Source organism: Pseudomonas sp. GW821-FHT02C04 (assembly GCF_059421845.1).
On sequence record NZ_JBWKVT010000001.1, the window covers coordinates 1 to 57,130 of the forward strand.

General features: G+C 58.4%; 53 protein-coding genes (1 of these 53 cut by a window edge). 13 read left to right on the top strand and 40 right to left on the bottom strand.

What is annotated here, in order from left to right; genetic code table 11:
* The first annotated feature begins 757 nt into the window (after window positions 1-757).
* Window positions 758-1,138 carry a DUF6124 family protein gene (locus AC07VV_RS00005; protein WP_495034734.1) on the top strand — a complete coding sequence of 127 codons (381 nt, stop codon included), beginning with the start codon at window positions 758-760 and terminating at the stop codon, window positions 1,136-1,138.
* Between the two features lie 169 nt (window positions 1,139-1,307).
* Here the strand turns inward: AC07VV_RS00005 and AC07VV_RS00010 are convergent, their stop codons facing one another.
* From AC07VV_RS00010 to AC07VV_RS00040, 7 genes are all read right to left on the bottom strand, one after another.
* Window positions 1,308-1,559: a hypothetical protein gene (locus AC07VV_RS00010; RefSeq protein ID WP_495034735.1), complete on the bottom strand. Its 252-nt coding sequence runs from the start codon at window positions 1,557-1,559 to the stop codon at window positions 1,308-1,310.
* A 383-nt stretch (window positions 1,560-1,942) separates the two neighbouring features.
* On the bottom strand, window positions 1,943-2,212 hold the full coding sequence (locus tag AC07VV_RS00015) for a type II toxin-antitoxin system RelE/ParE family toxin (RefSeq protein WP_179695643.1): 270 nt from the start codon (window positions 2,210-2,212) through the stop codon (window positions 1,943-1,945).
* Complete coding sequence (relB, locus tag AC07VV_RS00020) at window positions 2,202-2,408, bottom strand: type II toxin-antitoxin system RelB family antitoxin (protein WP_085613439.1); 207 nt, start codon at window positions 2,406-2,408, stop codon at window positions 2,202-2,204. Before relB ends, AC07VV_RS00015 begins: the two co-directional genes overlap by 11 nt.
* A gap of 270 nt (window positions 2,409-2,678) precedes the next feature.
* The gene (locus AC07VV_RS00025; RefSeq protein WP_495034736.1) at window positions 2,679-4,130 is read right to left on the bottom strand and encodes a curlin; all 1,452 of its coding nucleotides are present in this window, start codon (window positions 4,128-4,130) and stop codon (window positions 2,679-2,681) included.
* A 26-nt stretch (window positions 4,131-4,156) separates the two neighbouring features.
* Window positions 4,157-4,618: a curlin gene (locus AC07VV_RS00030; RefSeq protein ID WP_495034737.1), complete on the bottom strand. Its 462-nt coding sequence runs from the start codon at window positions 4,616-4,618 to the stop codon at window positions 4,157-4,159.
* A 103-nt stretch (window positions 4,619-4,721) separates the two neighbouring features.
* Complete coding sequence (locus AC07VV_RS00035) at window positions 4,722-6,956, bottom strand: Ig-like domain-containing protein (RefSeq protein WP_495034738.1); 2,235 nt, start codon at window positions 6,954-6,956, stop codon at window positions 4,722-4,724.
* A 35-nt stretch (window positions 6,957-6,991) separates the two neighbouring features.
* Window positions 6,992-8,338 (bottom strand): hypothetical protein, encoded by a 1,347-nt coding sequence (locus AC07VV_RS00040; protein WP_495034739.1) that lies wholly within the window; start codon window positions 8,336-8,338, stop codon window positions 6,992-6,994.
* Window positions 8,339-8,645: 307 nt separating this feature from the next.
* Between AC07VV_RS00040 and AC07VV_RS00045 the strand changes: the two genes are divergently transcribed.
* From AC07VV_RS00045 to AC07VV_RS00065, 5 genes are all read left to right on the top strand, one after another.
* The gene (locus tag AC07VV_RS00045) at window positions 8,646-10,094 is read left to right on the top strand and encodes a sensor histidine kinase (protein ID WP_495034740.1); all 1,449 of its coding nucleotides are present in this window, start codon (window positions 8,646-8,648) and stop codon (window positions 10,092-10,094) included.
* Window positions 10,095-10,252: 158 nt separating this feature from the next.
* A complete protein-coding gene (locus AC07VV_RS00050) occupies window positions 10,253-13,060 on the top strand; it encodes a multicopper oxidase domain-containing protein (protein WP_495034741.1) in 2,808 nt (935 codons plus the stop codon).
* Between the two features lie 17 nt (window positions 13,061-13,077).
* Window positions 13,078-14,148 carry an SCO family protein gene (locus tag AC07VV_RS00055; protein WP_495034742.1) on the top strand — a complete coding sequence of 357 codons (1,071 nt, stop codon included), beginning with the start codon at window positions 13,078-13,080 and terminating at the stop codon, window positions 14,146-14,148.
* Between the two features lie 102 nt (window positions 14,149-14,250).
* Window positions 14,251-15,744 carry a sensor histidine kinase gene (locus tag AC07VV_RS00060; protein WP_495034743.1) on the top strand — a complete coding sequence of 498 codons (1,494 nt, stop codon included), beginning with the start codon at window positions 14,251-14,253 and terminating at the stop codon, window positions 15,742-15,744.
* Window positions 15,713-17,143, top strand: coding sequence for a sigma-54-dependent transcriptional regulator (locus tag AC07VV_RS00065; protein ID WP_495034744.1), 1,431 nt, complete (start codon window positions 15,713-15,715; stop codon window positions 17,141-17,143). The genes AC07VV_RS00060 and AC07VV_RS00065 overlap by 32 nt, the downstream gene beginning before the upstream one ends.
* Here AC07VV_RS00065 and AC07VV_RS00070 read toward each other — a convergent pair.
* On the bottom strand, window positions 17,134-17,502 hold the full coding sequence (locus AC07VV_RS00070; protein ID WP_096821338.1) for a hypothetical protein: 369 nt from the start codon (window positions 17,500-17,502) through the stop codon (window positions 17,134-17,136). The two genes, AC07VV_RS00065 and AC07VV_RS00070, sit on opposite strands and share 10 nt — an antisense overlap.
* 137 nt (window positions 17,503-17,639) lie before the next feature.
* Here AC07VV_RS00070 and AC07VV_RS00075 point away from each other — a divergent pair, with 137 nt between their 5' ends.
* Window positions 17,640-18,446 (top strand): class I SAM-dependent methyltransferase, encoded by an 807-nt coding sequence (locus AC07VV_RS00075; protein ID WP_495034745.1) that lies wholly within the window; start codon window positions 17,640-17,642, stop codon window positions 18,444-18,446.
* Window positions 18,447-18,495: 49 nt separating this feature from the next.
* On the opposite strand, the gene AC07VV_RS00080 is transcribed toward AC07VV_RS00075, so the two are convergent.
* The 17 genes from AC07VV_RS00080 to AC07VV_RS00160 form a co-directional block, all read right to left on the bottom strand.
* A complete protein-coding gene (locus tag AC07VV_RS00080; RefSeq protein ID WP_495034746.1) occupies window positions 18,496-19,188 on the bottom strand; it encodes a GNAT family N-acetyltransferase in 693 nt (230 codons plus the stop codon).
* Window positions 19,189-19,302: 114 nt separating this feature from the next.
* A complete protein-coding gene (locus AC07VV_RS00085; RefSeq protein ID WP_495034747.1) occupies window positions 19,303-20,094 on the bottom strand; it encodes a ChbG/HpnK family deacetylase in 792 nt (263 codons plus the stop codon).
* On the bottom strand, window positions 20,066-21,250 hold the full coding sequence (locus AC07VV_RS00090; RefSeq protein ID WP_495034748.1) for a GNAT family N-acetyltransferase: 1,185 nt from the start codon (window positions 21,248-21,250) through the stop codon (window positions 20,066-20,068). The genes AC07VV_RS00085 and AC07VV_RS00090 overlap by 29 nt, the downstream gene beginning before the upstream one ends.
* Before the next feature lie 4 nt (window positions 21,251-21,254).
* The gene (locus tag AC07VV_RS00095; protein WP_495034749.1) at window positions 21,255-21,944 is read right to left on the bottom strand and encodes an N-acetyltransferase; all 690 of its coding nucleotides are present in this window, start codon (window positions 21,942-21,944) and stop codon (window positions 21,255-21,257) included.
* Between the two features lie 70 nt (window positions 21,945-22,014).
* Window positions 22,015-23,934, bottom strand: coding sequence for a hypothetical protein (locus AC07VV_RS00100; protein ID WP_495034750.1), 1,920 nt, complete (start codon window positions 23,932-23,934; stop codon window positions 22,015-22,017).
* Window positions 23,931-25,250 (bottom strand): lipopolysaccharide biosynthesis protein, encoded by a 1,320-nt coding sequence (locus tag AC07VV_RS00105; protein WP_495034751.1) that lies wholly within the window; start codon window positions 25,248-25,250, stop codon window positions 23,931-23,933. The genes AC07VV_RS00100 and AC07VV_RS00105 overlap by 4 nt, the downstream gene beginning before the upstream one ends.
* A complete protein-coding gene (locus AC07VV_RS00110) occupies window positions 25,247-26,248 on the bottom strand; it encodes a polysaccharide deacetylase family protein (RefSeq protein WP_495034752.1) in 1,002 nt (333 codons plus the stop codon). The genes AC07VV_RS00105 and AC07VV_RS00110 overlap by 4 nt, the downstream gene beginning before the upstream one ends.
* A 13-nt stretch (window positions 26,249-26,261) precedes the next feature.
* On the bottom strand, window positions 26,262-27,398 hold the full coding sequence (locus tag AC07VV_RS00115; RefSeq protein WP_495034753.1) for a glycosyltransferase: 1,137 nt from the start codon (window positions 27,396-27,398) through the stop codon (window positions 26,262-26,264).
* Complete coding sequence (locus tag AC07VV_RS00120) at window positions 27,391-28,359, bottom strand: glycosyltransferase (RefSeq protein WP_495034754.1); 969 nt, start codon at window positions 28,357-28,359, stop codon at window positions 27,391-27,393. The genes AC07VV_RS00115 and AC07VV_RS00120 overlap by 8 nt, the downstream gene beginning before the upstream one ends.
* Window positions 28,356-29,726, bottom strand: a complete 1,371-nt coding sequence (locus tag AC07VV_RS00125) for an O-antigen ligase family protein (RefSeq protein WP_495034755.1) — start codon at window positions 29,724-29,726, stop codon at window positions 28,356-28,358. The genes AC07VV_RS00120 and AC07VV_RS00125 overlap by 4 nt, the downstream gene beginning before the upstream one ends.
* The gene (locus tag AC07VV_RS00130) at window positions 29,723-30,817 is read right to left on the bottom strand and encodes a glycosyltransferase family 4 protein (RefSeq protein ID WP_493066704.1); all 1,095 of its coding nucleotides are present in this window, start codon (window positions 30,815-30,817) and stop codon (window positions 29,723-29,725) included. Before AC07VV_RS00130 ends, AC07VV_RS00125 begins: the two co-directional genes overlap by 4 nt.
* Window positions 30,814-32,406: a GumC family protein gene (locus AC07VV_RS00135; protein ID WP_495034756.1), complete on the bottom strand. Its 1,593-nt coding sequence runs from the start codon at window positions 32,404-32,406 to the stop codon at window positions 30,814-30,816. The genes AC07VV_RS00130 and AC07VV_RS00135 overlap by 4 nt, the downstream gene beginning before the upstream one ends.
* Window positions 32,407-32,423: 17 nt before the next feature.
* Window positions 32,424-33,449, bottom strand: coding sequence for a polysaccharide biosynthesis/export family protein (locus AC07VV_RS00140; RefSeq protein WP_495034757.1), 1,026 nt, complete (start codon window positions 33,447-33,449; stop codon window positions 32,424-32,426).
* Window positions 33,450-33,470: 21 nt separating this feature from the next.
* A complete protein-coding gene (locus AC07VV_RS00145; RefSeq protein ID WP_096821352.1) occupies window positions 33,471-34,118 on the bottom strand; it encodes a CpsD/CapB family tyrosine-protein kinase in 648 nt (215 codons plus the stop codon).
* The gene (locus AC07VV_RS00150; protein ID WP_096821353.1) at window positions 34,118-34,864 is read right to left on the bottom strand and encodes a sugar transferase; all 747 of its coding nucleotides are present in this window, start codon (window positions 34,862-34,864) and stop codon (window positions 34,118-34,120) included. Before AC07VV_RS00150 ends, AC07VV_RS00145 begins: the two co-directional genes overlap by 1 nt.
* Window positions 34,865-34,882: 18 nt before the next feature.
* Entirely contained in the window at window positions 34,883-35,920 is a 1,038-nt protein-coding gene (locus tag AC07VV_RS00155; protein WP_495034758.1) for an NAD-dependent epimerase, read from the bottom strand.
* Window positions 35,917-37,269 (bottom strand): UDP-glucose dehydrogenase family protein, encoded by a 1,353-nt coding sequence (locus AC07VV_RS00160; RefSeq protein ID WP_495034759.1) that lies wholly within the window; start codon window positions 37,267-37,269, stop codon window positions 35,917-35,919. The genes AC07VV_RS00155 and AC07VV_RS00160 overlap by 4 nt, the downstream gene beginning before the upstream one ends.
* Window positions 37,270-37,660: 391 nt before the next feature.
* On the opposite strand from AC07VV_RS00160, the gene AC07VV_RS00165 reads away from it, so the two are divergent.
* From AC07VV_RS00165 to AC07VV_RS00185, 5 genes are all read left to right on the top strand, one after another.
* A complete protein-coding gene (locus AC07VV_RS00165) occupies window positions 37,661-39,358 on the top strand; it encodes a sulfatase-like hydrolase/transferase (protein ID WP_495034760.1) in 1,698 nt (565 codons plus the stop codon).
* Window positions 39,359-39,408: 50 nt separating this feature from the next.
* Window positions 39,409-40,062, top strand: a complete 654-nt coding sequence (locus AC07VV_RS00170; protein ID WP_273535249.1) for an ABC transporter ATP-binding protein — start codon at window positions 39,409-39,411, stop codon at window positions 40,060-40,062.
* Window positions 40,059-42,530, top strand: a complete 2,472-nt coding sequence (locus tag AC07VV_RS00175) for an FtsX-like permease family protein (protein WP_495034761.1) — start codon at window positions 40,059-40,061, stop codon at window positions 42,528-42,530. The genes AC07VV_RS00170 and AC07VV_RS00175 overlap by 4 nt, the downstream gene beginning before the upstream one ends.
* Window positions 42,520-43,587 carry a lipocalin-like domain-containing protein gene (locus AC07VV_RS00180; RefSeq protein ID WP_495034762.1) on the top strand — a complete coding sequence of 356 codons (1,068 nt, stop codon included), beginning with the start codon at window positions 42,520-42,522 and terminating at the stop codon, window positions 43,585-43,587. The genes AC07VV_RS00175 and AC07VV_RS00180 overlap by 11 nt, the downstream gene beginning before the upstream one ends.
* Before the next feature lie 106 nt (window positions 43,588-43,693).
* Window positions 43,694-44,278 carry a hypothetical protein gene (locus AC07VV_RS00185; protein WP_495034763.1) on the top strand — a complete coding sequence of 195 codons (585 nt, stop codon included), beginning with the start codon at window positions 43,694-43,696 and terminating at the stop codon, window positions 44,276-44,278.
* A gap of 328 nt (window positions 44,279-44,606) precedes the next feature.
* Here the strand turns inward: AC07VV_RS00185 and AC07VV_RS00190 are convergent, their stop codons facing one another.
* Complete coding sequence (locus AC07VV_RS00190; RefSeq protein WP_495034764.1) at window positions 44,607-45,428, bottom strand: glycosyltransferase family 2 protein; 822 nt, start codon at window positions 45,426-45,428, stop codon at window positions 44,607-44,609.
* Window positions 45,429-45,672: 244 nt separating this feature from the next.
* On the opposite strand from AC07VV_RS00190, the gene AC07VV_RS00195 reads away from it, so the two are divergent.
* Window positions 45,673-46,488: a VanW family protein gene (locus tag AC07VV_RS00195; protein WP_495035911.1), complete on the top strand. Its 816-nt coding sequence runs from the start codon at window positions 45,673-45,675 to the stop codon at window positions 46,486-46,488.
* A gap of 55 nt (window positions 46,489-46,543) precedes the next feature.
* Here the strand turns inward: AC07VV_RS00195 and AC07VV_RS00200 are convergent, their stop codons facing one another.
* From AC07VV_RS00200 to AC07VV_RS00265, 14 genes are all read right to left on the bottom strand, one after another.
* Window positions 46,544-46,975, bottom strand: coding sequence for a hypothetical protein (locus AC07VV_RS00200; protein ID WP_495034765.1), 432 nt, complete (start codon window positions 46,973-46,975; stop codon window positions 46,544-46,546).
* Window positions 46,972-47,394, bottom strand: a complete 423-nt coding sequence (locus tag AC07VV_RS00205) for a hypothetical protein (protein WP_495034766.1) — start codon at window positions 47,392-47,394, stop codon at window positions 46,972-46,974. Before AC07VV_RS00205 ends, AC07VV_RS00200 begins: the two co-directional genes overlap by 4 nt.
* A gap of 453 nt (window positions 47,395-47,847) precedes the next feature.
* A complete protein-coding gene (locus AC07VV_RS00210) occupies window positions 47,848-48,192 on the bottom strand; it encodes a hypothetical protein (protein ID WP_493072760.1) in 345 nt (114 codons plus the stop codon).
* 257 nt (window positions 48,193-48,449) lie between these two features.
* Window positions 48,450-48,752: a hypothetical protein gene (locus AC07VV_RS00215; protein WP_495034767.1), complete on the bottom strand. Its 303-nt coding sequence runs from the start codon at window positions 48,750-48,752 to the stop codon at window positions 48,450-48,452.
* Window positions 48,753-48,828: 76 nt separating this feature from the next.
* The gene (locus AC07VV_RS00220) at window positions 48,829-49,299 is read right to left on the bottom strand and encodes a hypothetical protein (protein ID WP_495034768.1); all 471 of its coding nucleotides are present in this window, start codon (window positions 49,297-49,299) and stop codon (window positions 48,829-48,831) included.
* 75 nt (window positions 49,300-49,374) lie between these two features.
* Window positions 49,375-50,016 (bottom strand): hypothetical protein, encoded by a 642-nt coding sequence (locus AC07VV_RS00225; RefSeq protein ID WP_495034769.1) that lies wholly within the window; start codon window positions 50,014-50,016, stop codon window positions 49,375-49,377.
* An 82-nt stretch (window positions 50,017-50,098) separates the two neighbouring features.
* Window positions 50,099-50,488, bottom strand: coding sequence for an immunity 22 family protein (locus AC07VV_RS00230; RefSeq protein WP_495034770.1), 390 nt, complete (start codon window positions 50,486-50,488; stop codon window positions 50,099-50,101).
* Between the two features lie 268 nt (window positions 50,489-50,756).
* Complete coding sequence (locus AC07VV_RS00235; RefSeq protein ID WP_495034771.1) at window positions 50,757-51,200, bottom strand: SMI1/KNR4 family protein; 444 nt, start codon at window positions 51,198-51,200, stop codon at window positions 50,757-50,759.
* A gap of 144 nt (window positions 51,201-51,344) precedes the next feature.
* Window positions 51,345-51,656 (bottom strand): hypothetical protein, encoded by a 312-nt coding sequence (locus tag AC07VV_RS00240; protein ID WP_495034772.1) that lies wholly within the window; start codon window positions 51,654-51,656, stop codon window positions 51,345-51,347.
* A gap of 382 nt (window positions 51,657-52,038) precedes the next feature.
* A complete protein-coding gene (locus AC07VV_RS00245; protein ID WP_495034773.1) occupies window positions 52,039-52,491 on the bottom strand; it encodes a hypothetical protein in 453 nt (150 codons plus the stop codon).
* Window positions 52,492-52,576: 85 nt separating this feature from the next.
* Window positions 52,577-52,927: a hypothetical protein gene (locus tag AC07VV_RS00250; RefSeq protein ID WP_495034774.1), complete on the bottom strand. Its 351-nt coding sequence runs from the start codon at window positions 52,925-52,927 to the stop codon at window positions 52,577-52,579.
* Between the two features lie 166 nt (window positions 52,928-53,093).
* Window positions 53,094-53,513: a hypothetical protein gene (locus AC07VV_RS00255; RefSeq protein WP_495034775.1), complete on the bottom strand. Its 420-nt coding sequence runs from the start codon at window positions 53,511-53,513 to the stop codon at window positions 53,094-53,096.
* A 117-nt stretch (window positions 53,514-53,630) separates the two neighbouring features.
* Window positions 53,631-53,999, bottom strand: coding sequence for a hypothetical protein (locus tag AC07VV_RS00260; RefSeq protein ID WP_495034776.1), 369 nt, complete (start codon window positions 53,997-53,999; stop codon window positions 53,631-53,633).
* 5 nt (window positions 54,000-54,004) lie between these two features.
* On the bottom strand, window positions 54,005-57,130 hold the 3' portion of the coding sequence (locus AC07VV_RS00265) for an RHS repeat-associated core domain-containing protein (RefSeq protein WP_495034777.1). Its footprint extends 1,731 nt past the window's final position; the window shows 3,126 of its 4,857 coding nt (coding positions 1,732-4,857); its start codon lies beyond the right edge, outside the window; its stop codon occupies window positions 54,005-54,007.

Here is a 57,130-nt window from a genome sequence, read left to right on the forward strand (position 1 = left end):
GGGGGGCAGCGGGGGTAGCCATTTCATTAGCGACTCACTTTTGCAGACGCCCAAAAGTAAGCAAAACGCTGGGCCCCGGCGTTCGGCCCCTCGCTGGGGCTCGGGGTTCCTTCGCTCCGGGACTCATCCGGGGGCATCGCCTCCGGTTTGCTTCGCTGCACCTCCTCTCGATGTGTTCGACTTCGTCGAACGGTCGCTGCGCTCCCACCCCCGGATAAATCCCTCCACTCAGCCTTCCGATGGGGCCGGCACGTCAAAAGCTTTACTCGAGCTAACGCTCATCGTGTTGAGTGGTGAGAGGCGAAAAGCAGAAAGCAGAAAGCAGAAAGCAGAAAGCAGAAAGCAGAAAGCAGAAAGCGGACTGCTTTTGCTTTGATCGTTCCCACGCTCCGCGTGGGAATGCAGCCCGGGACGCTCCGCGTCCCATTCTCGAATGTTTAAAAGTTGTGTCTGTTTTAACGATCCTTCCCACAAGGTTTTCAGGTTGTCCGTCGGAAGCGCGGGCTCTAGCCTGTTTCGGTCGCTGCCAATTCAGTGATCGGGCATGGAAACCCGCGTAACAACAGAGCGCACAAGCGCCATTCATAACGTATCCTGCGCACCCTCATGGTGTGCACTTTGTTATGGCGGCTGTGCGTAGGAGACCTCGTGTCTGCCGGGTTGCTCTGTCCCGGGTTTCCAGCCTGCGTACAGCTGCCACCTATTCGCTTGGAAACCGAATAGGGCCAGCTATAACCGTCATACAGGGTAAAAAATCATGAAAAAACCAACACCCAACCCACCCGAAAACCAAGCCAGTCTCGAAACCGACCCAACCTCCCCATACACCTCCATCAACTCCAAAAAACTCCACGAAGCCGCCGAACGCGCCCTGGACCATTACCTCTGCCCCGGCGCCCACATCATGGGCAGCGTCAACGAACCCGCCCCGATGTACCTCGCCAACCCGGCCTACAACACCGAATCCCTGCTCGCCAACGCCTGCGAGTCCCTGGGCTCGGCCAGCGAAATGCTCAACAACTTCGCCGCCGCCCTCGACCCCGCCCACCGCAAGACCGCCCTGGGCATCGCTCAGATCCTCATGCTGGGTGAACTGGCCGTAAATCAGGCCTTGGATCACGTCGAGTTGAAGGACTGATCAGTATCAACCGCTGAATGAGCAACGCGACCCAATAACTGAGTCGCGTTGTTTTTACATCCATCCAATAGCGTCAGGGATAACCGACCGTCTTCCGTCATTGCAGTACCAAAAATGACCGATGTCTTCGTGTCTTAGTCAAAAACTGGTCCCTCGCTAAGATGGCTAACTAAGGCCAAGGTGGTGGCCAATCCAGCGATGTGAGGGGCTCGCCGCTGATAGAGATGATTTTGTCGTAGTTAATTACTTCGCTTGTATTGCTTCCATCTGGCTTTTTGATTGATACAGAAGTTTCGTCTACAGAGGTGATTTCTCCACGTCGAGTGGTATGAGCGTTAGGGAAATCCATAATCCCCAAAACGCTTACCATTTTCCCTACACCAATATCCTTTAGTTCATTTCTTGCTGAAATACTTTCCATGGTGGTAGTCCAATTTTGTTAGTTGAAACAAAAAGGTATTCGTCGTCATATTCACTGTCACCTGTTAGAAATGACAGTTGCTTAGAGTTATTAGGAGTAAAAGTATTTGCGGAAGAGAATATGGCACTCTTTATGGTAAGGAAGCAGGCGGGGAGTCCAACGCTGGATTATTGATCGTTCCCACGCTCTGCGTGGGAATGCAGCCCCGGACGCTCCGCGTCAAATTCGCGAGCTGGAACGCGGTGCGTCCCTTGAGGCATTTCCCGAGTCGGTTCGACGTGGGAACGATCAACGACTCAAGCACCAGCGAAAAAAAAACGCCCCCAAAAGGGAGCGCATTTTTTGCTTCAGTGGGGTCACTCATTCTGTGACCGAGCGCCACATCACGGATATTCCTGACGTGCGTGCACAACGCCCAGAATATTTATCCGGCCCACCGCTTGGTAAATGAGCAGGTAGTTGGGATGTACGACCATCTCACGAGTGCCGGGAGTTCGCCCCACTCGATAGAGGTGTGGATGTTTGGTAAGGGTAACCGTGGCGGCTTCGATAGCGTTTGAAAGCTTGTTAGCCGCTTTGAAATTACGGTCACTGATGTAGTCAAGAATGTGCAGGAGTTCAGCCCGAGCTTCGGGCTGCCACTCAACCTGCATCGTATTTTTTACGCTTTGCTTCCATCAGGGCATGCATTTCGGCCATCACCTGATCATTAGGAATGCTCGGACGTGGGTCATTCATGGAAGCTTGTATTTTGGCGATCAACCAACGGTCATAACTCGCAGCCTGTTCCTCAGGACCAAGATCCGAAACAACCGGGCACAGTGGGTCGATCAAAGACGGGTCGATCATGGAACCTCCGGGTTTGGTGCCTGGAAGTCTATTCGGTAACGGTATCGCTGTCGTCGCTGTCTGGATGAATTGCATGTTGGCCAAGCTCCATGGGGATCAAGTTGTCCCGGCAAATCCTAGAGCCTGCACTTCCGACGGCCAACCGCCAGAATTCGTCAGAAAACTCCCCGATTTTCTGAAAACGTTCCGTTTTCCGTAGGACGCCACTCAAGCGTCAGCGCAAAAAAAACCGCGACCCTCAACAGGTCGCGGTTTTCCAACACCCAACCCTTACTGCTGCAAAACCGTCGCCTGGTTAGCCGACCCGAACTGCTGAATATTCGCGGTCTGTGTCATCCCGCTCTGATCCACATTGGCAATGTTCCCCGTCCCGCCCTGGGTCACGTACGCCACGTTCATGGTGTCAGCCTGTTTCACGGTGATCGTGTTGTCGCTGCCATACAGCTGCGCGGTGTAGGCCTGGTTGCCGGTGCCCGACTGGTCGAACTCGGTGCTGTTGCCCGTGCCGTTCGAGGTGCCTTGGGCCAGGTTGGTGGTGCCGCGTTGATCGGAGATCAGGATGTTGTCGCTGCCGTTCTGATCGAAGTACAGCTCGTTGTAGGAATCAGCCTGGCTGACTGTGGTTTTGTTGCCGGTGCCAGTCTGGTGGGTCGTCATGATGTGGCCGACGCCGTCCTGGGTGAAGCTGGCGATGTTGCCGTTACCCGCCTGATTGATCGTCGCGCGCTGGTTGCTGCCGAACTGGCCGCCGTGTTGCGGGCCTTTCCAGTTGCTGGCGTAGACCTTGTTGTCGTTGCCCACGGAGGTGGCGTTGAGTGTGTGACCGTCGCCGCTCTGGTAGGTGTAGTGCACGTTGCCGTTGCCGACTTGATAGAGCGACAGCGTCGAGTTGACCGACTCGAACTGGTCGGCGTAGATGGCGTTGGTGTTACCGACCTGGGTGACGGCGGCGGTGTTGTTTTCGCCGAAGCTCTGGTCGACCACGGTTTCGTTGCTGTCGCCGTATTGGTTGACGGTGGCCTGGCTGGCCAGTTGCGAGTCTTGCCAGATTTCGCTGCCGTTGAGGTTGCCGAACTGGTTGATGGTGATGTTGCCGCCGGTGCCGTTGCGTTGGTCGGCGTAGCCGTAGTTGTTTTCGCCGGCCTGGTTGATGCCGATCTGCCCGCCGTTGTGGGTGACCTGTTCGGCGGTGCCGTAGTTGGCGGTGCCGTATTGGGTGATCACCGAGCTGTTGCCGCTGCCTTCGTACAGTTGCTCGATGTTGGCTTCGTTGCTGTCGCCGAACTGGAAGGTCTTGCCTTCGCTGCCGTTCTGCGAGTCCTGGTAGACGAACGAAAAGTTGCCGGTGCCTTGCTGCTGTTGCAGGGCGGTGTTGGGGGCGCCGAAGCCCAGCGACTGGCTGGCGTGGGTGGTGTTGAAGGCGCCGGACTGTTGCTGGGTGATGGTGCCGTTGTCTTCGTAAAGTTGTTCGGCATAGGCGGCGTTGTAGTCGCCGACGGCGTCCTGGGTGATGACGCTGCTGGCGGTGTCTTGCACGGCGGCGGCGTCGTTGCCCTGGCCCAGTTGGGTCTGGGTGGCGCTGCTGAACGGGGCCTGGGTCTGCTTCACATCGGCGATGTTGGCAGTACCGACCTGGCTCTGGGTGGACAGGCTGTCGTCGGCCATGGCCTGGGCACTGATCATGACCAGGATGGCGGCGGTGAGGGGCGTCAGTTTGAACATGATGAACTCTCCGATGATTGCAGTGCTTAGCGGTATTGCTTGACCGAAACGCTCATGCCGTTGCCCGACTGGGTCACGGCGCTTTGCAGCCCCGTGCCGGCCTGCTCGATGCTGGCGTCGTTGTTGTTGCCGTTTTGCGAAATCTGCGCGCGGTTGTGGCTGCCGTTTTGTGTGATGGACGCGGCGTTGCCGGAGCCGTTTTGCGTGATCAATGCCATCAGGTCGCTGCCTTGCTGAAGGATGTAAGCCTCTTGATTGCTGCCCGACTGCACGATCTTTCCAAGCAGCGACTGACCGTTCTGCGAGAGCAGCGCGAGGTTGGCCTGGCCGTTCTGGTCGATCAGGGCTTGCTGGCCCACCGGGGGCGGCAGTTCGCCAAGGTCGGCGGAGGGCGCCAGGTCGTCGTTTTCCATCAGGTCGTCGGCGCGCGCGCCCGCACTGCCGCACAGGGCGAGCAGGCAAAGCAGGGCGGCGGTCGGCGTATTCATGGCGTTGTCCTGTGGTGTGTCGTGTTGCTCAAACCTGAAATCGTGGCTGAGACCGGCCCCACCCACTCCGCGCCAGGCGGTGTGGGGCGGGTGGGGCGTGGGCTCAGAGGGTGGTCACCGAGATGGTCCGTACGGTGCCCTGGGACGAGCGGATGGTGGCGGTCGGGTTGGCCGATGGCACCACGTTGGTGTTGTTGAGCGTCAACCGCCAGCGTCCGGTGACCGGTACCGTCGTCGTGCCGAGAGTGACCAGCCCGGTCGGGGTGGTGACCTGCACGGTGATGGTGTTGCCGGTGGTCACCGACGAGGTGCCGGCGAAGTCCCAGTTGAAGCGGTTGCCGGAACGGGCCTGCACGGTCGAGGTGGTGATCGTGAAGGTTTCCGCCGCTGGCCGTGGCGACACTTGCACAGTGACCGTGGCCGGCGTCGACTGGGCGCCGAAGCTGTCCCGGGCGATGTAGGTGAAGGTCGTGGTGAATGCGGTGGTCACGGTGGCCGGTGGGGTGTAGGTGATCACCGTGCCGTCAGTGCTGACCGTGCCGCGTCCTGCCGGTGGTTGGGTCAGGCTGGCGACGCCCAGCGGCGTGTTGCCTTCCGGATCGGTGTCGTTGGCCAGCACGTTGATCGGGATCGCGACACCCAATGTGGCGACGCTGTCGGCGACGGCGGTCGGTGGCCGGTTCGGTGCGACGCTGATGGTCACCGTGGCCGGGTTCACCGAGGCCAGGCCTTTGCTGTCCTGGGCCTTGTAGGTGAAGGTCGTGGTCAGCGGTGCGTTGACCACGGCTGGCGGGGTGTAAACCACCGAGGTGGTGCCGTTCAGCGCAACGGTGCCCTGGCCGGCCGCCGGTTGGGTCAGCGCGGTGATGGTCAGCGGCACGTTGCCGTCCGGGTCGTTGTCGTTGGTCAGCACATTGAGGGTGATCGGCACGCCGAAGCTGGTGCTGCCGGTGTCGGCGACGGACAGCGGCGCCTGGTTTTCACCGGTGTCCGGCGCGTTGCCAACCACCACGACCGGCTCGGTGTCGCTGCCGCCAGCGGCGGATTTGACCGTGACGGTGGCCGGTGGTTGGGTCAGGTCGGCGACGGTGATTTTTTGCAGGGTGCCAGTTTTCGACAGGCGTCCGTAGCCTTGGGCGACCATGTCCGGCACGGCGACTTCATCGGTTGACGTGGCTTCGATCAACAGGCTGTGATTGGCCCAGCTGTAGCGGGCGGTCTGGATTTTCACCACGTCGGTGAGCTTGGCCGATACCGAAGTCGGGCGCGTTGTCCCGGCCGGGTTGGTTGCAGTCACGACGATCACCGATGGCAGGGTCCCGTTGCCCAGACGCTGGCCGAAGAACAGGCCGTTGTTATCACCCAACAGGCTGGTCTGGCACGGCGTCTTCGGTGGGCCGGGCAGCAGCGCCAACGTTTCGCGAAAGCATAGGGTCGAGCTGCTGTCTGCCTTGGCGAACACTTCGGTACGCACGCCGGCCGACGTCCGGCGATAGGTCGCGCGATCGAGGGCGACGTGGGTCTGTTGACGGTTGTCGAGGACCTTGCCGGCGACGGTGAACAGGGTGGTCTGAATCGAGCCGGCGCCCGAGGGACCGTCGATCCGCACGAAGTTGGTGTTGAACGGGCTGCCGGTCACCGCCTCGGTGAGGTTCGGGTCGCCGACGAAGGTTTCGACGTTGCCGGTGTCCGGGTTCACTTCGGTGTACGGCCCGTTGATGCTGCGCAGGAACGGGCCGATGGCACCGTTGAGCGCACCGCTGAAGTTGCCCGGAGCGCCGATGCCGACGTCCTTGGTGATGTTGATCGCCCGCCGGCCTGGCGTGGTGACGGTGACCGTTTCCACGCCGTACGGGTGGGTGATGGTGTAGGTCCCGGCAACGGGTACGTTCACCCGGATACGGATCCGCGCGAAGCTTTGCTGATCACCGTCCACCGGGTTTCCCGAGGCGAACGCTGCTTCGATCCCGGCGACATAGGCGTCCATACCAAAACCGGCACCATTGTTGGGGATATTGGTTTCCGCCAGGAACCAGAAGGCTTCCGGTGGCCAGTTATCGGGGAAGACCATCGGCAGCGTGTCGTCGAAAATCCCCGGTTCCGGCAGCAGGGTGCACATGTACGCCGGCGGTGTGGCGGCCGGCACTCGCGAGCTGGCGGCGCGGGACTGGCAGAGCTCCATCGACAGCAGGTTGTTGTCCTGGTACCACATCGGGAATTTCCCGGTGGCAAAGGTGTAGGGGCCGGGATCGACGGCGGCCAGTTGCGCGAACGCACTGCCGGTCAGCGAGATTGTCAGCCCGAGCGCGTTGAGCGCGAAGCGTGGCCACTTGTTCATGATGCCTCCTGATGCGGATCTGGGCATGTGAGCGTTCATTGCACGATGACCACTTCTTCGGTATCGCTGCCGCCATTGGACGACGTCACCCGAACCTTGGCCGGTGGAATCGGGGTGATCCCGGTGGTCAGGGTTTTCACTGCGCCGTCACCGCCCAGCGCACCGATGGCGGCGCCGCTGCCGGAGGTAGCGGTGAGTACCGGCGGCGAGGTTTCGTCACTGGTCGAGGCCACCAACGTCAGTTGCCCGGAGCTCAGGCTGTACTCGGCGCGCTGGATCACCACCAGGTCGGTCAGGGTCATGGGCAGGGTGGTCGGTGAACTGGTCGCGATGGCCAGGTGGTTGTCGGCGGTCACTTGCAGCGTGGACGGCAAGGTCGGGTTGACCTGCGATTGCGCGTACCAGCTGCCGGTGCTGTCGGCCTCCTTGAGGTTGAGCACCGGCGTGCTGCTGGTGACCGCGACGGTGGCCGGAGCAGGCGGGGCTTTGACGAATACGTCTTGTTGGGCGACCGGGGCACTGTCGCCGGGTTTGCGCGAGTAGGTGCTGCGTTCGGTGATCAGCGGCGTCGGCCGGACCACCGTCGACAACTTGCCGGAGACCGCAAACACTGTGGTGCGCAGGTCGATGCCGCCGGGGCCTTCGATGCGGATGAAATTGGTGTTGAACGGGCTGCCGGTCACTGCTTCTTCCAGGTTGGGGTCGCCGACGAACTGTTCGGCGCCGCCGCTCACCGGATTGGTCTCGGTGTACGGCCCGTTGACGCTGCGCAGGAACGGCCCGACGTCACCCTTGAGCGCGCCGTCGTAGGTTTTCGGACTGCCGATGCCGATGTCGCGGGTCATGTTGATCGCACGACGACCGGGGGTGTCGACAGTGAACACTTCGACGCCGTACGGGTGAGTGATCACGTAGGTCCCGGCGGTGGGTACATCGACCCGGATGCGGATGCGGGCGAAGCTGATCTGGTCGCCTTCCACCGGATCACCGCCACTGAACGCCGCTTCGACGGCCGAGCCGTAGGACAGGTTGATGCCCCGGGCCGCATCGACAACGGTGCCGTCGGCGGTGAACCAGAACGCTTCGTCGGGAAAGTTGCTCGGGAAGACGATCGGTTGGGCGTCGTCGAACACACCGGGGGTCGGAATCAGCGAGCACATGTATGAAGGGGCGCCGGGCGTGCTTGGCACGCGCGAGCTGAGCGCTTTGGACAGGCACAGGTCCAGCGTACGACCGTGGGTGTCCTGATACCAACTGGCAAATCCGCCGGTCGCCGGGGCATAGGGGCCGGGATCGACGGCGAACAGAGCGGCCTGGGCAATGCCCTGGGCCAAGGCGCTCACGACCAGGACGGTCGCGGTTTTGGACAGTAAAGGGTGCATGAGTTAATCCCTCTATCGAAGTGCCTGCCCCTTGGGGGTGGGTCAGTTGCAGAGGGGCTTTACAACTTCCATACCAACGGCCGGGCAACGGGCGGGAGAGGCCCGTGGTGCAAGGGTTGGCGAGTGAGGGTGGGGATTTTTTGCAACGCGGGCATCGGGCGACAGTCCCCAGGATTGGGGATTGTGGGGATCCATCGGCAATCCGGATTTGCAGATTTGTGATCGTGGGGCCGTTCACCCCCCGCATCCGGGCAATCACCCAACGGTGGGCTATAACCCTATAGGGACGTATCGGGAAGTCGCCGCCATGAACATGCAGTCAAAATCGCTACCGGTCGAGGAGAGCAGCTTGCGGCTGAGTTCGCGCAAGCAGCCGTTCAACCTGCTGCGCTGGTTTTCATTGATCAGCATGGCGGTGATCGGCACGGTCGCCGTGGCGCTGGGGGCGGTGTCGACGCGATTCGTGATCGAGGAAAGCGTACAGCGCGATGCCTTGCTGACGGCGCAGTTCATCCAGGCCATTGCTGCGGCAGAAGTACGCCACGTATCGATCCCCAATATCCGCACCATGGGCGAGTTGCTCGACCCTCGCCAGGACAAGGATTTTCCTGACGTAGACCCAGCGGCCCGGGCCAGCGCCCGGGGTGAGTTTCTCGATCACATTGCACACCTGCCGGATGTGATTCTCGCCAACATTTATGCGCCGGATCGTACCGTGATCTGGTCGACCAATCCGGCGCTGACCAACACCCGCATTCATGCCGACGAAGACCTCGACCGGGCATTCAATGAAAAGATTCCGGTCTCGGCCAGTTACCACGACGTCGACAAGGGCCGTGAAGAGCAGAAGTTCGTGGTGCCGCCGGAATACATCTTCATCGAGAACTACATTCCTTTGTTCGACGCCGATGGCAAGAACGTCACGGCGATGGTCGAGATCTACAAGGAACCCAAAGACCTGATCGCCCGCATGGAGCGCGGTCTGACCCTGATCTGGCTGGCCACGGCGCTGGGCGGCGGGCTGATTTATCTGGGGCTGTACTGGATCGTGCGTCGGGCGGCGATCCTGTTGGCGGTCCAACAAAAGCAACTGATCGCCAACGAAACCTTCGTTGCGCTGGGCGAGATGTCCTCGGCGGTGGCACACAGTTTGCGCAACCCGTTGGCGACCATCCGCTCCAGCGCCGAACTGGCCCTGGAATTCGACGCGGGGCCGGCGCAGAAGAACATCAAGGACATCATCGGCCAGGTCGATCGCATGTCGAAGTGGGTGCGCGAACTGCTGCAATCGCTGCGACCGCTCAACGACGAACCGGAGCCGGTGAACCTGGTGGCGGCGCTGCACGAGAGTCTGGTCGCGTTCGAACAGCAGATCGCCAAAAACGCGGTACACGTGGTGTTTCATCCGCAACAAACGCCGATGGTGCTGAGCCAACCGGTGCAACTGACGCAAATCCTCAACAGCCTGTTGGCCAACGCATTGGAAGCCATGGACAAGGGCGGCACGCTGACCATTACGCTTGAGCCAACGGACAGCCGAGGTGTCAGCGTCATGCTCAGTGACACCGGCAAAGGCATGAACGATGAACAGCGCAGCATGGCGTTCCGGCCGTTTTTCACCACCAAACAGGGTGGGCTCGGTGTAGGGCTGGTGCTGGTCAAACGGATCATGGAGCGCTTCGGCGGCGGTGTGACCCTGGACAGTCGCGAAGGCGAGGGCACCACCGTTCGTCTGGCGTTTCAACTCATCCAGTAAATTGGGGTGAACTTCCCCCAGGAGCGGGTGTCAGGCCCCGGTCACCGGGGAGTGGGGAATCCAACAGCGTCTGTAACGGCTTGTTTCAACGGGGATTAATACTTTGGCGAGGTAATTGCAAAACACCATCACCCCTTCCTTAGATGAGGCGGCTGGTGATGGACAGAGCAACGCGTTACCCCAACAAGTTATTCCTGCTGACGCCGTTAAGCGTCTTTCTGGCATTGACCCTCGGCACCATGGCGGGGGTTCGAGCGAGCCCGATCGATGACGAGAACCAGCCGGAAGCCTCCGACCCGTCGGCGTACTACGACGAGCCGGCCGATGAACCGGCGGCACTCAACGCCATCCTGACCATGCCCGAGGCCAACGAAGATTCCTTCGATCTGCCTGACGGGGTGAAAGGCACGCGCAACACCACGCGTTCGGAAAACATCCTGCCGCCGACCGTGCAGACCAGTTTCAATTACCCCACGAATGGCAAGCCGAGCCCGTTGTACGGCGCCCAGCCGTTCACTCAGCAAATCGTATTGTTCGAAGAGTTCGGCCCGGAAAAACTCGACCCGACCACCCCGGCCGCGCCGTTGGGCTTTCCACCAGCCGCCATCGGTCCGGCGCCGGCCCAGGATCCGAACAGCGTCGCCCGCAGCGCGCCACCCGGCACGGCACTGGACGCGTTTTTGCGTCAACCGGGGCTGACGCCGTTCCCGAGCCAGTTCTCCAACGTCGTCGACCGCAACCCGTGGCAGTCGCAGATCGAGCTGTTCCTCAACCGTCACATCGGCTCGTCCGCCGAAGGCCGGCCACCGGGAAAAGGCTGGGCTCACCAGCGCTGGAACGAGTTCTACCCGCAAGTCGCCTACAAGACCGTGCAGACCGGCGCGCGTCTGAATGGAGGTCTGCGTGACAGTCGGCAGATGCACGGTTATGCCGTCGGCGAGTTCGGCCCCGGCGGGCTGTACCACAACGTCGCGGGTGTGCCGGCGACTGATGGCACAGCCAAAGGCGTCGATGCGCGTTTCCACCCGGCGATGCCAGTGCAGAACCACAACTCGGTGTGGACCTTCGACGGTACGCTGCCGCCGAAACTGCTGATGGTGCGCTACGGCCAACCGGTGATGATGCGCCACTACAACGGCTTGCCGATCGATCCGTCGGCCAACCGCGGCTTCGGCCTGCACACCATCACCACCCACGAGCACAACGGCCACGCACCGGCGGAAAGCGACGGCTATGCCAACGCATTTTTCTTCCCCGGCCAGTATTACGACTATCGCTGGCCGATCCAGCTCGCCGGTTACGACAGCATCAACACCAAGGCCGAAGATCCGCGTGCGGCGTTCCCGTGTGCACCGGGGGAAACCCTGTGGGTCAACGACCTTGCACCTGCGAAGAAAACCTGCGACCACGGCACCATCAAGATCCGTGGCGACTGGCGCGAAACCATGAGCACCCACTGGTTCCACGACCACATGCTCGATTTCACCGCGCAGAACGTCTACAAGGGCAACGCGGCGATGATGAACTACTACAGCGCCCTGGATCGTGGTAACGAATCGGTGAACGACGGGGTCAACCTGCGTTTCCCCAGCGGCAGCGCCTTGCCGTGGGGCAACCGCGACTACGACGTCAACCTGGTGTTCGCCGACAAGGCCTGGGATCAGGAAGGCCAGTTGTGGTTCAACCCGTTCAACACCGATGGCTTCATCGGCGATCAGGTGCTGGTCAACTGGCAGTGGAAACCGACCCTCGACGTCCGCGCCCGCAGCTATCGGTTCCGCATCCTCAACGGATCGGTGTCGCGCTACTTCAAACTCGCACTGGTACGGGAAATCAAAGGCACCGGCGGTGAATTCCAGGGGCCGAAGAACTCCGGCGTTTCCTACAGCCGCGTGCCGTTCCACATGATCGCCAACGACGGCAACATCATGGAGCACAGCGTGCCGTTCGACGGCTCGATGGATCTGGATGCCGACGGTGACAAACAGAACCACAACGCGACCCTGCCGACCCAGGGCATCGCCGAACGGTTCGACATCATCGTCAACTTCTCGAAAAACGGCATCAAACCGGGTGACAAGCTGTTCTTCGTCAACCTCCAGGCCCAGGACGACGGCAAAGGCCCGAAAGAAACGATTTCGCTGTCCGACGTGCTCTCCGAGAAGTACCTGGCGGTGATCAAACAGACCAGCAAAGGCCCGCAATGGGACAAGGGCGATCCGGCGGTGGGCAAGGTCTTGCAGCTCAACGTCAAGCCTTTCACCGGCCAGGACCTGGCCATGGATCCGGCAGCCTACGAACCGGCCAAACCGGGCAAGGCTGAAGGCATGGTGATGATCCCGCTGAAGATCCACCGCGACAACGCCGCCGACAAGGCGCTGCTGGCCAACGCCCGTCACCGCACCTTCACCTTCGGCCGCAGCGACGGCACCGATGAAGCACCGTGGACGGTCAAGACCGATGGCGGCTTCGGCTTCCACATGGACCCACGCCGGTTGAACGCATCAACGAAACTGGCCAGCGGCCCGACCGATGCCGGCACCGCCGGGTTCGGCACCCTGGAAGTGTGGAACATCAAGCTTGGCGGCAAGGGTTGGAGCCATCCGGTGCACGTGCACTTCGAGGAAGGGATCATCCTCAGCCGTGGCGGCAAGGCCCCGCCTGAGTGGGAAAAATGGGCGCGCAAGGACGTCTATCGCATCGGCTCGGAAGCCGACGGGCTGGACAGCGTGGAAATGGCGATCAACTTCCGCGAGTTCGCCGGGACTTACATGGAGCACTGTCACAACACCCAGCATGAAGACAACTCGATGCTGCTGCGTTGGGACCTTGAGAAACCCGGGCAATTGCAGCTGATGCCGACACCGCTGCCGAGCTGGGATGGCGTGCGCTACGTCAACTCCGCCGCGCTGCCAACCTTCCGCGCTGGCGATGGCTTCGGCCCGCAAGTGACCGTGAAGAAATGAAAAGGGAGGGAGCCGACATGACACAGCCAACGCCGCGCTCCCGCGCCCTCGGCATGCACTTGATCCTGGTGCTGGTCACCTGCCTGCTTGGCAGTCAGGTGCTCATCGCCCATCAAGCGCTGCCCGAAGGCGCCAGCGAATCCGCCACCCCGTGGGGTGGCGACTATTTCCCCAACACCTTGCTGACCGATCAGGACGGCAAGCAGGTGCGCTTTTTCGAAGACCTGATCAAAGACAAGGTGGTGGTGATCAACTTCATCTTCACTTCATGCAGCGACTCCTGCCCACTGGAAACCGCACGCCTGCGCCAGGTGCAGAAACTGCTGGGGGATCGGGTCGGGCAAGACATCTTTTTCTACTCGATCAGCATTGACCCTTTAAGCGACACCCCCGAGGTGCTCAAGGCTTATTCGCAACGCTTCAAGGTTGGCCCAGGCTGGAAATTCCTCACCGGCGAATTCGAAGACGTCACCGACCTGCGCAAGAAACTCGGGCTGTTCATCGAGGGCGTCGACAACGGCCGCACCAAGGATCACAACCTGAGCCTGATCGTCGGCAACCAGAGCACCGGGCGCTGGATGAAGGCGTCGCCGTTCGAGAACCCGTGGATCCTTGCCGATCAACTGGCCAACACCCTGCAGAACTGGAAGCAGCCAAGCATCGAGGAAAGCTACGCCAATGCGCCGGACATTCGTCCGCCAAGCAACGGCGAAGAACTGTTCCGCACCCGTTGCGCCTCGTGCCACAGCCTCGGCCCGCAGGACGGCGAAGGCATCGGCATGCGCAACATCGGCCCGGACCTGATCGGCGTGACCCGCCAGCGTGACCCGGCCTGGCTCAACCGCTGGATCCGCGAACCGGATCGGGTACTGGCGGAAAAGGACCCGATCGCACTGCAACTGTTCGAACAATACGAGCGGATTCCGATGCCCAATCTGCGCCTGGACGAGCTGTCGGCGCAGTCGATCATCGACTTTCTGCGCGATGAAACCGAGCGTCAGCACCCCACCGCGCAGCCCTTGGCTGACGGGGCGTTGACGCCAATAAGTCCGGCCGCCAGCAGCGAAACGGTGAGTCGCATGCGCTAGCGGCTAAATAGCATCATTGAGTCCTGTATCACGGTCATTGCCACCTACACTCAGTCGTGAGGTGGCTGTAACCGGTTCGATACACAACGCCAGGGCACCCCCATGCAACGACTGGAAGAACAAAAAACACCTGCGCCGAATGTCGCGGCAGCAGCCATCAAGAGTTGGGGCGGACAGTTCAACCTGCTGCGCTGGTTCTCGCTGGCCAGTTTTTTCATCATCGCGGCGGTGGCGCTGGGGCTGGGCTATATCTCCACGCGTTTTGTGGTCACCGAGAGCGTGGAGCGCGATGCGTTGCTCACGGCGCAATTCGTCCAGGCCATCGGCGATGCGGAAATGCGCCACGCCGGCATCACGCCGCTGCGCACCATGGGCGAAATGCTCGATCTGCGTCAGGAAAAAAACTATCCAGATGTTGATCCTGTGGCCCATTCGGCGGCTCGTGCCGAATTTCTCGATCATGTCGAACACTTGCCGGACATTCTGCTGGCGACGGTCTACGCCCTGGATCGCTCGGTGATCTGGTCGACCAACCCGGAGCTGATTGGCGTGAAATTCGAGGACGATGACGAGCTGGACGAATCCTTCGAAATGAAAGTGCCGGTGTCCTCCAGCTATCACAAGATCGACGACGAAAAGCCCGAACAGAAGCTCTCGCGCGAACCCAAATACCTGTTCATCGAGAATTACATTCCGATGTTCAACGCCGACAAAAGCAAAGTCATCGCCATGGTCGAAATCTACAAGGAGCCGGCGGACTTGGTGGATCGCATCGATCGTGGTTTTGCTTCGATCTGGGCGGCGACGATCCTCGGTGGCGCGGCGATTTACCTGGGGCTGTTCTGGATCGTGCGCCGTGCTTCGACCTTGCTGCAGAGCCAGCAACAGCAACTGATCAGCAACGAAACCTTTGTCGCGTTGGGCGAGATGTCCTCGGCGGTGGCCCACAGCTTGCGCAACCCGTTGGCGACCATCCGTTCCAGCGCCGAACTGGCCCAGGAAGTGGCCAGTCAGAGCGCCCAGCGCAATATCGGCGACATCATCAGTCAGGTCGACCGCATGTCGCGCTGGGTGCGCGAGCTGCTGGTGTCGTTGCGGCCGATGAACGATGACGGTGAAGCGGTGGACCTGCTGGCGGCGGTCGAAGACACCCTGGGCGCGTTTGATGCGCTGATCCGTCGCAGCGGGGTCGAAGTGCGATTCAACCCGCAGGACTGCCCGCCGGTCGTCAGCCAAAGGGTGCTGCTGACGCAGATCCTCAATAGCCTGTTTGCCAATGCTCTGGAAGCGATGCCCAAGGGCGGCGTGCTGAGTGTCGACATTGAGACACCCCATGCCGGCCAGGTGTGCATGACCCTGGGCGACACCGGCAAAGGCATGAGCGCGCAGCAGCAACAGCTGGTGTTCAAACCGTTTTTCACCACCAAGCAGGGCGGCCTCGGGGTTGGCCTGGCACTGGTCAAAAGAATCATGGAGCGTTTTCAGGGCTCGGTCGTATTGACCAGCCGCGAGCAGGAAGGAACCCGCGTCAGTCTCAACTTTAAAGTGGCATCGGGAGGGGAATATGGAACACAGCATTCTGCTGGTCGAGGATGACGAACTGTTGGCCGACAATATTCAGACCTACCTGGAGCGCAAAGACTTCGAGGTGACGGTTTGCCATTCGGCTGAAGACGCGCTGGGGCAACTGGAAAGCTTCATGCCGGACATCGTGCTGACCGACAACTCGCTGCCGGGCATGAGCGGTCACGACCTGATCCAGAAGCTGCGCATCAGCGCGCCGGATCTGAAAGTGATCATGATGACCGGTTACGGCAATGTCGAAGATGCGGTGGTCGCGATGAAGGAGGGCGCCTTTCATTACGTCACCAAACCGGTCGCGTTGCCGGAGCTCAAACTGCTGCTGGACAAGGCTCTGGCCACCGAGCGGATGGAGCGCACGCTGTCGTTCTATCAGGAGCGCGAGGCGCAGAAATCCGGGGTGCAGGCGCTGATCGGTGAATCGGCACCGATGCAGCATCTGAAGAACACCATCGGCCAGTTGCTCGAAGCCGAGCGGCGCATGACCAACGGCGATCTGCCGCCGGTGCTGGTGGAGGGCGAGACCGGGACCGGCAAGGAATTGGTGGCGCGTGCGCTGCATTTCGACGGCGCGCGCAGCAAAGGCCCGTTCATTGAATTCAACTGCGCGTCGATCCCCGCCAACCTGGTGGAGTCGGAGCTGTTCGGCCATGAGAAAGGGGCGTTCACCGACGCCAAGGATCGTCGCGTCGGGCTGGTGGAAGCGGCCGACGGCGGCACGCTGTTTCTCGACGAAATCGGCGAGATGGATCTGGTGCTGCAGGCCAAACTGCTGAAGCTGCTGGAGGATCGCACCATTCGTCGGGTCGGCTCGGTGAAGGAGCGCAAGGTCAACCTGCGGGTGATCAGCGCCACCAACTGCAACCTCGAACAGATGGTGCAGCAGGGCAAGTTCCGCCGTGACCTGTTCTTCCGCCTGCGGATCATCTCGATCAAGGTGCCGCGCCTGTATGCCCGTGGCGACGACGCGTTGCTGCTGGCGCGGCATTTTCTCGCCAGCCACGGCAAGCGCTACGGCAAACCGAATCTGCATTTCAGCCAGCAGGCCGAAGAACTGCTGCTCAATTACACCTGGCCGGGCAACGTGCGCGAACTGCGCAACATGCTCGAACAGACCGTGCTGCTGGCACCGAGCGACACCATCGCCGCGCACCAGTTGAACGTGTGCATGAGCCTGGTCGACGAACCGCCGCTGCATCAGCATCACGAGGTGCCGCACTTCGAACCGCGCCCGGCGAGCAACACCGAGTCGATGAACCTGCCGGAGGTCGAGCGCGACATGGTGCGCAAGATGCTCGATAAGACCGACTGGAACGTCACCAAGTCCGCCCGCCTGCTGGGCCTGAGCCGCGACATGCTGCGTTACCGCATCGAAAAGCTCGGCCTGGCACGCCCGGACAAGCGTCAGTGGTAGACCGCGTTACTCCGTGGATTCGGCGGGCTCAGGCACTCCAGCAGGCACGTCGGGTCCAGCACCTCGTCATTGACGTAGATGCCGCGCTCGGCATCGTACGTGCGGATAAACACCCGCACCGTCGCATCGGCCACGGTCGGCAGTTGTGAATCGTGGAAGTCGTGGCGATCGGGGATCACCACGAAATCCTGCGGCGTGGTGTCATCGAACGGCCGGGGCGGCTGGGCATTCAGTGACGGCGGCGCCGGATGGGCGAAGGGCTGGTTCGGCCCGTAGTAATTGAAGTTGCTGTCGAGGGCTTGCGCCTGTGTGGCGGCGAGCAGACAGGCGGATAGCAGCAGCCGGTTGAACGTTTGCATGACGGCACCTGTGGAAGCGGTTTTCCCCAAGGCTATTAACTATAGCCGCCCGTTGGCTTACAAGTTCGCAACAATCTGGATCGGCAGTCTCAACTAGACTCGGGCCGCTCAATCAAGAGCATCGTCCGGAGTGCGCCATGGAAGTGCCAAACAACAAGAACGCCATCGAAAGCAATCGTCAGGCGTGGAACGATTCAGCCCGTCATCACCAGGATTCGCCCGACTGGCAGGCCTTGCTGACCGAGGTCGCCCAGGCTGATTTCTCCTGCCTCGACTCAACCCTGCGCGTTTTGCTGGAGCAGGTCGGTGTCGATGGCAAGGACGTCGTGCAACTGGGTTGCAACAACGGCCGCGAGAGTCTCTCGCTGTTCGCGCTGGGTGCGCGAAGTGTCGTCGGGGTCGACCAGTCGGCGGCGTTTCTCGAACAGGCCCGTGAGCTCAACAGCCGCTCGCCGCACAAGGCCGAATTCGTCGAAACCGATATTCATCACCTGCCCGAATCACTGCGCGGTCGCTTCGACGTGGCGCTGATCACCATCGGCGTCCTCAACTGGATGCCCGACATCGGCGAGTTTTTCCGTCATGTCGCCTCGACCCTCAAACCGGGCGGGCAACTGGTGATCTACGAAACCCACCCGTTCCTGGAAATGGTCGATCCCGACGCCGAGGATCCGTTTCGCCTCGCGACCTCGTATTTCCGCGAAGAACCGTTCGTGCAAGAGGAACCGATCGTCTACGTCGGCAAGGTCGAACAGCAGGCCGCGCCGTCGTACTGGTTCGTGCACAACCTCGGCGCCATCTTCACCGCCGCCCTCGAAGCGGGGCTGAACATCGCGCATTTCAAGGAATACCCGCATTCGAACCGGGAAGAGGCGTATGACCAATACCTGAACCGCGAGGCGCAGATGCCGATGTGTTTTACGTGGGTGGGGGTGAAAAACTGAAGTCCGAATTGAGCGTCATGAAGGCGGCCGATTGGCCGCCTTCTTCAATTCAAGCCTGCGCAGCCGCCGTCACCACCGGCCGCCCCGGTTTGCGCAGCGGTTCCAGTCGCGAACCTTCATAGCGCGTCTCACGGAAGAACCGCCACCTTCCAAACAAACCGTAGACGTGGGTGACGCGGCCCTGTTCGTGATAGCCCATGCGGATGTGCAGCTTCAGCGCCGGGATGTTGTGGGTTTCGCAGACGTCCACCACTTTGTGGCAACCCTGCGCGGCCATGGCTTGCCAGAGGGTGACTTGCACGTCCACCGACAGGCTGCTGCCGAAGTAGGCACGGGTCATTTCGCCGCCGAACTCGAAGAACTCGCCGGGTTTGACCGGGAATTCGCAGCCGTAGTAATGGCGGTCGTGGTAGTTGCGGGTACTGCCCCAGATGAAGCCCACTGCGTGGTCGTCTGCGTCGAGGTACATGTGCCCGGTGTGACCTTCGGCCGCGAGTTCGGCCATGGTCAGCACGCGGTCACCGAAGTGTTTGGCGAAGGCGCCGGTGTTGTGCGGCGTGATGTCGACTTTGCGCAGGCCTTCGTAAGGGCGCAGCTTGTGCGGCGGCACCGGGCTGATCAGGTCGCGCTCCATCCACAGCAGTTCCCAATGGAAGAACACGTAGCGTTTCCACAAGGTGCCGAAGGTGCGGCCCAGGCCTTTTTGCTTGATGCGTTCGCGCAGCTTTTCAATGACGCTCATATGCCCTCCGTGGCCGAAGCCCGGGTGTTTTTGTGGTTGGCTTTTGTGGGTATAGATCAAGCCTGCAAGTTCATTTCGAAGTGACATCTTCGAAAGTATTGCAAGTTGTGTAACTCAATCGAGTGCCGCGGCACCGCGCAGAAAATCCTTGTTCAGGTCGGCATAGGAGACCCGTGGAACGCCCGCCAGCCGCTGCTCTAACACGCGGCTCAGGGACTCTCCAGGTTGCAGATAGGCATCACCGAAATCAGCCCCGAGCTGATTCGGATGCGCGACGATTTCCAGCACACCGTCGGTCGGCGCAGGCTCGTTGCGCAGGTCGACCGGGGTGCAGACGTAATCCGCCGTCGCACCGGCCAGCCCTTGCAAGCGGCGGTTGAGCAAGCCTTTGAATATGCGTTTTGGCAGGCTGAGGTTTTGCCCCAGGTTACGTGCCAGTCGCACCGGTACGCCCTGGTGGGCGGCGAAGCGCGCGACGATCTCGCCGATCGGCCAGATGTTGTGCACGTGCTGATGGGAATCGATGTGGCTCGGGCGCACGCCATGATCGACACAACGTTGCCACTGCGCCTGCAATTCCTCCTGCACCGCCTCGCGATCCGCTCGACCGAGCCACAGGCTGTGCCGCGTCAGGTTGAGGTCGAACACACCCTGGCTGTCGCAGAAGGTGGGGCGGGCAAGAATCGCCTGGCTCAGCGGTCGGCCATACGTCAGGTTGAAATGCAGGCCGATCCTGCCCTCCAGCAAGTGATGGCGGGCCATCGCGCAGGCGGCTTCGAACGCCGGCATGTTGGCCATGGCCGTCGCAGAGCTGATGACCCCGGCCTGGAACGCACTGAAGATCACCGCGTTTTCGTTCGGGGTCAGGCCGAAATCGTCAGCGTTGACTATGACTTGGCGAGGCATGTTCGCCCTCCGTGGTGATGGCGGCGGGTTTGCCGACGGGTTGGGCGATCGCCGTTTGCCGACGTGCTCGCCACTGCTGCAGTTTCGGTTTGAGCCGCTGCCAGACGCGCAGCCCAAGCCCCAGCAACAGACCGCTCGGGCGCCAGGAGTAGAAGCTCCAGCGCCAGTGTTCCAGTTGCCCGGTCATGCGTTCGTGCAGTTGGTGACTGGAGTTTTCCAGGCTGACCCGCGAGGCATCGATCCAGCGCCAGTGATCGTCCAGGCCCCAGCGAATCCATTCCTCCAGCAACACCCGACCGCTGCCCAGATCGGCGTATTGCGGCAGGAACGCGAGGTTGTAATCGTAGAGCCGGCCCTGTTCGAGCAAACCGAGTCGGTAGCTGATGCAGCGCCCGTCCAGCTCCAGCGTGACCACGCGCACCAGGCCTTGGGCGGCGAGGGCGGTGAAGGCGCTTTCGATGCCGCGGCGGCTGCGTTCGCTGGCGAAGATGCCGACGCCTTCGTCGCCTTTCCAACTGACGGCCTCGACTTCGCTGATGGCTTGCAACAGCGGGCCCATGGTCAGGGCATCGGGAATGATTCGCCGCACGACAGCACCGCACGCAGCAATCCGTTTGCGCGCACGGCGCAGTTTGTAGCGCGGATCACCGGAGACTTCCTGAAGATCGGCGTCACTGATCAAGTGCACCGGCACCCGGCAACTCAAGCGCCGTTCGCCGGTCGAGCTACGCGCCATCCATTCGGTGAGGACGCTTTCTTCACCCGCCGGCTCAGACAGTTCGTTGAGCTGCAACAACGCGTGGGGCATCCGTTGGCGAATGAGCAACAGCGCCTGACGCAGGCTGTCGGCCTCAAGCACGGACAACAGCGCCAGGCGATCCGCCAGCGGATAACCGAGGTGATGCACCACGCCAAACGGTATCCCGGCAAAGCGTTCACGACTCGCCACCAACGGCAGGCACAGGCGCAATTCGTCCGCCTCCCAGCCCAGCAGAATGTGCAGATGCTCACTCGCGTCGAGTGTCTGCTCTGCCGCGATCAACCAGCCGAGGCTGTTGAACGGCGTGTGATCCGTCACCCGCAGGCGCAGCGCTTCATAAGCCGCTGCCGGGAAGTCAGGTGCGCACAACGAAGTGCGCCATTCGAATCGCGCCATAGGCTCAGGTCGCCGTTGCTGTGACGGAGGGGCGGGAAGGTTTGCGCAGCGCATCCAGACGCGAGCCGCTGTAGCGGGTTTCGCGGTAGAAGCGCCAGCGGGCGAACAGGGTGTAGACGTTCATGATCCGGCCCTGCTCGGTGTAGCCCATGCGCAGGTGCAGCTTGAGCGCCGGGATGTTGTGGAACTCGCAGACATCCACCACCTTGTCGCAGCCCTGGGCGGCCATGGCTTTCCACAGTTCCAGTTGCAGGTCCACCGACAGTTCGGTGCCCCAATAGGAACGGGTCAGTTCGCCGCCGAACTCAAAGAACTCACCGGGTTTCACCGGGAACATGCAGCCGTAGTAATGCCGGTCGAAATAGTCCCGGGCGCTGCCCCAGATGAAGGCCACCGCATCGCCGTGATCGTCGAGGTGCATGTGCCCGGTGTGACCTTCGTTGGCCAGCTCCGCCATGGTCCCGACGCGGTCGCCGAAGTAACGCGTGAAGGCACTGGCGTTGTCCGGCGTGATCTTCACGACCCGCAGCGGCGGGTAGGGTTTGAGGCTATGGGGCGGCACCGGGCTGACCAGATCGCGCTCCATCCACAGCAGTTCCTGATGGGAAAAGAAATAGTGCTTCCACACCTTGGCCAACGTGGCACGCAGGCCTTTCTGTTTAATTTGCTCGCTGATTTTTTGCAGAATGCTCATGGTCGTTGCTCCTGATGACGAGTCATCGCGCGGCACAGGCCTGCGCGGCGGAACATCAACGGACGGTTCATCAAGCGTTCCAGCTCAGAGAAAACAGGGTTTGCCCCGGCAGCTCGAAACGCACACGACCGTCCTGGCAGCGGAAGGGCGCGTCGCGGCTGCGGTTGTCGGCGCCGAAGTAGCGCAGGGCGCCATTGTTCAACGGGCACTTGGCCCCCGCCAGATCGACACGCTGCAACCGCGTGCCTTTGTTGACGCCCAGCAACCCGCGCTGATCATCGCCGGCCATCGCCAGCACATCGACTTCGAATGCATCGTTTTCCAGCCACAACACGTTGTGCAGCCAGTGCTGCTGGATGAACTGCTGGGCCAGGCCCACCGGTTTCAGTTCGAAGTGTTGTTCATCCGCCGAGACGCGCAACATGCCTTTGGGATATTCCGGCTCATCGGCGGCCTGGAACCAGTTGAGCATCGTCAGCAAGCCGTCCTGGGAGGCGTTGATCACCACTGAGGCCCACCACAGCGAGGTGTAATGGGTTTCCTGATCGTAGGGGCTCAGGCTTGAGCCGCTGGACAGATTGGTCTGATCCAGCAGCAAGGCCTTGCGCGGCTGGCCCTTGGCGTCCAGGCCGACCAGATCGGCGGCGCGGCGCACGCTGTCGCGGTAGACGCGGGTGGCGAGCAGGTCGCGGATCATCCATTCGTGCCACGCCAGTGCATCGACCTGATCGGCGGATTCGTCCAGCAGGCGCCGGGCCCAGTCGATGCCGCGTTTGTTTGCCGCGTTGTCGGCGAACGGGCCGTTGACCAGCCGTGAACTGGCCGGCATCGCGATGCGCACGCCGGCCCGGGCGTTGGCCGGATCGCTGCGCACCTGCCGGGCCATGCTGGTGAAGATCGAACGGTATTGTTCGTAGCTCGAATAGTTGAGATTGGGCTCGTCGGCAAAACCGATGTAGTGCGTGCCTTTGCCGCCAAGCAACTGCGTACTCGCGAGCCACGCATCGAGGCCGTTGTTGCTTTGCACATCGGCGCGCAGGTCGGCCTGACGCTGGCTGCCGGCGAGCAAAGTGATGTCCTGGCGAATGCCGAATCGGTCCTGATAGACCTGACGAAACGCATCTTCGAACTGTGGTTTTTTCGCCGTCACATCGACGAAGCTGTAGTAACTGGCGGCTGTCGGTTTCAGCGCATCGAGCGCCGCATGACTGGCGGGCGGCGGCATCACGTAGGGCAGGGCGATGCCCAAGTCCGGCGTGCGGCCGAGGACTTTGTCGTGCAGGGTCAGGCGGGTCTGGCCTTCGTCTTCGCGCAGCGGTTTGAGCTGCTGCGGATTCTGCGCGAACAGATTGACCGTGCCATCGAGCCAGAACGCTGCTTTGCCGCTGCCTTGCAGACGCAGGCGCCAGATTTGCTCGCGATCGCTGACCGGTAACGCGACCTGATCGAATTGCCAATAGGCGCGATACGGTTTGAGCGCCAGCGACAGCTGTTGGCCGTCGCCGACCCGCTGCGCTTGCAGGGCGCTGACGCCGCCGTGGAATTTGCCGGCGAGCACCGCGTGTTCACCCGGTGCAATCTTGAAAAACAGCTCATCGCCGTCACGGGTCTCAGCGCTGAAATGCACCTTGGCCGGGGCGAACAGCGCCACGGTGTTTTCGTCGTGCTCGACCCGGTAATTGCGAAAGCTGTAGCCGGGGATTTCCAGTTGATAACTCGCCGCGCCCGGCGCCAACGGCCAGCTCTGGCTGCCACGGGTTTCGCTGGCCTTGATGAAGCGGTTGCCCTGCAATTGGCCCTGGCCGTCGAGCAGGTACAGGTGCTCTTCGTTGGCGTCCGCCTGCCACGCCGGCGCCCAGCGCACGGTCACGGTGTCGGGGCGATCCGCTTGCAGGTACAGGCTGCCGTCGCGAATGTCGCCCCAGCGCATCGACGCCGCGAAGGCGTCCAGCGACAGACCGAGACCGAGCAGCAGGGCCAGGCGTTTCATGCGGATTTCCGTTGTAAAAAGCGACGCTGCAACATCAGCCACATCGGAGCGATGTCGGCGGGCAGGATGATCAGGGTTTGCCAGAACGGCACGCCGCTCAACCGGCAATACAACACCAGCATCGCCACGGTCACCGCCAGATAGGCAATCGACGATGCGGCTGCTGCGCCGACGATGCCGTAAGCCGGGATCATCACCAGGTTCAGGGCCAGGTTGAGCAGGGCACCGAGGCCCATCAGCAACGACACGGTGCCGGGACGATTCTTGCCCAGCAGGTCGAGCCGCAGAATGCTCGCGTAGCACAGGCCCAGCAGGCCCGGCAGCAACGCCAGCAGTGCCGGATACGCCGGTTGGTAGGCGACACCGAACAACGTGACGATCAACCACTCGCCGATCACCGCCATGGTCAGGCAGGCGCCGAGCATCACCGTGGCCGTCAGGCGCAGGGCTAGCGGGGTGACTTTGTCCATGCCTTCGTCCTGTTGCAGCAGGCGTTTCATCAGCGGGGTGGTCACCGCTTCCGGAACGATCAGCAGCAGTTCGGCGGCGGCGCTGGCCATCGCGTAATGACCGAGCGCGGTGCTGCCGAGCAGGGCACCGATGAACAGGTAATCGGAACGCAGAATCACTTGTTGGAACAGCAAGTCCGGATGGCTGCGGGCGCTGTAGCGCAGCAGTTCGTTCTGGCTGGCGCGATCCCATTGCAGCTGCAACGGCTGCGCACGCTTGAGCCAGACCCAACCGGCCAGCACCACCAGGCTGATCCCGGCCAGCCAACTGATCAGCGCGGCTTCCAGTGCCGCTTCCTTCCACATCCAGAACAGTGCGAGAAACAGCAACAGCGGTGCCAGGGATTCCACCAGACGCAAGGCGTTGAACGCGACCACGCCGCCGGACGCATTGTGCAACGTCAGCAAACCGCTTTTGAGCACGGTCAACGGCACCGCCAGCAGCAACAGCCAGGCCAACAGGCCGAGTTGCACGGTCACGTCCAGTTCACTGCCGAACTCGCGCACCAGTGCGACCACCAGTAAGGTCAACAGCCCCGCCAGCAGACAACCGAACACCAACACTTGAGCCAGCAACAACCCCATCGGCCGCTGCTTGGCGGCCTGATAGCCGACAGCGGAATTCAAGCCGCCACTGGTGGCCGCGCTGATCAGGTCGGGCAAGGTGCTGAGCAGTGCGAACAGCCCGCGCTCACTGGGGCCGAGGATTCGCGCCAGCAACACATTCCTCAGCAGGCGCAGGGCGATCATCGCCAGTTTGGTGCCCATGCTCAGCGCCAGGTGCTTGAGGTAACTGCCTCGACTCATGGTCGCGCCCCGCGAAAGATCCGCCACGACAGCAGTTCCGGGTTGCGCGCGGTGCGCTGGCTGACTCCGAAGCGTGGCAGATTCAGCGGATCACCCGCGCCGCGATAGATCCCGGTGCCGGTGCCGAGGGCGAACGGATAATCGTGGTTGGCAATCTGTTCGCGCACCCGTGCGTCGTTGTCGCCGTTGGGGTAGCAATACACCGGCAGTGGCCGGTTGCAGCCGTTGTTCAGGGCAGCGCGGCTGCGGCTGATTTCTTCGCTCAGGCGCACGTCGTCGAGTTGGGTCAGGATCGTGTGACTGGCACCGTGGGGGCCGAAACGCACCAGCCCCGAAGCTTCCATCGCGCGCACCTGATGCCAGTCCAGCGCCTGGGGCTGCGACTCTGGCGGGCACTCGTCGGTCAGGCGCTCGAGCATCAAAGGGTCAGAACTCTTCAAACCTTGCAGGTAGTGCAGCAACGTCAGGCTGCGACGATCCACATCGATGTCGTCCATCAGCACCGGCAGCGGGTGGTGAATCGCCTGCAAGCAGTCGATCAGGTGCATTCGCGGTTTTTCACCGTGGCTGCCCCACAGGGTTTCACCGATGCTTTCCCACCAGAAGCGCTGGCGGCTGCCGATGAAGTCGGTGGAGAGAAAAATGCTCGCCGGCACCTGATGTTTCTGCAGCAGCGGGAAGGCGTTGGCGGCGTTGTCGCGCCAGCCGTCATCGAAGGTCAGCGCCACTTGCGGGCGTTCGCTGCGCAGGGCGTTGGGCTGGAGGATTTCCATCAGCGGCACGCAATCGAAATGCTTGCGCAGCCACACCAGCAGATGCTCGAAGGCTTTCGGCCCGACACACAGTTCGTTGCGATGCGGCAGGTCGGCGGCGCGGTCGTTGGACAGCACCCGGTGCAACATCAGGATCACGCCTGCGCCGTGCAACTGGTTTCGTCCCACGGACGAGTTGAGATAGAGCCAGCCACTGGTGCGTTTTATCAGTTGTTTGATCGCCATGGCTCTATCCCTCTCAACGGTTTTGGTCAGGGTTCCACTGGGCGTAACGCTGGCCGCGCAGGAACTGCCACAGGCCGATGCTCATGCCGGCCAGTGTCACCAGCAGGAATGCCGCAAGGCGGAACGGTTTGGGTAAGCGGTGTTGCGAATCCAGCAGGCCGGCAATCGCGATGGCGTAACCCAGCAGTTGCGCGATCAGGCTCAGGCGATAGAAACCGTGGTCGTCCCACAGCCAGAAATTGCTCAGCAGCAACGGCAGTAAAAGAATCGGTGCCAGACGCCGGATCAATTTGTGGCTGATCAACGCAATCGAATACAGCCCGTGCTTGAGCGGATTGAGCAGTTCGCTGCGCTGGGCCAGGCTTTGCAAGCCGCCGACGGTGACGCGCTGGCGCCGGCGGAACTGTTTGTCCGCTTCATCGACGCCGTGGTCGATCACCTGCGCTTCGGGCACGTAAACGATGCGTTTGAACTTCACCGGGGCGCAGGTGCTGATGAAGAAGTCGTCGTTGACCTCCGCCGGCACGTCCTCGAACAGTTCCCGGCGCAGGGCGAGCAACGCGCCATCGGCCGAGACCATGCAACCGGTGCGGTTCTCGACCCGTCGCAGCCAGCCTTCGTAATGTCGGTACAGGCTGTCGCCGACACTCAAGCCGCCGCCGGTGACCGGGATCACCATGTGCCCGGCGCAGGCGCCGACCTGCGGATCGCTCAAAGGCGCGAGCAGGTAGCCGAGGGTTTCCCGTGACCATTGGTTGTCGGCGTCGGTGAACACCAGAATGTCCCCCGTGGCCAGCGCCGCACCGGCATTGAGCGTCGCGGCTTTGCCCTGACGCGGCAGGTCGAGCACGGTGATTCGCGGGTCGACGACCTTGTGCGCGCAGGCCACGGTGTCGTCGGTGGAACCATCGCTGGCCAGGATGATTTGCAGGGTGGCCGGCTGATAATCCTGGGAAAGAAGCGAACGCAGCTTGTGTTCGATATGCCGCGCCTCGTTGTGCGCGGCGATCACGATGCTGATGTTCAGCGGCGGCGCCGGGCTGTGTCGCCACGCCGGGAACAGCGGCGCCAGCAGCGTCAGCAGCAACGGGTAGCCGACATAGGCGTACACCGGCAGCAGCAGGCACATCCAGAAAATGAACTCAGCCACGGGCAGGCCTCCTGGCATTCCAATGACACAGACTGAGAATGAACGCGGCACCGGCCAGGTGCAGGCGCACCCAATGCAGCCCCCACAATTGCAGGGTCAGACCGAGGTCATGCTGTTGGCGACTCTGACGGATGCTGAGCACCAGCGCCGGTATCGTGGTGATGGTCACCATGACGGCGGCGTGATGGGGGAAACCGTTGAGCAGCGCGGAAATCGCCAGCAGATCCAGCAGCCACGCGGCCAGCGACAGCAACGGAAAACGCAGCAACCGCAGGCTGAAACCGTGGGTGCGCAGCAGTTGCAGGTGACTGCCCTGGCGCCACATTTCCTTGCCCATCCATTCGCGCCAGTTCATCTCGTAGCCCCAGTGCAGCGCCACGCTTTCGTTGACCGACAGCAGCCGCGCCCCCTGTTCGCGCTGGCGCAGGGTGAATTCTTTGTCTTCGCCGGTGCGCAGGGTTTCGTTGAACCCGCCGACCTTGTCGAACCAGCGCCGACGCATCAGCAGGTTGGCACTGGGCAGCCAGTCCACGGCGTGGGCGGCGTGGGTGATCGGCCGTTGGGTGCGGCGTTGCCAGGCCACCGCGTACCACGGCGCGGCGGCGGGGGTGTGCAAGTCCAGCCCGAACACATCGGCGTGGTTTTCGGCCTCGAGGGCGAACAGGCCGGTGAGCCAGTCTTCAGGCATCTCGATATCGGCGTCGATGAACGCCAGCCATTCACCGGTGGCGATGGCGGTGCCGCGATTGCGCAGGGCACCGATCAGCAGGCCCGGCATGATCAGCACCTGTGCGCCGAACTGGCGGGCAATCTGTGGGCCGTCATCGCTGGAGCCGTTGTCGACCACGATCAGTTCGCACTCGACACTCGCCGCGTGGGCGGCTTTTTGCGCGGCCAGCAGGGTGCGGCCAATGTGCCGGGCCTCGTTGAACATCGGAATGACAACACTGATCCGGCTCATGCCCGGGCCTCCGTCAACGGTGCTTGCTCGGCTTTCAGGCGCAGGACACTGGTCAGCGCGAGCATGATCCACACGTACTTCTGATTCGGTGCACTGAGAAACATCAGGAACAGGGTCAGCGACAGGAAGCTCACGCCGAGGTGAGTCATCAAGTCCGCTTGATTCCAGTCCCGTCGTTGCATCCAGGCGCGACGGGCGCGGATCAGGTTGTACAGGCCCAGGCCGAGCATGCCGACGAACAGCAGGCCGGCGGGAACCCCCAGTTCGCTGAAGATTTCCAGGTAGGTGTTGTGGGCGCGGCGGTACAGGTCGCCGATCTTGCGGTTGGCGGAAAACGCCTTGGCGTAACCGGTGGTGGCGTAGTGCAGGGGGAAGGTGCCGGGGCCGGAACCGAGCAGCGGATTCTCACGGATCATCTGGCTGCCGACCACGATGTACGAGGCACGGCGACCGAGGGATTCATCATCGTGGCCACGGGCACCGGCGCTCAGCACGCTCAACGACTGGATGCGCGCGATGTAGCCGGCGGGCATCGCATAGATTGCCAGTGGAATCACGATCGCCAGGCCGAGCATCGCGAATCCGAGGTGACGCGGACGAATCCGCGACAGTTGCGCGCGGTAGTGCCAGCAACCGATCACCAGACTCAACGCCAGCACCACCAGCCCGGAGCGGGATTCGGTCTTGGTCATGCCGCCGAGCAACAGCAGGCAGCACGCGCCCCAGAACAGCCGGTGCAGCAGGTTCGGGCCGCGAATCACCAGCAATAGGCCCAGCGGCACGGCGAATGCGATCAGCAGGGCGAAGGCGTTCGGGTCTTCGAGCAGGCCGGCGGCGCGGCCCTGATCCTGGAATTTGGTCGAGAACATGGCCATGGCGCAAGTGGCGCTGACGCTCAGGGTCACCAGCCGGGCGAACAGGTCGAGGTTAAGCTCGCGGCCGATCAACAACGTGATGACGAACAGAATCAGGCCGACGCTGAGTTCGCGCAAATGCCCCAGCGACATGCCCAGGTCATCGGTGTTCAGCAGGCTCAGGAAGTACAGGACCATGAACCAGATCAGGTAACGCCAGATGTTGCTGCGCAGGCGTTCCGAAGGAATCTGGTGCATCGCCAGTTGCAGCATCAGGATCACCGCCAATGACGCGCCGATGAGCTTGCTGCCGGACAGCGAACTGTCCTTGAAGAAACCCTCGAACGGCACCAGCGCAGCGATGCCGAGCAGCCCCCAGGTCGGCTTGCGGTAAAGCACCGCGAACCCCACCAGACCGAGCACCGCGCCCGGCGCCAGATAGGGCCATGGGCTGGCCAGCAAAGCGATGCAGACCAGACCCAGCAGACTGACGATCGAGAGCGGGAAAATCATGCGCGTGCCTCCCGTGCCGTGCGGATGTACAGCTGCGACCAGCGTTCGGCCAGGGCCTTGAGGTCGTAGCGGTCCTGTTGCGTGCGTTTGGCGTTGTCGCGCAGCTTGCGCGCCAGCGCGGGTTGGCTCAGCAGCGTGTCGAGCTGGCGGGCGAGGGCGCTGCTGTCGGCCGGCGCGGCCAGCAGGCCGTTGTGCCGGTCTTCCAGCACATCGGGAATCCCGCCGACCGCGAATGCCACCACTGGCACCCCGGTCTGCATGGCCTCCAGCAGAATCATCGGTGTGCCCTCGGTGCGCGAGCTGATCACCAGCGCGTCGAGTTGCTGCCACCAGTGGCGCATGTCGGTCTGATAACCCGGCAGACGAATGCGCTGTTGCAGCCCGGCGGCGTCGATTCGCGCCTGAAGTGCCTCGCGCTCCGGGCCGTCACCGAGCATTACCGCGTCGAGTTGCGGATGTTGATGACACAGCGGGATCAGTGCATCGAGAAACAGATCCGGACCTTTCTCGCTGCTCAGTCGGCCGACGTACCCGGCGAGCCAGCGCTGATGATCGACCTCCGGCATCCGTTCAGCGACAGCTGCCGGCAGACCGTTGGGGATCACTTGCAGCTTTTCTGCGCGGACGCTTGCCTGACGGTGCAGCACCGCAATGCTCTCGGCCACGCACACCACTCGATCCACCGAGGCGGTGCGGCACAGTTGCAGGCTCAGCCAGGTGTAGAACTTCTGCTTGCGGCTGCGCGGGGTAAAGCCGTGTTGAGTGATCACCAGTGGTAGACGCAACAGCGTGGCACCTACCCAGCCGAACAACAGGCCCTTGAAATTGTGGGTGTTGATCAACGGACGCTCGGCCCGGCGCTGGCGCAAATGCCCCAGTAAGGCGCCGAGCCCGGCGCAACCTTGGGCATCGACGCCCGCCGCGCGAAAGCGCTCGATCAGTTCCGGCGGCGCATCGAGAAACAGCACCTGATGCTGCCCCGGTGTCGCCAGGCAATGATCCAGCAACATCCGCTCGGCCCCATAGAAGCCGCCACTGCTGAGTAAATGAATGATCGGCAGGGCGGCGTTCGGGGAGGACGGGGTGCTCAATTGCGCACCCAGTGCACGAAGCTTGGCACGGTCCAGTTCTTGTGCGGATTACCCGGCTGAGTGCTCTGGTCGTTGATCACCAGCAGCACCGGCAGGCCCAGCTCGTGGCTGATTTGCGCCGGGTGTTTGAAGCGGTGATCGAAGAACTCACGCACGTAGACCAAAGCAATCGCCAGCAGCAGACCGGTGAACAGGCCGAACGGAATGATCAGCAGCGGTTTGGGGAACGCCGCTTCGGTCGGTTCGAACGGAGGGCTCAGGACCCGGGCGTTGGACAGGTCGTCGTTCAGCGAACGGGTGGTGCTGCTTTCGGCAAAACGTTGGGCGTAGGTCGAGAACGCGGCGTGCAGGGCGTCGATTTCGGTATCCATCTGCCGCAGCTTGCTCTGGGTCTGCTGCAACTCGTGGATCCGCGCCTTGAAGTCGGCGATGCGCGCGGTTTTCTGATCGATCACCTGCTGGACCACGGCCAGGTCGTTGGTGCGCTCCTGAATGCGGTTGCTGACGATTTTGAGGAACTGTTGGCGAGTCCGGGCGATCTGCTCGCGAGTCAGCAGCATCGGCTCGCTGCCCGGCTGGAACACTGCCAGATCGTTCATGTAGCGGCTGACCTGGGTGGTCAGTTGTTCGCCCAGTTGTTTGACTTCCCTGTCCTCGAACGCCACGTTGTCGACGGTGGTGGTGAAGGTGTAGGGGAAGGTGTAGTCGTTGAGTTTGTTGTTGCTGGCGGCGGCCAGGCTGGTTTTCAGGTATTCCAGCCAGCGTTGGCTTTGCAGCAGGCGATCCTGATACAGGTTCAGCGCCTGTTCTTCGGTGTTGATCGCGTTCAGGCGGAAGGTGATTTCTTCCTTCGGATCGGACGCGCCGACACTTTCCAGCAACGCTTGCCGGTTGCCTTCCAGGCCATCGAGGCGCACCTGATACAGGTGTTTTTTCGATTCGTAGAACGACTGCGGCAGGTCGATCGATTGCAGCGCCTGACGGCTCACCAGATAGTTTTGCAGCAGGGCGGAAACGAACGTCGTGCCTTGATGCGGATCGGGGAAGCTGTAGACGATCGAGATCACGTTGGAGCCGGGCAGGGTCTCGATCTTCAGGCTGTCGATGGCCTGTTGCGTCAGCGCATCGAGGGCGGTGTCGCGCACCGGATCGGTTTCAAGGCCCAGCAGGTTGCGCAGCGGGTTGATCAGGTACTGGCGCAGCGGCGAGGTGATGTAGCGCTTGAACGGCTCGCCGATCAGCCGGGCGAAGACGCCGGGCGACGGGGTGTACTCACCCTTGTCCCGCAGTTCACTGATGGTCTGACGGATCAGCGCCGGCGAACGCAGGATGTTGCTCTCGGTTTCCATGTCCGCCAGCGACGGCGGAATGAACGTGGCGTTGTCCACGGTCAGCGACGTGGTGGCGTCGCCCTGGGAGAGTTTTTTCGACTGCACGATCACCTGGGCGGTGATATCGAAGCTCTGTTTGAGCACCAGCGGCAGCACCAGCGCAATCACTGCAAAGATCAGGAAGACACGCTTCACCAGTTGCTTGTTGGCGAAGAAGATCCTGAAGAACTCATGCAGGTAGTTTTCCTTTGGATTCATGTCAGGTCACCCGAGAGTCAGTTGTTGTTGCTGCCTTTGTTGTCGACGCGATAGCCGAAGCTGAAGCCCACGCCCTGGAACAGCACCACATCGGCCAGTTGCCTTGCGAGTTCGCCGGCGCTGGCCAGTTTGGTTTTCGGCACGTAGAGCATGTCGTCCGGTTGCAGGTAGGCGATCTGCGAGGCATCGCCGGACAGCGCCTTCTCGACGTCGTAACGCACGGCCTGCACCTGATTGCCGTTGCGGCGCATGATCACCACGGAATCCAGGCGCGCCTTGACGTTGGTGCCACGGGCCAGGGTCAGCGCTTCAAGCACCGAGACCGGCCGACGGATCGGGTAGGAGCCGGGCTGGCCGACTTCACCCAGCACATAGATCTCGTTGCCGGCGGTGGACTTGAGCAGCACGTCCACGGTCATCCGTCCCGGCAGTTGCGCGTAGCGTTTGTTGAGGAAGGTTTCCAGTTGATTGACGGTCATGCCTTGCAGCGGCACGGCGCCGATTTCGGGGAAGCTCGCGTAGCCGTCGGTGCCCACGGTGATCTCGCGGCTCATGCCGGTGGCCGGGTGGTTGAGGGCGCTTTTCAGGTTCTGCTCGTTGGTCAACGGGCTGATGATCTGCACGGTCAGCTGATTGCGATTGGGCTGGAACAGCTGCTTGCGCTGGTAGGCGCGCTGGATTTCCTGGCGTGCTTCGTCACTGGTCAGCCCGGCGATTTTCACCGAGGTGTTGGCGCCCGGCAGTTCGATGGTGCCGTCCGGCAACACCAGCTGGTTGCCGTTGAGCTGGCTGGCGGCGGTGAAGTTCAGGCCGATCTGGTCACCCGACTGCACGCGGTAGGCGTCCGAGCCGCTGGTGCTGATGTGGAAGATCACATCCAGCACATCCTGCGGGCGCAAGGTCTGTTCGACCTTGGGCATGTCGGTGGCCTGGGCGTTGGCCGGCGGGGCGGTGAGGATATTCACCGGCATGGTCTGGGTTTCCGAGTTGCTGGAGCAACCTGCAAGCGGCAGCATCAGCAGAACCAGTATCTTGGCGTTCATGGCGTCATCCCTCGCGTTTGCTTACAGGTTTTTGTAGAGCCATTTGGGCATGTAGTACTTGCGCCGGTTGAACACGCTGCCCACCACTTTCGCCCCGGCCTGGGTCAGCCGTTGCACCGCGGCCTGGGCGACTTCCCAGCGGGTGTCCTCGGCACGTACCACGAACACCACGCCGTCGACCTGAGTGCTGATGACCAGGGTGTCGGCGGCCGAATACACCGCATCGCCGTCGATCACCACGAAGCGGTACTGGCTGCCCAACTGGTCGAGCAACGGGCTCAGACGCTCGGCGGTCAGGTGCTCCATGGTGCGGATCGGCCGGCCGTTGGGCAGCACGTGGAACGGCAGGCTCGACACCTGCACCACGCAGTCCTGCAACAGCGGCGGGCTATCTGGGTTGAACAGCAAGTCGCGCAGGCCGCGCTCCTTGCTCAGGCTCAGTTGCTGGGTGAGGTTACCGGCCGACTGGCTGGCATCGACGTAGAGCACCAGGCCGCTGCTCATCTGCGCCAGTTGACTGGCCAGGGCCAGCGCGCTGGTGGTCGTGCCGGCACCGGGGTTGGCGGCGGTCAGGAACAGGATCCGCAGATCCAGGTCCAGCACGGTCGAGGTCAGGTTCGACTCGCTGGGGCTGGCAATGCTCAGGCTTTTGTTGGTTGAACCGTCCATTAGCTTGCTCCGTGGCCGCTGAATACTTTGAAAGGGGTTTTCAACAGAATCTTCAGATCAAGCAAAAGGCTCTGCTCGGCGATGTAGCTGAGGTCCAACTCAACGCGCTGGTCGAAGTCGATGTTGCTGCGTCCGGAGATCTGCCACAGGCCGGTCATGCCGGGGTAGATCGCCAGGCGCGCGAGGTGACTGTCCTTGTAACGGTAGGCGTTGAACGAGGTCGGGCGAGGGCCGACCAGGCGCATGTCGCCGGTCACCACGTTGATCAGGTTGGGCAGTTCGTCGAGGCTGGTGCGCCGCAGGAAACCGCCGATCCGGGTGATGCGCGGGTCCTTGTCGATCTTGAAATCAATGGCGTCGGCACCGTGCTTGTTGAGGTGGCGCAGCGACTCTTTCAGCTCTTCGGCGTTGGCGACCATGGTGCGGAACTTGAACATGCCGAACTTGCGGCCGCGGTAGCCGGTGCGTTTCTGCACGAACATCACCGGGCCTTTGCTGGTGAACTTGATGGCGAGCGCCAGACCGATCAGCAGTGGGGAAATCATTACCAGAATGACCAGCGCGCCGAAGCACGCCACCACCCGATTGGTGCGGGACAATTGCCACGGCCGGCCGCCCTCGCGACCGGTCACCCAGCCCTGGCCCTGGCGATGGATCGCCGCGTCGAGGCGCATTCGCTGTTCCGGATCCATGCGTTTGTCTCGAACCAATTGTTGGATCGGTACACCTTTCTCATGTCCAGTCATGCAGTCCTCCGCTGATGGTCAGCCGCGAGCGGCGCGTGGGCGATAGGCCGTGGGGTAGTAGTCGCGATACCAGGCGATGAAACGCCCCAGTCCTTCATCCAGCTCGATCCGGGGCTGGAACCCGGTGGCCTGGGCCAGATCATCGGTGTCGGCACAGGTGTTGAGCACGTCGCCCGGTTGCAGGGGCAAGAGCTCGACCACGGCTTTCTGACCGAGGTGCTTTTCCATCAGCGCCAGGTAGGTTTTCAGTTCCACCGGATGGTGGCCTCCAATGTTGAACAGGCACCACGGGGCCATGCTGCTGCCCGCGTCGGGGTGCTCGCGGTCCCATTCCGGATGGTTGTGTGGCGGGTGGTCGGTGAGGCGCGCGATGCTTTCGACAATGTCGTCGATGTAGGTGAAATCACGCTGGTGCCGACCGTAGTTGAACAGCTTCAGAGGCGTGCCTTCGGTGATGGCGCGGGCGAACTGGATCGGCGACATGTCCGGCCGGCCCCATGGCCCGTACACCGTGAAAAAGCGCAGCCCGGTGCAGGGAATCCCGAACAGGTGGCTGTAGCTGTGGGCCATCAGTTCGTTGGCTTTCTTGGTCGCGGCGTACAGCGACAGCGGGTGATTGACGCCGTCATGCACCGAATACGGGATGTGCTGGTTGGCGCCGTACACCGAACTCGACGAGGCGTAGATCAAGTGTTCGACCGGGTGATGCCGGCAGCACTCCAGAATGTTCAGGAAGCCACTGAGATTGCTGTCCATGTAGGCCCGTGGATTTTCCAGCGAGTAACGCACCCCGGCCTGCGCCGCGAGGTGGATCACCACTTGCGGGCATTCACGGACGAAGAGGGCGTCGACGGCGGCGGCATCGGCGAGGTCAACCCGGGCGATCTGGAAATCACCGACCTGATCGCGCACCCATTGCACGCGATCCAGTTTGAGCTGCGGGTCGTAGTAGCCGTTGAAGTTGTCGAGGCCAACCACCTGATGCCCGTCGCGCAACAGTCGCAGCACGCAATGGGCACCAATGAACCCGGCCGCACCGGTGACGAGGATTTTCATGAGCGCAACCCGTCAGGCGAGATGTGCCGCAAACCGATGCCGCTGTAGTGCAGACCGGCGGCCGCCACTTGTTCGGGGTTGTAGAGGTTGCGTCCGTCGATGATTACTTTCGAGCGCAGCTTGTCGGCCAGCAACTCGAAGTCCACCACGCGAAAGTTCTTCCACTCGGTGCAGATCACCAGTGCGTCGGCGTCTTCCAGGGTGTCGTCGCGGGTGGCGCACAGGTGCAGGTCATCGCGGTATCCGTAAATGCGCCGGCACTCGGACATCGCTTCCGGATCGTAGGCCTGGACGCTGGCGCCTTCGGCCCACAGCGCGTCCATCAGATAGCGGCTGGGGGCTTCGCGCATGTCATCGGTGTTCGGCTTGAACGCCAGACCCCAGACAGCAATCGACTTGCCGGCCAGACCTTGCGGGAATTGCGCCTTGAGTTTGCTGAACAGGATGTGCCGCTGGGTGTCGTTGACGTCGGTGACACTGCGCAGCAGTTTCAGCGGCATGCCGTTGTGCTCGGCGGTGTGCAGCAGGGCGCGCAGATCCTTGGGAAAGCACGAGCCACCGAAGCCGCAGCCGGGGTAGATGAAGTGATAGCCGATGCGCGGGTCGGAACCGATACCCTTGCGCACCGCTTCGATGTCGGCGCCCAGCAGTTCGGTGAGGTTGGCCAGCTCGTTCATGAAGCTGATACGGGTGGCGAGCATTGCGTTGGCCGCGTACTTGGTCAGTTCGGCGCTGCGGTTGTCCATGAACATCAGTTTTTCGTGGTTGCGGCAGAACGGCGCGTACAACTCGCTCATCTGCGCCCGTGCCTCATCGTCCTGAGTGCCGACGATGATCCGGTCGGGGCGCATGCAGTCGGCGAGGGCGCTGCCCTCCTTGAGGAATTCGGGGTTGGACACGATCCGCACGTTCAGGCCGCTTTTGCCGCGCCGGTGCAATTCGTCGTTGGCGGTTTTCAGCACCTGGTCCGCCGTGCCGACCGGCACCGTGGATTTGATGATCAGCGTGCGATCGGCCTCCATGAAGCTTGCGATCTGCCGCGCCACATTGAGCACGTGACTCAGGTCGGCGGAACCGTCCTCGTCAGCCGGAGTGCCCACCGCAATGAAGATCAACTCGGCGTGTTCTACGGCATCGCTGGCCTGGGTGGTGAACAGCAGACGCCCGGCCTTGATGTTTTCTTCCAAAGTTGCCGATAGACCCGGTTCGCTAATAGGCGGTACAGCCTGTTGCAGTTGTTTAATCTTGTTCGGGTCAATATCGACGCACAACACACGATGTCCGACATCGGCGAGTGCCGCAGCTTGAATCAGGCCAACATAGCCCGTACCAAATACGCTCACGTCCATATTGGCGTGCCTCGTAAGACGGTGGAGGAAGATCGAATTGGAACTGTCAAAAGGGGTATAGCGCAGCGTGGGGAAAGCATGTCAGCAAAATGACATGTTGCAGGTGTATAACACCCCCAATTCTGGGGGCGATTGGCCATCAAGTACTTGCTGTATCTGGATTTGTCCCGTCCTTGACATGTTTTTCACATTTCAAAGAAAACGATAAACGGTCGTAGGCCACAAAATACAAGGCCTGTAACGACTTGGGTGTGTCAGTTTTGAGTCAATGTTTTTTTGACGCTTTTGGCCAAAGTCCGACAGTTCTTGCGCTTTGATGGCCCGCTGCTAGTGTCAGAAAATGGCCGACAAGCGATTGACCATGCCCCGTCGCAAGCGCCCCGGAATCGCCATGTTTCGATATTTGAAAGAACTGCTTTTAATTATTTATCTACTGCTTTATTCCGAATATTACCTTGAGCGTTTAAACGCCATGGGTATCGGCCCGGCAGTACTTCTTTTTGGCGCGATGTTTTTGGCGCTGACTTTCGCATTATTACTAACGGCCTATATACGTCAGACTTTCATTCGGCACTTGTTCGCATTAACGATGTTTGTTTCGGCGGTGTTTTTTGATGTTTATACCCGGGTCACCGCCGATTACCTGACGTACAGCAGCTTCGTCTCGCTGGTGTATTCCGGCGGTTTCATCCAGGAAGCGGCCTACCAGTACCGGGACGCGATCGTCCACGGGGCGCTCAATGGCCTGCTGCTGTTGGTCGGCATCGGCCTCAAGCCACGGCATTCGATCCCCGTGCCAAATGCCTGGCGGATCGCGGCGCCGTTGTGCGGCGTACTGCTGCTGAGTGCGGTGTTGTTCGTGCGGGCCGGGGAGGGCGCGCGCGGGTTGCCGATCATGTACACGCCGCTGGCCTACCTCAATCTGTTCGGCTACGAGGCATTGCACAACACCGTCGGCCCGCGTGAGTCGGTAACCCTGGCGCGTAACGGCCCTGCGGTGGGCCACGACATCGTGCTGATCATCGACGAAAGCATTTCCGGCAACTACCTGGATATCAACGCGCCGTTCGGCGTGCACAGCAACCTCAAGCAAGCGCCTCCGGGCGTCGACATTTTCAACTACGGCTATGCGGCGTCCATCGCCAATTGCAGCGCCGACACCAACGTCACCCTGCGCTACGGCGGCACCCGCGCCGATTACATGCGCATCAACACCACGCTGCCGTCGATCTGGCAGTACGCCAAAAAGGCCGGCCTGCGCACCGTCTACATCGACGCCCAGCGCACCGGCGGCAACCTGCAGAACCTGATGACCGACACCGAGAAAAAGGACATCGACGAGTTCGTGCAATTCGACCAGACCAGCGTGCGCGACCGCGACATGGCTGCCGCTGCCAAGCTGATCGAATTGCTCAACGACGACAAACCGGAGCTGGTGGTGATCAACAAGGTCGGCGCGCATTTCCCCGTGCACGACAAATACCCGGACGCCTTCATGGCCTACCGCCCGACCTTGCCACGCGGTCAATTCACGGAAGTCGCCGACACCGGCAAGCGCGACGGTTTCAACGGCCAGCCGGATGACTGGGTGCTGTACCGCAACGCCTACAAGAACACCGTGCTGTGGAATGTCGGCGAGTTTTTCTCGCGGGTGTTTGCCCAGGCCAACCTGAACAACGCGCTGCTGATCTATACCTCGGACCACGGCCAGGATCTGCACGAGCGCGGCAACCCGGGGCTCAACACCCATTGCGGCGGCGACCCGGTGGAAGAAGAGGGATTGGTGCCGCTGGTGGTGATTCAGGGCGATCAATTGCACACGCTCGACTGGTCGGCGCAACTGGCGGCGAACAAGGATCGCTCCAGTCACTACAACATCTTCCCGACCCTGTTGCAGTTGATGGGTTATGACCTGACGGGGATCGAGTCGGTCTACGGCAAACCGCTGAGCGTGCCGACGGCGGATGATTTCACCTTCAACTACCGCTTCAACGCGCGGTTGGGGGCCAAGCCCGAGTGGAAACACATCGACCTGAACAGCATCGTCACGCCGGGAGAGGCGCCGACCAGCGTTGCAGCCGGACAGTAACCCTGCGCCATCCGCTATCCTTGCCCCACACGGATCGATCGGATGGCGGCATGCTGCAGGTTCAAAACGTCTTCAAGAGCTATCTCACCCCTCAAGGCCCGTTGCCCGTTTTGCAAGGCATCGACTTGACGCTCAAACCCGGCAGCAGTCTGGCGCTGATGGGCGAGTCGGGCAGCGGCAAAAGCACGCTGCTGCACCTGATCGCCGGCCTGGATAAAGTCGACAGCGGCAGCATCCATAGCGGTGAACATCGACTCGACGCCATGAACGAGGCGCAACTGGCCAACTGGCGCCGTACTGAAATCGGTCTGGTGTTCCAGCAGTACAACCTGATTGGCAGCCTGCGGATCGAGGACAACCTGGCGTTTCAGGCGCGACTCGCCGGGCGCCATGACCCGCGCTGGCAGAATCATCTGGTGCAGCGTCTGGGTCTGGGCGATCTGCTCAAGCGTTATCCTGAACAACTCTCCGGCGGCCAGCAGCAACGGGTCGCGCTCGGCCGGGCGTTGGCGTCGCGGCCCAAGCTGTTGCTGGCGGATGAACCCACCGGCAGCCTCGATGAGGCGACCAGCGACGAGGTCCTGCGCCTGCTGCTGGAATTGCTCGACGACACACCGACCACCTTGCTGATGGTCACGCACAGTCAGCGCGTGGCGGCGCGACTGGCGGAGCGAGTGGTGCTGTCCAGCGGTCGTCTGACGTGAGGGTTTTTCGGCAAACGTTGATCGCGTTGCTCAGCCACTGGCGGCGACATCCGGTGCAGTTTTTCAGCGTGTTGACCGGACTGTGGCTGGCCACCAGCCTGTTGACTGGTGTCGAAGCGCTCAACAGTCAGGCGCGGGACAGTTACGCCCGCGCCAGCCAGATGATCGGCGGCGAACCCCAGGCCAGCCTGAGCACACCGAACGGCGCGACGTTTTCCCAGCAATGGTTTGTCGATCTGCGTCGTCAGGGCTGGCCAGTATCGCCAGTATTGCAGGGTCGCTTGATCCTCAAGAGTCACGAATCCCAGCGCTTGCAGTTGATGGGTATCGAACCGGTGTCGCTGCCGGCCGGCAGTGCGGTGGCGGGGCAGGTGATGCCGATCGAGCGCATCGTCGAATTCTTCAGCCCGCCGGGCAGTACCTGGATTTCACCCGAGACCTTGCAGGCGCTGAACCTCTCCGAGGGCGCGACACCACAAACCGAAACCGGCCAGACATTGCCGCCGTTGAGGGCGCAAACGGACATGGCTCCCGGTGTGCTGTTGGTAGACATTGGCGTCGCTCAGCGCTTGCTCGAACAACCCGATCAACTGTCGCGGCTGCTGTTGCCCAAGGATTTTCCCGCCGAAGTGCCGGCGGCGTTCAAAGGCCAGTTGCAGCTCAAGAGCAGCGGTGAAGAAAACAATCTGGCGCGGCTGACCGAGAGCTTTCACCTCAACCTTGATGCCCTGGGATTTCTCTCGTTTGTCGTCGGCCTGTTCATCGTGCACGCCGCCATCGGCCTCGCACTGGAACAGCGCCGTGGGCTGTTGCGCACGTTGCGCGCCTGCGGTGTCAGCGCGCGGATGCTGATCACTTGCCTGATCGTCGAACTCGGTGCACTGGCGTTGATCGGCGGCTTGTTCGGCGTCGTCAGCGGTTACTGGCTGGCGAGCGTGCTGTTGCCGGATGTCGCCGCCAGCCTGCGCGGGTTGTACGGCGCGGAAGTGGCGGGGCAGTTGCGCCTGAGTTCTTGGTGGTGGTTGAGCGGTATCGGCTTGAGCCTGCTCGGCGCGTTGCTGGCCGGGGCCAACAGTCTGCTGCGGGCGGCGCGTCTGCCGTTGCTGGCTGTGGCCGATCCGCAAGCCTGGCATGAACAGCATGCGCGCTGGTTGCGCCGGCAGGGCTGGGTGGCCGGGGTGTTTACCGCGATTGCGTTGATCGCGCTGCTGTTGGGCAACAGTCTGGCCAGTGGTTTTGTGTTGATGGCGGGGTTGCTGCTCGGCGCGGCGCTGGCGTTGCCGGTGGTGCTCAGTGGGCTGTTGAACGGTTTGCTCGGGCGCAGTCGCTCGGTGCTGGGGCAGTGGTTTCTCGCCGACTGCCGACAGCAATTGCCGGCGCTGAGTCTGGCGTTGATGGCGCTGCTGTTGGCGATGGCGGCAAACATCGGCGCCGGCAGCATGACCGCCGGTTTTCGCCAGACCTTCAACGACTGGCTCGAACAACGTCTCACCGCTGAGCTGTATCTGAACCCGAGCAATCCGGCCCAGGCCCGCGAGCTCTACAGCTGGCTGAAACAGCAACCGAGCGTCGCGGCGGTCCTGCCCAACTGGCAGGTGTCGGTGACGCTGCAAGGCTGGCCGACGGAGGTGTTCGGCATCATTGATCATCCGCACTATCGCCAGCACTGGCCGCTGCTCGAAGCCCGGGGCGACGATCCGTGGGCTGCGCTGGCCACCGACGATGCGGTGATGCTCAGCGAACAACTCGCCCGCCGGCTCAAGGTGCGGCCGGGCGATCACCTGACGATTCCCACGCCGGGCCTGCCGTGGTCGCCGCGCATCGTCGGGATCTACGCCGACTACGGCAATCCCAAGGGGCATGTGCTGGTCAACAGCAATCACCTGCTGCGCAGCTGGCCGCAACTGACGCCAAACCGTTTCAACCTGCGCATCGAACCGCCAAAAATCCCCGCGCTGCTGAGCGCCTTGCAGGCGCGTTTCCAGCTCGACGACAGCCGCATCGTCGATCAGGCGCGGCTCAAGGGCTGGTCGGTGCAGGTTTTTGAGCGAACCTTCGCCGCGACGGCCGCGCTCAACAGCCTGACGCTCGCCGTCGCCGGGGTGGCGCTGTTCATCAGCCTGCTGACCCAGAGCCAGAGTCGCCTCGGCCAACTGGCACCACTGTGGGCCTTGGGGGTGACGCGACGACAATTGATGCTGCTCAATCTCGGCCAGACCTGGCTGCTGGCGGTGCTGACGCTGGTGCTGGCATTGCCGTTGGGCATCGGGTTGGCGTGGTGTCTGGATGCGGTGATCAACGTTCAGGCTTTTGGCTGGCGTTTGCCGTTGCGGGTGTTTCCGTGGCAGTTGTTGCAGTTGACCGGGCTGGCGCTGCTGGCGACGTTGCTGGCCTCGGCGTGGCCGCTGTATTCGCTGTACCGCACGCAACCGGCGGATCTGCTGAGGACATTTGCCCATGAGGATTAGCTTCGTCGTGGTGTTTCTGGCGCTGATGCTCAGTGGTTGCGACAACCCGGCACCGGAGCAGAAAGGCTTCGCCGGGATGGGCGCCCAGGCGCAGGCCTTCACACCGGTGGTGCCGGGGCGGGTGTTCAGCTTTCCGGCGGATCACGGCGCCCATGACGGTTTTCGCATCGAGTGGTGGTATGTGACGGCCAATCTCAAGGATGCCCAAGGCAATGATTTCGGCGTGCAGTGGACCTTGTTTCGCAGCGCCCTGAACGCCTCGCCGGAACAACCGGGTTGGGCCAATCAAACGATCTGGCTCGGGCATGCGGCGGTGACATCGGTCAATGTCCATCACGCCGCCGAGCGTTATGCCCGTGGCGGCGTCGGGCAGGCCGGGGTGCATGCCGCGCCATTCGAGGCGTGGATCGATGACTGGCGTTTCGTCAGTCAGGCGAGTGATCCACTGGGCGACATGCAGCTCAGCGCAAAGGACAAAAACTTCAGTTACCAACTGCGCCTGACCTCCAGCCGCCCGCTGGTGTTGCAAGGCGATCACGGCTTCAGTCAGAAATCCGAACAAGGCCAGGCGTCGTATTACTACAGCCAGCCGTTTTTCCAGGCCAGCGGCACCCTGCAAATCGACGGCAACACCTACACCGTCAACGGCCCGGCCTGGCTCGACCGCGAATGGAGCAGCCAACCGCTGACCGCCAACCAGACCGGTTGGGACTGGTTCTCCCTGCATCTGGACGACGGCGCGCACGTCATGCTCTACCGCATGCGCCAGAAGGAAGGCGCGCCGTACTTGACCGGCACCTGGATTAGCGCCGATGGCCAGACTGAAACGCTGCACGCCGACCAGATCAAACTGACCCCGCAGGACACTGCGAAGGTTGCTGGCCGTTCGATGCCGGTGCGTTGGTCGATCGGGATTCCGGAAAAGAATCTGCAGATCACCCTCGATGCAATCAACCCCAGCGCCTGGATGGGGCTGCGCATTCCTTACTGGGAAGGGCCGGTGCGCTTGAGCGGCAGTCAGGGCGGGCAGGGTTATCTGGAGATGACGGGGTACTGATTCGCCCTGTGCGAGGAGCAGCGGCCGATTCAGCGTCTATGCTCCTTGGCACGCACGGCACTGAATACGCCGTGTGCTGCCATTCATCACAGGGAAAGTACCGCTTATGAAGCTCCAAGCACTGACGCACGCCATCGCACTTGCCACTGTCCTGTCCGCCACCAGCCTCACGGCATTGGCCGCCGACATTCCACTGTCCGCAGCGGTCGAGGCCGACCAGGTCACCACCAAAGTATTGGCGGTCGACCCGGCCAATCATCAGGTTGTCCTTGAAGGCGCGGAAGGTCGCCAGGTGCACATTCAGCTCAGCGACAAGGCGAAAAACCTCGGCAACCTGAAGGTTGGCGACAAAGTCGACATCCAGGTTACACATTCGATCGCCGCTTTCCTGGACACCGACGTGGATAAAGGTCTGCCTGGCTCCACCGAGCGTACCGGTGAGCTGCGCAACGCCGTGGGCAGCAGCAACCCCGGTGGCGAGGCGTTCCGTCAGGTTCAGGTGCAACTGAAAATCACCAAAATTGATTTGAAGAAAAACCAGGTCACTCTGGAAAACCCTTCGGGCCAATCGAAAACCCTCAACGTCGAGAAGCCTGAAATCCAAGCCAAGCTCAAAGATCTGAAAATCGGGCAGAGCGTTGTGGTCACTTACACTGATGTATTAAAAGTGACCAGTGAACATGAAAGCTGAGTATTAACTCTACAGCGTGACTGTTCTTGTACAAGTAGTTGTATGAGAACAGTCATATGAAATGTTCGAGCCGGATAATTCTGAAAGTTTGTCGGGAAATATCGATGATCAATACCCGTTAACTTTTTAGTACATAAAATTCATGTTCAAGTAGCACGACATATCTGCCAACTTCCATTAAAATCCCTCCCGTTCGCCCAGTGTCAGGGCTCTTTACCGGTGCATGGATTGCCAGGCCATTACACTGGGCGAACACCTCCTCCGGAGAGATGGCTAAAGAATTCAGATAAAAAAAGGGCGACTGTGAAGTCGCCCTTTTTTATTGTCCTCAGGATTTGGCAGGTCGCATACCTTGCTGCATGTGAATACGCTTGAGTGTTTGCTGGTACATGGTGGTGCGGCGGTGGTTCTTGGCGTAGCCACCGGCGGCGGCCACGGTGCCTGCCTGGATGTGATCCAGGTAGCGGAAGATCGTCCGCGGCGAAAGAAATCTGATGCCGTAGCCGAGGCTGCTTAATCGATCCTGCAGCGTGTATCCCGGGACCCGGTCGTCCATCGAAAAATGCAGCCCGTGCGCCTTGATCAATCGTGCATTCCACAAGGTGCAGAAGCTTTTCAGGTGGGTTTCCCGGTAGGGTTTTGGCTCCCGGGAACGCAGGCCCAACTGAAGTTTTGCCCGCCGGAAATAGTGTTTGAAATAACGCGAAGACAAGCGCCAGGTGTCTCTTAGAACACCCCGATCAAGCTGTTCGACACAACCGACTGCTGCTGTATCCAAAGATTGCATACACTCGTTGATCATCATTGAAAAGACAGTGCTGTCGAACACGAAAGTGTCGGTGTGCAGCAGAAACAGGTAATCGGTTTCAACTTTCGCAAGTGCCAGATCAAGTGCCTTGCCATGAGCAATATGTCCGGGTTCCTTACCCGGCGAGGGGCGCTCGATCAAGTTGATCCAGTCAAGGGAACGCAAGTAAGTCAGACTTTCGTCCGCAGAATCGTTGTCCACCACCCACACCGGAATCTGATGATCCTTGACGTATTGCTGGAGAAACTCCAGGCACATCCGGGTTATTTCCGGGGTTTTGTAATTGACCAATACAAGACTGAACGCGGGCTGTTGTGCCGAGGGGAAATCAAACTCTCTCATGATCCAGGCTCACATCGAAATGAATGGCTTTGTGTGCGGTGAGCAACGCTCGCACCGCGCTGCTTCGTGGCCCGGATGGTAGGGACGCAACCTTAGTTCAAGCTTAATTTTTGAACGGTCGGCGTCAGTCGACTTGTTACGACGTGCGACGCAAGCGCAGGCCGCGCACACGGCGACTTTCCACGGTAAGATGCGCCGCCATTTTCAGATCAAGGAAGACAACGGCCCGCGCCGTTTGCCACGGATGAAACCACTTTCCCTCTACCACCCGGCCCTCTATTGGCTGCGCGTGTGGCAAAAAAGACTGTTCCGCCACATCGCCTGGCACTGCTCGAGCAAACGCTACGCACGACCTGCCGCGACGTCCGAGCGCTTGCCGTATCGCTACCTCAAACACACCTCCAAACTGATCCGTAAACTCGGCGACTCCGACCTTGCGCTGCAACACAACAAAGTCATCAACCTCAAACTCGCCGTCGCCGCCATCGACGGCGTCACCATCGCGCCTGGCGAATATTTCTCCTTCTGCCGCCTCGTCGGCCGCCCGACCCGCCAACGCGGCTATGTCGAAGGCATGGAACTGTCCTTCGGCCAGGCCCGCACCGGCATCGGCGGCGGCATCTGCCAACTCAGCAACCTCATCCACTGGATGGCCATTCACTCACCCCTGGTCGTCATCGAACGCGCCAACCACAGCTTCGACCCCTTCCCGGACGACGGCCGCGTCCTGCCGTTCGGCTCTGGCGCGGCGATCTTCTACAACTACATCGACTTGGTGCTGCACAACCCGACGGACCGGAGCTTTCAGCTGAAGCTGAAGGTGGGGGAGACGCAACTGGAGGGAGAGTTGTTGTGTGATCGGGAACGGGCGTATCGGTATCACGTGTTTGAGTTGGGGCACCGGTTTGTGCGGGAGGGGGAACGGGTGTTTCGGGAGAATGAGATTTGGCGGGAGGTGAGGGAGAAGGGGCAGGTGGGGGCTTTGGTGGAGAGGGAGAGGTTGTATGGGAATCGGGTGGTGGTTAAGTATGAGGTGGCGGAGCAAGTCATTGAAAGGTAGCAATAGGTTGTGTTTCTTGCCTGAGGGTTTCCAGCGCGTGACGGAAATAACGCAATTACAGGTTTCGGTAGGGATACGTTTCGCCGCATAAGTGAAACGTATCGTCCAAATAATAAACCCCGGAAATCGAGTTTATTACCAGTTCGAGTTTTCCCTTTGATGGGAATAGCAAATAGAACAGCTCAAAGAATAAGTAGTCCTTGATGAGAGTAGCTGCTACGTCCGGGTGGATTTTTATCAGAATTGAAAGTGGCGGGTAATCGCAATCTCGTAATGCGGGGATGTCGGCGTAGCCTTGTTTTTTGTCGTCTTGTATGCATTCAGAAATGAATGCGTTTGCTATCTCATGAAAGTGCTCGGGGAGTTCTTGGGTTTTTATCGATAAAGTATAATTTTTGGCATTTTTTGAAGAGGGCTCACCGAAGCCAAGGCTGCGGTAGGTGACAGAGGTTGGGTCAATGGTTTTGTATTCTGATTTGAAGATCATGATTGTTTAATCGCTGGAGGGGGCAAAGGCGTTGCTGTATGTACGCAGTCGTGGTCGTCTACATAAGTTAAGAAGCTAAGTGCTGCATTAGTTATCCAGAATGGAAAGCCAGTCGTCTCTGAAAGTAAGATTCTCAAATCGGATGATGACTGAAGCGTCCAGGCATGTACTTGGTTATCTAGGACGATTAATGTTAGCTTCTCATAAGGGTATAGGAAATCGACTTTTTTCCAATAATCTGGGTCGTGTTGTTTTGTCGCGGATTTTAGATTGAATGGGTCAAGGTTTTTTGTGCTGGAGCCAAAGAAGCAGGTTTTGATATTTGAAATTATTTCTTCTAATTCCTCGTTTTTTAGTTGCCGGATTTTTAGAAGGTTTGTTTCGAGTGCTGATATGATTTCTTTTTCCAAATAATTCATCTAGATGATCCTACTGCTTTACGGAGAAAAGTGAAAAGCGGATGGATTTATTTTCTTCAACGAAGAATAAATCTGTCCACTTTGGTTTTCTAAGGCTTCCAAAATTGGATTCCTTCCATATGACGCTCAATATCGTCCATGTCATCCTCTCCGAGGGTTGAGTCAAATTTTGTAGTGATGATCTTTCTTACCTTCGTAAGTCTTTGAGTCACGTTCTCGTTATCAATAAAGTCGGTAGTTGCTTTTTGGTAATCGTTGACAGGCTTGTCGCAATAGTAGCTTCCTATCTTGTGCAGCGAAATCAAGATAAATTCAATTTCCGCTAGAACCTCAAGAGGCATCCTCTCCATTGATTTCTATTGTTTGATTTTTTTCTAACATTGATCTCTCCTCAGGTTTATTTTCTTCAGAAAAAAATAAATTTCTATCCTTTGGGTACGTTCTATTGGTTTGTTATGCTTCAAGCATAAAATCTTCGATTTTTTTAATAAATTCCATCTTGTTTTTTGTTTTGAATTCCCCTAGGAATGTCTCAGAATTTTTTAAAGGGTTCCCTTTGTTGTCGTACTTGATCGTTAGGAATTCAATTACAAACTCCCCCGTTGGATCTCCTTCTGGTTCAACTCTGGAGTCAAAGCAGTGTCCCGTAGTTTGTCGTGCACCACCTAGTAAAACTGAACTACTAAACCACTCTGCAGTTTCTGGGGTGAGATCAACCTCGTAAAGATTGTTGATTGTGATTGTCCATCCACTTGGTACTCGGAGGGGTTGGAGTTCGTATTTAAGTTTTGTTCTCATATTGTTTGGTTTTTCTCATGTATTTTTTAACTTGATCTGGAGGAGCCGGGAAGCTGTGTATTACAGGTTGTCCTGATTTTGTTAGTTTAATACTTATCTGGTTGGTAAGCTCGCCGTTGTTATAGCTTACTGGAGTTTCTGTAAAAATAAATCTGTCCCCTTTGGGTTAGGTGTTGGAGGGGATGATTGAGGGGGGATAGTGGTGATGTTGCTTTAGTCATCTGGTTTGCTTCATGTGTCGGAAGCGTTTTTCGATTCTAGCTTTCCAGGTTTTTTAATACGTTCTCTAACGCGATTTTCAGTTCTGCCCAGTTTTTGGCTTTTTCACAATGAATCGGATTTTGCCAGTCTTGATTGTGGATTAGAGAGATTACAAAGGAACCGCGAGTGCTGAATTCTGGATACCATCCGATATTGAGTATTTGGCCGCATGGGAAGATCGCTTGAAACATATCCTCCTTCAAATTGTTTATTAGGAGAGAGAGCTTGATCGCTTGATCAAGGTGCGATATATCATCGAAAGTTATTTTGGCTCCGAGTCGGGCTAGGTCTTTTTTCATGATTTATCTAACACCTTGAGAAAGGAAAGTATGTAATATTGGTTTTTGTAATCGATGTTTCTATATTAGATCTATGTTATAGGTTGGTTATATTGTCTGGTCCGCCATTTTTGATGAGCATGTTTACTCGACGATTGAAGAGCTCGAGATTTTCAGGAATGTTGTTGGTTGCAACTGTTTCTTTGAGAAATGACATTATTTTCGAGATTCTTCGCTTTTCGTCGTTGTTGGCATCTCGGATGAGATCGAACCCGTTTTTTGACAGATAGGGTTGTTCGGTTCTCAAGTAGTAATAGCAGCCAATGTTTTCAAGAAGGTCATGCGCATCGGTTATCGTGAGCTCTACAGTGATTAGATACAAACTGAATGCATTTTTCAGTATTTCTGTCGAGTTGTTCAATGGTTTTAGAAATACACTCGAGTCCTGCCAGTTTCTGATATGCAACTGAGTGCCCCAGTCTGGATCTCTCGTGAAATACTCTCCTTTGCCCCTGAAGTAATCTGGGAATTCATTTTTGTTCAGTGCGATTTCGAAGTTGCTCGTCATTGTGTGGGCCTGGTTTTTGGTGACGGTGATTTTATCAATTCAATGATGTTGTTTTCAATTTCACATTGGCTTCAATTAGTAGCGGGAAAGGGAAGGTTGTTCATTGTAGGTGCGATAGCCAACGTCGAAGTTGCTAGTGGTGTGAGTGTTGCTATATGTGGGGTCGAATAGACCTGTGAGAGGTGGTTGAGTAGGTTTCTCTCTTGAATTTAATTCTTCTAAGGCCTTTTGAAGCTCAAGGTAGCTCTCTATGTATGTGTACTCTGACGAGTTAAATTCAAGTGTTATAGTGCTGGGTGAAATGAATGCGAAGTTAATCAAGAGCTCCGGAGTCGAAAAAAGTCTTCCGCTGATGTCGTAAATTTTGTCTCCGGTATTTAAATTTTGGCCGTAGCGTTCGTGGGTTAAATATCCGTTATCTTGGTTTAATAGTCGCAATAGTTTTTCGTAGCCTTTTATTGACTCAAAGGAAATACTGGCTTGTCTTATTATAAGGAAGCCGTCTTCGGTCATGTTCTCCAAAAAGGTTGAATTCTGCCTGTTGATTGAGGCAATGACGGGCTCGTCGATCAAGTTAAGTAAGAAGTTTGATAGCTTAAGGCGAAATTTTTCCCGAGGGTTTTCGATGGGGGGGATGCTGATATAGCTTATAATCCCGCCTGCATTGTCGGAGTCGATCGCGCCAAAACACTCTGTGATATCAATTGAAAAAATCATTTTTGCTTTCTCGATAGTGAACCGATCAAGTGATTTGGGTTCGATTTGCTCGCCTTCGATGGTCTTTAATCCCTTTGGTTCTCTACTCTTTGTATGTAAATGTGCCTCTGAAAGTGATTTCTTTGCCTCGGATTACGCGGGCTGGTGGATTGCCTTGAAAAGTGAAGTCGTATATTGCAATAAGAGTATCTATTGTTTGATTGGTAGGCTGAATATTTTTTGATTTTATGTCTGAGGATATATCGGAGTCGTAAGAAAAACCTTCAATTGCACTCTCGAGAGAATTGGTGCTATCGACTGTGTCAGCTTCGATAAAATCATTATCTATAAAACCAAGTGAAAATGTATTTGTGAACTCGCATCCAAGCGAGTTTCCATCTTCAGAGTATGCCGGCACCATTATTTCCTGGAGCGTTGATGGCTCCCAGTCAGTTTTTGCAGTCCAGATTGAGACTGTTTTTGTTTCTTCCATTTTTGTACCTTAACTATTGAGGCCTGAAGGAAGTCACGCTGCTGCCTAGTCTTTGGGGTTATGAAAAGTAGGCAGATTAAATTTTGTTCTGAAGGGCGCAAGGACTGTAAAGAGATGCAAATTTATGTTTGTCAGAGAAAAATAAGTCGTCCCCGTTTAGTTTTTTAGCCGCCAAAGCTGCAGGGTGTGGCGGCTTTTAACCTTATCTTGAGACCGACTAAGAAGTTTTTCCTTTGGATGCTTTTGAATTCGAATATGGTCGCAGTTTTTAGGATCTTAATTCTACATACTCTTCAAAAAAAGCATAAAAATTTTCTGCAATTGTTTTGGAGGGTTTCTTGTTGAATAAGTCGTAACTTATAACCCTTCCGCTTCCGGATGGGCTGCAATCTATTGCCCAGCAGACTTCGTCATCTTTGAAGTAGATGACGGCTAAATGTGTAGGTAGTTCAAATTCTGATCTGCAATATGTAGTACTGTAGTTTATTGTTGAGCCTGACTCTATAGTGGCGTCATTATCCTCAATGCCACATATTTCTGAGTCTACTGCGCCGCCTCCGCAAATTTTGAGGAACTCAGAAAAATCTAGCGGAAATTTTAACCCCAAAATTTTTTCAAGTTTTTCGATCTGCTCCGCATCGCATGCTCCAAACCAAAAAGTTTCTTCGTCGGAGTTTTCGAGTTTTTTTATTAGACTTTGATAATTATACATTTGTATCCTCACTCAAAGTCTTTGGCTCGTTCTTTACAATAACCATTTCTGAATTTTTAATATTGCAGTTCAAGCTTCTGAAAAGGAGATAGATTTATTTTCTTCACAAAAAAATCTCCCCATTGTTGGCTGTCTTTTGGATTTCTATGACTGTATTATTTCAATGATGCCGGTTTTTGATTTTATATTGGTTTCCATTAGCGCTTTGTCTGGTCTTGGTTTGTTGTCTATTAGTTGTAGAAACCAGTTTGCGTCGAGTATTTCAAATAGTCTATCCCAGCGTGGTTCTCTAGCAATTGCTTCGGGTAAGACAATGCCATTGAATCCATAGCCGTTGCCTTCAATGAAAAGGAATGAATTGCTATCGTAACAATATCCAATAAATTTTGGCCACTCAGGGCTGTTTGGTATCTCAGGTTCGAAATCCTTTTTGCCAATCACGTAAAAGTTTTGCATTATTCCTCCGGAAGAATATCGATTTTATCGAACTTTACTGTTTTCCTGTCGAGGTGTACCTGCTGAGCACCGCCGTCACCGTACTCTTTGTAAGCCTCGGTTGTTGGTTCAAGCTTTGTTTTATCAGTATCACCTTTCCAGAAAGGAACTCGAGCTTGCGGTTTCCCATCAACATAAAGTTGTAAGGTATCGAATTCTGCCCTTATGCGTGAGTCACTCCAAGATCCTGGACCGTTAGCGTCTGAAAAGGGGACTGAAAAGGGGACAGATTTATTTTCTTATTTTCTTTAACGAAAAATAAATCGGTCCCCTTTGACTCCTTGACTGTCCAAGAGCATCCTTTCCTTTGAATTTGATTGTCCTTTTTATTATGTTTTTAGAGTTAAGCCCATGCTATGGATAGATTGTCTGGACGATCAATGGGTACTATGGCCACTGTGCCGCTTGAAGATTGAACATGGATGTTGCAGTTATGAAAAGTGATTTTTTCAAATGGGTTGGTTCTGCTCAATACGATCAGCCAAACTAGTTCGTCGGTGTCTTTTTTGGAAAGTGCAATGAAACCGTCATCTCCGGATGCTAAGCATTCGCCGCAAGTAAAAAAATTGTTGTTAGAGTCTTCTGCTGTATAAGAGGTCGAGAGGCCTTCGCATATGTCGGTGTGCTCTAGTAAGAAATCATTTGCCGGGACCCATGTTTTTTTTGTTAGTTTTTCTTCTTTTTCTGAACAATCAAAAAGGCAGTAGAAGCCATTGTTTAACGTAATTGAATTTTGTCGAGGGTATGCTTCTTCAAGCCAATGTTCTTGGATTTTATGTTTGTCGGTAGTGAACATTTTTACTTGCCTATTCGTTTGTCTTTGGTTGGTTGTTTCAAACGAAAAATAAATCTGTCCCCTTTGGTTGCTCCCTTTGGTTGCTTTATTTATTTATGGCTTGGTACTTTTTAAGGCAGTTTAGTAATGTTTTCATAAAGTTGCGTTTGTTGGATGGTGGGGCAGGGAAGTATGTTGTCATGTCTGAAAAGATTCGATTGAAGCTTTCGTTCTTTTCTAGATAGAATGTAAGTGAGTCTATATACCATTGCTGTTCGCTTGCTATTCGGCTTGTGAAGTCTGGCATGATAAAAGCGTCGAAAAGCTTAGTAAGCTCTAATTCGTTGTTTATGTCTGTACTTGCTATCTGTTCTTCTGCTTCAACATTTTGATCGCTATCCACGTCAAAGGCGAAAAGTAGAGACGGCAAAATATCCAGGGTTGGTTGTAGTTTCATTGTTCGTACTTTGAAAAGGGGACAGATTTATTTTCTGTATCAGGTGTAAGCTCTACTTCGTATAAGTTATTTATTGTAATCGTCCAGTCGCTTGGGACTCGTATGGGCTGGATTTTATATTCAAGTTGGGCTCTCATATTTTATTTTATTTTATTTTATTGGGTTTTTAAGAGTGGATTTCGCTAAAGTTGGTTTCGCCTTCGCTACTAATACAACCTATGAAACTCAGGTCGTCTGAGAAAAAATAAGTATGCTGAGGGATGTTGGCGAAAATTGCCAAGGTGGTTTCGAAGTCGTTGGTGCTGGTTTTATATGCGCTCTCTGTAAGGGCGTCACCGATGAAAACTATCTCAGTAATCCTTAGCGCCTTTACTTTTTCTGATATTGCTCTAAAGGCGTGGTCATACTCACTTTTTGCGTAGCTCATACTGTTGGGAAATGAGTCCCACGATATTTTGGAGCCAGAAAATGGAAATTTTTTGTTGATGGCTGATGCGAAGTCGTCGTGTGCTTCCCTTTTTAATTTTTCGAAATCGATACTCGATTCTGATAGTTCTTTTTCAAGTTCTTCGTCGAAATAGCTCATTTTTGAATGCCTTGCGGGGGGACCGGGAGAGATTTATTTTCTTCAAGGAAAAATGAATCTGCCCCCTTTGGCTTGTTTGCTTTGGTTTTTAGTCCCCTTTGGTTTCATTTTTGTTTTCTACCAGATGTCAATTCGGGCGCATCTGAATTCGATGAGATCTCCAGTATCTATTCCGCCTGGTAAGTAGTCTTCGATAAGTAGACTAATTCCACCCACCGCTACCAGTTGCTCTGAAATGTCTACTACTTTAGCGATGACCTTTCTGGAAAGCCCCGGTTTTTCTGTATCCCAGATTCCCACTGTCGAATCATTTTCACAGAGCATCACATTTTTTATTGAGAAGACATGCAATGGTGCATCTATTGTATCTCCAATATTCACACTGCATGGTTGGGAAAAAGCGACGAAATTGAACTCTCCATCGCTGATTTCGACCTCTGCTTCCTCGGAATCTGTAGAAATCCAATTAATATTTTTTACATGCATATGTGTCACTCTTTTTTTAATCCGTATGGAGATTTCCATCCGATCTGAGGATTTGCTCCTATCGTGTCTGTCTTAACAGACTTTGGTTGTGCTTTCCATCCTAAGCTTGGAGCTTTGGTTTCAAAAAAAGAAATGGATTTTAAGTGCATTGTGGTAATTTCTCCAGTAGCTCTATCAACCCCAACAAGCAGCCCTTTTGCGGAGCCTACCCCTCCGGGAATTGCGACAAAAGCGTTTAGTTCAGGTGCAAACGTCCCATTACGAATAACTGAGTTGGCGTCAGCTACATACTGGTCAAGAGTATAATTTTCTTGGCCTAATGTTTGCCCAATTTCCTCTCCGTGCTTTTCGAAGTGACGTACGTCTTCCCCTGGTTTAAATTTTCTGTCAGCAATGGGAGGCGTTGGCTTCCCTTCATTTACTTTAGCTTTATCCTCTGGCTTCTTCGATGATCCAGAACCACCGTCGTTTCCTCCTGGACACTCACTTTGACCCAGTGGGTCTATCCAGCCCGTTGGGTTAGTCACGTACTGGTAGTTATTCAACCCACCCGCAAGCTTGATCGGATCCGGAGTCAGAAACCGCCCGGTCCCCGGATTGTAGTAGCGGTGCCGGTTGTAATGTAACCCTGTCTCCGCATCGAAATACTGACCCTGGAACCGCAACGGGTTGTCGATTTCGCTGACATCCAGCGCAGCGAGGTTGCCGTACGCACGGTACTTCGCGGACCACATGATTTCGCCACTGTAGTCAGTGAGTTCCTGCGGCGTGCCCAGATGGTCGAGTTGGTAGTAAAACGGCGTTGCTTTGCGCGGGCCTTCGCCGTCGAGCATGGCCAGCGGGCGGAAGCTGCCGGGTTCGTAGATGTATGTGCGATAACGATTGTCGCCGCTTTCGGCGATCAGGCGTTCGCCTTGCCACAGGAACTCGGTGGTTTGGCCATCGACGGCTTTCTCGATGCGACGACCGAAGGCGTCGTATTTGTAGGATGCGGTGCTGCCACCCGGCAGGCTCGCGCCGATCAGTCGATGCTGGCAGTCGTAGCGATATTCGGTGACGAGCTTCTGTCCGGTGCCGCGACGTTCGCGGATCAGGTTGCCATAAGCGTCGTAGTCGTAATGGCGGTCGCCCTGCATCAACAGGCGGTTGCCTTTGACGTTTGCGAGGTTGGCTGTGCCTTCGTTGTTCTGGCCGAGCAGGTTGCCTGCCGGGTCGTGGGCGAAGGTTTCCGGTGTCGCGCCACGCACGCTGGTCAAGCGGTCCAGCGGGTCGTAATGGAAGCTGCGATTGCCCTTGCGGCTGTCGTCGATGCCGGCGAGGTTGCCGTTGGCGTCGTAGTTATAGCGACGCTGGAACAGGTTTTTCTCGCGCTGGCTGACGCTGTGCGCTTGCAGGCGACCTTGTTCGTCGTACTGGTATTGGCTGAGCAACAGGCCTTGTTGGCGCTGCTGTTCACGACCGGCGCTGAATTGGTGGCTGGTCAGGCGTGAGCCGTTGAGGTCGATGCTGCTCAGACGTCCGCCGGACAAATGGCAGTAGTCGAGTGTGCTGCCGTCGGGGAGGCGGCAGTGACTCAGTTGTCCGACGCTGTCGTATTCGTAGCGCGTGGTACCCCAACCCTGATGCTCGGTGATCAGACGATCCTGCACGTCGTATTCGTAGGCAAGCGGCCAGTGCCCGTCGTCGACATTCACCAGACGACCCAGAGCGTCGTAGCTGTAATGAATCTCTTCGCCATCGGCGAGGGTCTTCACCAATAGTCGTCCGACAGTGTCACGCTGATACTCGGTGACCAGTGCGCTGCCGTCGTCGCCGAATTCGGTTTTCTTCAGCAACTGGCCGTTGAGGTCGTATTCGTACGCGGTGCGGCGGCCGTCGAAACCGGTTTCCTGCTGGATCAAACCGTTGGCGTAGTAGTCGAGTTTGTAGTGCTCGCCGCGTTCGTTTTCGATTTCAGAGAGCAGCAGACCCGAGTTGTCGTAGCGATAGCGCAACTGGCTGCCGTCGGGGTTGATGCGGCGGCTGACCAGATGCAGGTTATCGGCGTATTCGTAGCGGGTGACGCGGCCAAGCTCATCGCGTTCGGCAGTGACGCGTCCGTATGGGTTGTAGGTGAAGGCTCGGGTGGCGCCACCGGGCAGGGTGACTTGGGTCAGGCGATCTACGGCGTCCCACTCATACTGAGTAATGGCACCGAATTCGTCTTGACGAGTGATTTGCCGGCCAAGCGCATCGTATCGGTACTTGCATTGGCCGCCATCTGGTAAGCGTTCTTCCAGCAACTGTCCGAGGTTGTTCCAGCCCAGTTGATGACGGCTGCCATCGGAGTGGCGAATCTCTACCAGTCGGCCCTGTCTGTCGTAGCTGTAGTGGGTTTCGTTGCCGTTGGGATCGGTTTGTTGGGTGATGTCACCCTGACGATTGCGCTCGTATTTCCAGCGGGCTTTGTCCCGCTGAACGTCAATGAGTTGGCCGTTGAAATAGTTATAACGGGTCGGAACTCCCTCGGGCGGTATCACCGCAATCAAGCGTCCTGCGTCGCTGTACTGATATTCGGTGATCGCGCCCATCGGGTCTTTTACTGCGATCAGACGACCTTGATCATCATAAGAGTTTTGCGTTTCGCCGCCGTCGGGTGCGGTCTCACTGATAAGGCGCGCATTCTCATCATGCACATAGACTTGATTGCTGCCGTCCGAGTTGTAAGCGGTGACTGAGCCGTTGTCATCCCATTCGTAGCGCGCTTCCAATTGCGAGTAGTTAGCCCAGTGACGAACGCAGCGGGAGAGTTTGCCCTCTCGCTCCCATTCCCAGAAGAAACTGGCACCACCGGCAAGTTGCCGCTCCACAATGACGTGTTGCTCGTTGTAGCGGTAATGCTCGGCTTCACCCTCAGCATTGATCGCCGACACGAGTTGATTTCGAGCGTTGTAGCGGTAGGTGACCATCGTCTGGATGGTCAGCCATGGATCTTGGCGCTCACCGCGATCGTTATATTCAGCACTTTGTTGCTGTTGGTCGACTGCCACAATGTGGCGATCGTCGTAGCGAAGCAACAGGGAACGTCCGGCACCGTTGTCGATACGCTGAATGCGATCAACAAAGTCATAACTCAGGTGCAGGCGGTTTTC

Bases quoted from the DNA above. Each gene is read 5' to 3' on its own strand.
- AC07VV_RS00005 (WP_495034734.1), top strand. From the start codon at position 758: ATGAAAAAACCAACACCCAACCCACCCGAAAACCAAGCCAGTCTCGAA.
- AC07VV_RS00010 (WP_495034735.1), bottom strand. From the start codon at position 1,559: ATGGAAAGTATTTCAGCAAGAAATGAACTAAAGGATATTGGTGTAGGG.
- AC07VV_RS00015 (WP_179695643.1), bottom strand. From the start codon at position 2,212: ATGCAGGTTGAGTGGCAGCCCGAAGCTCGGGCTGAACTCCTGCACATT.
- relB (WP_085613439.1), bottom strand. From the start codon at position 2,408: ATGATCGACCCGTCTTTGATCGACCCACTGTGCCCGGTTGTTTCGGAT.
- AC07VV_RS00025 (WP_495034736.1), bottom strand. From the start codon at position 4,130: ATGTTCAAACTGACGCCCCTCACCGCCGCCATCCTGGTCATGATCAGT.
- AC07VV_RS00030 (WP_495034737.1), bottom strand. From the start codon at position 4,618: ATGAATACGCCGACCGCCGCCCTGCTTTGCCTGCTCGCCCTGTGCGGC.
- AC07VV_RS00035 (WP_495034738.1), bottom strand. From the start codon at position 6,956: ATGAACAAGTGGCCACGCTTCGCGCTCAACGCGCTCGGGCTGACAATC.
- AC07VV_RS00040 (WP_495034739.1), bottom strand. From the start codon at position 8,338: ATGCACCCTTTACTGTCCAAAACCGCGACCGTCCTGGTCGTGAGCGCC.
- AC07VV_RS00045 (WP_495034740.1), top strand. From the start codon at position 8,646: ATGAACATGCAGTCAAAATCGCTACCGGTCGAGGAGAGCAGCTTGCGG.
- AC07VV_RS00050 (WP_495034741.1), top strand. From the start codon at position 10,253: ATGGACAGAGCAACGCGTTACCCCAACAAGTTATTCCTGCTGACGCCG.
- AC07VV_RS00055 (WP_495034742.1), top strand. From the start codon at position 13,078: ATGACACAGCCAACGCCGCGCTCCCGCGCCCTCGGCATGCACTTGATC.
- AC07VV_RS00060 (WP_495034743.1), top strand. From the start codon at position 14,251: ATGCAACGACTGGAAGAACAAAAAACACCTGCGCCGAATGTCGCGGCA.
- AC07VV_RS00065 (WP_495034744.1), top strand. From the start codon at position 15,713: ATGGAACACAGCATTCTGCTGGTCGAGGATGACGAACTGTTGGCCGAC.
- AC07VV_RS00070 (WP_096821338.1), bottom strand. From the start codon at position 17,502: ATGCAAACGTTCAACCGGCTGCTGCTATCCGCCTGTCTGCTCGCCGCC.
- AC07VV_RS00075 (WP_495034745.1), top strand. From the start codon at position 17,640: ATGGAAGTGCCAAACAACAAGAACGCCATCGAAAGCAATCGTCAGGCG.
- AC07VV_RS00080 (WP_495034746.1), bottom strand. From the start codon at position 19,188: ATGAGCGTCATTGAAAAGCTGCGCGAACGCATCAAGCAAAAAGGCCTG.
- AC07VV_RS00085 (WP_495034747.1), bottom strand. From the start codon at position 20,094: ATGCCTCGCCAAGTCATAGTCAACGCTGACGATTTCGGCCTGACCCCG.
- AC07VV_RS00090 (WP_495034748.1), bottom strand. From the start codon at position 21,250: ATGGCGCGATTCGAATGGCGCACTTCGTTGTGCGCACCTGACTTCCCG.
- AC07VV_RS00095 (WP_495034749.1), bottom strand. From the start codon at position 21,944: ATGAGCATTCTGCAAAAAATCAGCGAGCAAATTAAACAGAAAGGCCTG.
- AC07VV_RS00100 (WP_495034750.1), bottom strand. From the start codon at position 23,934: ATGAAACGCCTGGCCCTGCTGCTCGGTCTCGGTCTGTCGCTGGACGCC.
- AC07VV_RS00105 (WP_495034751.1), bottom strand. From the start codon at position 25,250: ATGAGTCGAGGCAGTTACCTCAAGCACCTGGCGCTGAGCATGGGCACC.
- AC07VV_RS00110 (WP_495034752.1), bottom strand. From the start codon at position 26,248: ATGGCGATCAAACAACTGATAAAACGCACCAGTGGCTGGCTCTATCTC.
- AC07VV_RS00120 (WP_495034754.1), bottom strand. From the start codon at position 28,359: ATGAGCCGGATCAGTGTTGTCATTCCGATGTTCAACGAGGCCCGGCAC.
- AC07VV_RS00125 (WP_495034755.1), bottom strand. From the start codon at position 29,726: ATGATTTTCCCGCTCTCGATCGTCAGTCTGCTGGGTCTGGTCTGCATC.
- AC07VV_RS00135 (WP_495034756.1), bottom strand. From the start codon at position 32,406: ATGAATCCAAAGGAAAACTACCTGCATGAGTTCTTCAGGATCTTCTTC.
- AC07VV_RS00140 (WP_495034757.1), bottom strand. From the start codon at position 33,449: ATGAACGCCAAGATACTGGTTCTGCTGATGCTGCCGCTTGCAGGTTGC.
- AC07VV_RS00145 (WP_096821352.1), bottom strand. From the start codon at position 34,118: ATGGACGGTTCAACCAACAAAAGCCTGAGCATTGCCAGCCCCAGCGAG.
- AC07VV_RS00150 (WP_096821353.1), bottom strand. From the start codon at position 34,864: ATGACTGGACATGAGAAAGGTGTACCGATCCAACAATTGGTTCGAGAC.
- AC07VV_RS00155 (WP_495034758.1), bottom strand. From the start codon at position 35,920: ATGAAAATCCTCGTCACCGGTGCGGCCGGGTTCATTGGTGCCCATTGC.
- AC07VV_RS00160 (WP_495034759.1), bottom strand. From the start codon at position 37,269: ATGGACGTGAGCGTATTTGGTACGGGCTATGTTGGCCTGATTCAAGCT.
- AC07VV_RS00165 (WP_495034760.1), top strand. From the start codon at position 37,661: ATGTTTCGATATTTGAAAGAACTGCTTTTAATTATTTATCTACTGCTT.
- AC07VV_RS00170 (WP_273535249.1), top strand. From the start codon at position 39,409: ATGCTGCAGGTTCAAAACGTCTTCAAGAGCTATCTCACCCCTCAAGGC.
- AC07VV_RS00180 (WP_495034762.1), top strand. From the start codon at position 42,520: ATGAGGATTAGCTTCGTCGTGGTGTTTCTGGCGCTGATGCTCAGTGGT.
- AC07VV_RS00185 (WP_495034763.1), top strand. From the start codon at position 43,694: ATGAAGCTCCAAGCACTGACGCACGCCATCGCACTTGCCACTGTCCTG.
- AC07VV_RS00190 (WP_495034764.1), bottom strand. From the start codon at position 45,428: ATGAGAGAGTTTGATTTCCCCTCGGCACAACAGCCCGCGTTCAGTCTT.
- AC07VV_RS00195 (WP_495035911.1), top strand. From the start codon at position 45,673: ATGAAACCACTTTCCCTCTACCACCCGGCCCTCTATTGGCTGCGCGTG.
- AC07VV_RS00200 (WP_495034765.1), bottom strand. From the start codon at position 46,975: ATGATCTTCAAATCAGAATACAAAACCATTGACCCAACCTCTGTCACC.
- AC07VV_RS00205 (WP_495034766.1), bottom strand. From the start codon at position 47,394: ATGAATTATTTGGAAAAAGAAATCATATCAGCACTCGAAACAAACCTT.
- AC07VV_RS00210 (WP_493072760.1), bottom strand. From the start codon at position 48,192: ATGAGAACAAAACTTAAATACGAACTCCAACCCCTCCGAGTACCAAGT.
- AC07VV_RS00215 (WP_495034767.1), bottom strand. From the start codon at position 48,752: ATGAAAAAAGACCTAGCCCGACTCGGAGCCAAAATAACTTTCGATGAT.
- AC07VV_RS00220 (WP_495034768.1), bottom strand. From the start codon at position 49,299: ATGACGAGCAACTTCGAAATCGCACTGAACAAAAATGAATTCCCAGAT.
- AC07VV_RS00225 (WP_495034769.1), bottom strand. From the start codon at position 50,016: ATGATTTTTTCAATTGATATCACAGAGTGTTTTGGCGCGATCGACTCC.
- AC07VV_RS00230 (WP_495034770.1), bottom strand. From the start codon at position 50,488: ATGGAAGAAACAAAAACAGTCTCAATCTGGACTGCAAAAACTGACTGG.
- AC07VV_RS00235 (WP_495034771.1), bottom strand. From the start codon at position 51,200: ATGTATAATTATCAAAGTCTAATAAAAAAACTCGAAAACTCCGACGAA.
- AC07VV_RS00240 (WP_495034772.1), bottom strand. From the start codon at position 51,656: ATGCAAAACTTTTACGTGATTGGCAAAAAGGATTTCGAACCTGAGATA.
- AC07VV_RS00245 (WP_495034773.1), bottom strand. From the start codon at position 52,491: ATGTTCACTACCGACAAACATAAAATCCAAGAACATTGGCTTGAAGAA.
- AC07VV_RS00250 (WP_495034774.1), bottom strand. From the start codon at position 52,927: ATGAAACTACAACCAACCCTGGATATTTTGCCGTCTCTACTTTTCGCC.
- AC07VV_RS00255 (WP_495034775.1), bottom strand. From the start codon at position 53,513: ATGAGCTATTTCGACGAAGAACTTGAAAAAGAACTATCAGAATCGAGT.
- AC07VV_RS00260 (WP_495034776.1), bottom strand. From the start codon at position 53,999: ATGCATGTAAAAAATATTAATTGGATTTCTACAGATTCCGAGGAAGCA.